Source organism: Pseudomonas sp. TMW22091 (genome assembly GCF_022496705.1).
Classification (GTDB): Bacteria; Pseudomonadota; Gammaproteobacteria; order Pseudomonadales; family Pseudomonadaceae; genus Aquipseudomonas; species Aquipseudomonas saxonica.
In genome coordinates this window covers 115344-173014 of the sequence record NZ_SCFI01000008.1, presented here as the reverse complement: position 1 = coordinate 173014, position 57671 = coordinate 115344, and the positions used below count along the sequence as shown (strand labels likewise).

At 59.0% G+C, this 57671-nt stretch carries 49 protein-coding genes (2 of these 49 cut by a window edge); 19 read left to right on the top strand and 30 right to left on the bottom strand.

Annotation, left to right across the window (positions count from 1 at the left end):
• Nucleotides 1-308 carry the 5' end (the start) of an alpha-1,4-glucan--maltose-1-phosphate maltosyltransferase gene (locus EQV93_RS16395; protein WP_122782109.1) on the bottom strand. The gene continues 1690 nt to the left of window position 1, outside the view, so only the first 308 of its 1998 coding nucleotides appear in the window; its start codon is at nucleotides 306-308; its stop codon lies off the left edge, out of view.
• Nucleotides 309-519: 211 nt separating this feature from the next.
• Between EQV93_RS16395 and EQV93_RS16390 the strand changes: the two genes are divergently transcribed.
• Nucleotides 520-684: a hypothetical protein gene (locus tag EQV93_RS16390; protein ID WP_167654293.1), complete on the top strand. Its 165-nt coding sequence runs from the start codon at nucleotides 520-522 to the stop codon at nucleotides 682-684.
• Nucleotides 685-805: 121 nt separating this feature from the next.
• A complete protein-coding gene (gene mapR, locus EQV93_RS16385) occupies nucleotides 806-2215 on the top strand; it encodes a GntR family transcriptional regulator MpaR (protein WP_122782108.1) in 1410 nt (469 codons plus the stop codon).
• 123 nt (nucleotides 2216-2338) lie between these two features.
• Here mapR and EQV93_RS16380 read toward each other — a convergent pair whose 3' ends face one another.
• On the bottom strand, nucleotides 2339-2749 hold the full coding sequence (locus EQV93_RS16380; protein ID WP_122782107.1) for a PA0061/PA0062 family lipoprotein: 411 nt from the start codon (nucleotides 2747-2749) through the stop codon (nucleotides 2339-2341).
• Between the two features lie 223 nt (nucleotides 2750-2972).
• Between EQV93_RS16380 and EQV93_RS16375 the strand changes: the two genes are divergently transcribed.
• From EQV93_RS16375 to EQV93_RS16365, 3 genes are read left to right on the top strand one after another with little or no spacing between them, the layout of a single operon-like run.
• Nucleotides 2973-6194: an efflux RND transporter permease subunit gene (locus EQV93_RS16375; RefSeq protein WP_240891938.1), complete on the top strand. Its 3222-nt coding sequence runs from the start codon at nucleotides 2973-2975 to the stop codon at nucleotides 6192-6194.
• The gene (locus EQV93_RS16370) at nucleotides 6184-7350 is read left to right on the top strand and encodes an efflux RND transporter periplasmic adaptor subunit (protein WP_122782105.1); all 1167 of its coding nucleotides are present in this window, start codon (nucleotides 6184-6186) and stop codon (nucleotides 7348-7350) included. The genes EQV93_RS16375 and EQV93_RS16370 overlap by 11 nt, the downstream gene beginning before the upstream one ends.
• Nucleotides 7334-8746, top strand: a complete 1413-nt coding sequence (locus EQV93_RS16365) for an efflux transporter outer membrane subunit (RefSeq protein WP_240891937.1) — start codon at nucleotides 7334-7336, stop codon at nucleotides 8744-8746. Before EQV93_RS16370 ends, EQV93_RS16365 begins: the two co-directional genes overlap by 17 nt.
• Here EQV93_RS16365 and EQV93_RS16360 read toward each other — a convergent pair.
• The 9 genes from EQV93_RS16360 to EQV93_RS16320 all read right to left on the bottom strand — a co-directional run bounded on the left by EQV93_RS16360 (nucleotide 8743) and on the right by EQV93_RS16320 (nucleotide 18984).
• Nucleotides 8743-9939 (bottom strand): T6SS phospholipase effector Tle1-like catalytic domain-containing protein, encoded by a 1197-nt coding sequence (locus EQV93_RS16360; protein WP_442968908.1) that lies wholly within the window; start codon nucleotides 9937-9939, stop codon nucleotides 8743-8745. The genes EQV93_RS16365 and EQV93_RS16360 overlap by 4 nt on opposite strands.
• Nucleotides 9940-9948: 9 nt before the next feature.
• Nucleotides 9949-11376 (bottom strand): T6SS phospholipase effector Tle1-like catalytic domain-containing protein, encoded by a 1428-nt coding sequence (locus EQV93_RS16355; RefSeq protein WP_240891935.1) that lies wholly within the window; start codon nucleotides 11374-11376, stop codon nucleotides 9949-9951.
• On the bottom strand, nucleotides 11361-11894 hold the full coding sequence (locus EQV93_RS16350; protein ID WP_240891934.1) for a DUF3304 domain-containing protein: 534 nt from the start codon (nucleotides 11892-11894) through the stop codon (nucleotides 11361-11363). The genes EQV93_RS16355 and EQV93_RS16350 overlap by 16 nt, the downstream gene beginning before the upstream one ends.
• Nucleotides 11879-12415: a DUF3304 domain-containing protein gene (locus EQV93_RS16345; protein WP_240891933.1), complete on the bottom strand. Its 537-nt coding sequence runs from the start codon at nucleotides 12413-12415 to the stop codon at nucleotides 11879-11881. The genes EQV93_RS16350 and EQV93_RS16345 overlap by 16 nt, the downstream gene beginning before the upstream one ends.
• Nucleotides 12400-12921, bottom strand: a complete 522-nt coding sequence (locus EQV93_RS16340) for a DUF3304 domain-containing protein (protein ID WP_240891932.1) — start codon at nucleotides 12919-12921, stop codon at nucleotides 12400-12402. The genes EQV93_RS16345 and EQV93_RS16340 overlap by 16 nt, the downstream gene beginning before the upstream one ends.
• Nucleotides 12921-13721: a DUF4123 domain-containing protein gene (locus EQV93_RS16335; protein ID WP_240891931.1), complete on the bottom strand. Its 801-nt coding sequence runs from the start codon at nucleotides 13719-13721 to the stop codon at nucleotides 12921-12923. The genes EQV93_RS16340 and EQV93_RS16335 overlap by 1 nt, the downstream gene beginning before the upstream one ends.
• Before the next feature lie 73 nt (nucleotides 13722-13794).
• Nucleotides 13795-15894, bottom strand: a complete 2100-nt coding sequence (tssI, locus tag EQV93_RS16330) for a type VI secretion system tip protein TssI/VgrG (protein WP_240891930.1) — start codon at nucleotides 15892-15894, stop codon at nucleotides 13795-13797.
• 284 nt (nucleotides 15895-16178) lie between these two features.
• A complete protein-coding gene (locus EQV93_RS16325; protein WP_240891929.1) occupies nucleotides 16179-17456 on the bottom strand; it encodes a Zn-dependent hydrolase in 1278 nt (425 codons plus the stop codon).
• A 40-nt stretch (nucleotides 17457-17496) separates the two neighbouring features.
• Nucleotides 17497-18984: an NCS1 family nucleobase:cation symporter-1 gene (locus tag EQV93_RS16320; protein WP_122782218.1), complete on the bottom strand. Its 1488-nt coding sequence runs from the start codon at nucleotides 18982-18984 to the stop codon at nucleotides 17497-17499.
• 594 nt (nucleotides 18985-19578) lie between these two features.
• Between EQV93_RS16320 and hydA the strand changes: the two genes are divergently transcribed.
• Genes hydA through preA form a run of 3 tightly spaced genes read left to right on the top strand, consistent with a single transcriptional unit; the run spans nucleotide 19579 to nucleotide 23720 of the window.
• On the top strand, nucleotides 19579-21018 hold the full coding sequence (hydA, locus tag EQV93_RS16315) for a dihydropyrimidinase (RefSeq protein WP_146425352.1): 1440 nt from the start codon (nucleotides 19579-19581) through the stop codon (nucleotides 21016-21018).
• Nucleotides 21019-21077: 59 nt separating this feature from the next.
• The gene (locus EQV93_RS16310) at nucleotides 21078-22445 is read left to right on the top strand and encodes an NAD(P)-dependent oxidoreductase (RefSeq protein WP_240891928.1); all 1368 of its coding nucleotides are present in this window, start codon (nucleotides 21078-21080) and stop codon (nucleotides 22443-22445) included.
• Nucleotides 22446-23720: an NAD-dependent dihydropyrimidine dehydrogenase subunit PreA gene (gene preA, locus EQV93_RS16305; RefSeq protein WP_122782215.1), complete on the top strand. Its 1275-nt coding sequence runs from the start codon at nucleotides 22446-22448 to the stop codon at nucleotides 23718-23720. It abuts the gene before it with no gap.
• A 163-nt stretch (nucleotides 23721-23883) separates the two neighbouring features.
• On the opposite strand, the gene EQV93_RS16300 is transcribed toward preA, so the two are convergent.
• Both EQV93_RS16300 and EQV93_RS16295 read right to left on the bottom strand, forming a co-directional pair.
• Nucleotides 23884-24504 carry a TetR family transcriptional regulator C-terminal domain-containing protein gene (locus EQV93_RS16300; RefSeq protein ID WP_122782214.1) on the bottom strand — a complete coding sequence of 207 codons (621 nt, stop codon included), beginning with the start codon at nucleotides 24502-24504 and terminating at the stop codon, nucleotides 23884-23886.
• Nucleotides 24505-24626: 122 nt separating this feature from the next.
• The gene (locus EQV93_RS16295) at nucleotides 24627-24983 is read right to left on the bottom strand and encodes a hypothetical protein (RefSeq protein ID WP_122782213.1); all 357 of its coding nucleotides are present in this window, start codon (nucleotides 24981-24983) and stop codon (nucleotides 24627-24629) included.
• 250 nt (nucleotides 24984-25233) lie between these two features.
• On the opposite strand from EQV93_RS16295, the gene csrA reads away from it, so the two are divergent.
• Complete coding sequence (csrA, locus tag EQV93_RS16290) at nucleotides 25234-25428, top strand: carbon storage regulator CsrA (protein WP_122782212.1); 195 nt, start codon at nucleotides 25234-25236, stop codon at nucleotides 25426-25428.
• 266 nt (nucleotides 25429-25694) lie between these two features.
• On the top strand, nucleotides 25695-26240 hold the full coding sequence (locus tag EQV93_RS16285; RefSeq protein ID WP_122782211.1) for a DUF1269 domain-containing protein: 546 nt from the start codon (nucleotides 25695-25697) through the stop codon (nucleotides 26238-26240).
• A gap of 78 nt (nucleotides 26241-26318) precedes the next feature.
• Here the strand turns inward: EQV93_RS16285 and EQV93_RS16280 are convergent, their stop codons facing one another.
• Complete coding sequence (locus EQV93_RS16280; RefSeq protein ID WP_122782210.1) at nucleotides 26319-26639, bottom strand: YbjQ family protein; 321 nt, start codon at nucleotides 26637-26639, stop codon at nucleotides 26319-26321.
• Between the two features lie 287 nt (nucleotides 26640-26926).
• Between EQV93_RS16280 and ppnN the strand changes: the two genes are divergently transcribed.
• On the top strand, nucleotides 26927-28300 hold the full coding sequence (ppnN, locus tag EQV93_RS16275) for a nucleotide 5'-monophosphate nucleosidase PpnN (RefSeq protein ID WP_122782209.1): 1374 nt from the start codon (nucleotides 26927-26929) through the stop codon (nucleotides 28298-28300).
• An 84-nt stretch (nucleotides 28301-28384) separates the two neighbouring features.
• Here the strand turns inward: ppnN and EQV93_RS16270 are convergent, their stop codons facing one another.
• Nucleotides 28385-29062 (bottom strand): glycoside hydrolase family 19 protein, encoded by a 678-nt coding sequence (locus EQV93_RS16270; RefSeq protein WP_146387119.1) that lies wholly within the window; start codon nucleotides 29060-29062, stop codon nucleotides 28385-28387.
• Nucleotides 29063-29452: 390 nt separating this feature from the next.
• Nucleotides 29453-30373, bottom strand: a complete 921-nt coding sequence (locus tag EQV93_RS16265) for a LysR family transcriptional regulator (RefSeq protein WP_122782224.1) — start codon at nucleotides 30371-30373, stop codon at nucleotides 29453-29455.
• Between the two features lie 304 nt (nucleotides 30374-30677).
• Here EQV93_RS16265 and EQV93_RS16260 point away from each other — a divergent pair, with 304 nt between their 5' ends.
• Nucleotides 30678-31403: a DUF969 domain-containing protein gene (locus EQV93_RS16260; protein ID WP_122782207.1), complete on the top strand. Its 726-nt coding sequence runs from the start codon at nucleotides 30678-30680 to the stop codon at nucleotides 31401-31403.
• On the top strand, nucleotides 31400-32350 hold the full coding sequence (locus tag EQV93_RS16255) for a DUF979 domain-containing protein (RefSeq protein ID WP_240891927.1): 951 nt from the start codon (nucleotides 31400-31402) through the stop codon (nucleotides 32348-32350). The genes EQV93_RS16260 and EQV93_RS16255 overlap by 4 nt, the downstream gene beginning before the upstream one ends.
• A 26-nt stretch (nucleotides 32351-32376) precedes the next feature.
• On the opposite strand, the gene EQV93_RS16250 is transcribed toward EQV93_RS16255, so the two are convergent.
• Entirely contained in the window at nucleotides 32377-34479 is a 2103-nt protein-coding gene (locus tag EQV93_RS16250; protein ID WP_442968907.1) for a TonB-dependent receptor family protein, read from the bottom strand.
• A gap of 455 nt (nucleotides 34480-34934) precedes the next feature.
• Here EQV93_RS16250 and EQV93_RS16245 point away from each other — a divergent pair, with 455 nt between their 5' ends.
• Entirely contained in the window at nucleotides 34935-35846 is a 912-nt protein-coding gene (locus EQV93_RS16245; RefSeq protein ID WP_122782204.1) for a LysR family transcriptional regulator, read from the top strand.
• Between the two features lie 86 nt (nucleotides 35847-35932).
• Complete coding sequence (locus EQV93_RS16240; protein ID WP_122782203.1) at nucleotides 35933-36730, top strand: SDR family NAD(P)-dependent oxidoreductase; 798 nt, start codon at nucleotides 35933-35935, stop codon at nucleotides 36728-36730.
• A 52-nt stretch (nucleotides 36731-36782) separates the two neighbouring features.
• On the opposite strand, the gene EQV93_RS16235 is transcribed toward EQV93_RS16240, so the two are convergent.
• From EQV93_RS16235 to EQV93_RS16175, 13 genes are all read right to left on the bottom strand, one after another.
• Nucleotides 36783-37679, bottom strand: coding sequence for a LysR substrate-binding domain-containing protein (locus tag EQV93_RS16235; RefSeq protein ID WP_240891925.1), 897 nt, complete (start codon nucleotides 37677-37679; stop codon nucleotides 36783-36785).
• Nucleotides 37680-37787: 108 nt separating this feature from the next.
• A complete protein-coding gene (locus EQV93_RS16230; RefSeq protein ID WP_240891924.1) occupies nucleotides 37788-38198 on the bottom strand; it encodes an SRPBCC family protein in 411 nt (136 codons plus the stop codon).
• A gap of 74 nt (nucleotides 38199-38272) precedes the next feature.
• The gene (locus EQV93_RS16225; protein ID WP_146425364.1) at nucleotides 38273-39283 is read right to left on the bottom strand and encodes an aldo/keto reductase; all 1011 of its coding nucleotides are present in this window, start codon (nucleotides 39281-39283) and stop codon (nucleotides 38273-38275) included.
• 225 nt (nucleotides 39284-39508) lie between these two features.
• Nucleotides 39509-40717: an acyl-CoA dehydrogenase family protein gene (locus tag EQV93_RS16220; protein WP_240891923.1), complete on the bottom strand. Its 1209-nt coding sequence runs from the start codon at nucleotides 40715-40717 to the stop codon at nucleotides 39509-39511.
• 23 nt (nucleotides 40718-40740) lie between these two features.
• Entirely contained in the window at nucleotides 40741-42453 is a 1713-nt protein-coding gene (locus EQV93_RS16215) for a dipeptide ABC transporter ATP-binding protein (protein WP_240891922.1), read from the bottom strand.
• A complete protein-coding gene (locus EQV93_RS16210; RefSeq protein ID WP_240891921.1) occupies nucleotides 42450-43313 on the bottom strand; it encodes an ABC transporter permease in 864 nt (287 codons plus the stop codon). Before EQV93_RS16210 ends, EQV93_RS16215 begins: the two co-directional genes overlap by 4 nt.
• Nucleotides 43310-44290, bottom strand: a complete 981-nt coding sequence (locus EQV93_RS16205) for an ABC transporter permease (RefSeq protein ID WP_146425372.1) — start codon at nucleotides 44288-44290, stop codon at nucleotides 43310-43312. Before EQV93_RS16205 ends, EQV93_RS16210 begins: the two co-directional genes overlap by 4 nt.
• Before the next feature lie 13 nt (nucleotides 44291-44303).
• Entirely contained in the window at nucleotides 44304-45938 is a 1635-nt protein-coding gene (locus tag EQV93_RS16200) for an ABC transporter substrate-binding protein (RefSeq protein WP_146425374.1), read from the bottom strand.
• 270 nt (nucleotides 45939-46208) lie between these two features.
• Nucleotides 46209-47606 carry an LLM class flavin-dependent oxidoreductase gene (locus EQV93_RS16195; protein ID WP_240891920.1) on the bottom strand — a complete coding sequence of 466 codons (1398 nt, stop codon included), beginning with the start codon at nucleotides 47604-47606 and terminating at the stop codon, nucleotides 46209-46211.
• Nucleotides 47607-47621: 15 nt separating this feature from the next.
• Nucleotides 47622-48674, bottom strand: coding sequence for an NADP(H)-dependent aldo-keto reductase (locus tag EQV93_RS16190; protein ID WP_122782223.1), 1053 nt, complete (start codon nucleotides 48672-48674; stop codon nucleotides 47622-47624).
• A gap of 909 nt (nucleotides 48675-49583) precedes the next feature.
• Nucleotides 49584-49853: a short-chain dehydrogenase gene (locus EQV93_RS16185; protein ID WP_122784901.1), complete on the bottom strand. Its 270-nt coding sequence runs from the start codon at nucleotides 49851-49853 to the stop codon at nucleotides 49584-49586.
• 1054 nt (nucleotides 49854-50907) lie between these two features.
• Nucleotides 50908-51174: a short-chain dehydrogenase gene (locus EQV93_RS16180; protein ID WP_146387096.1), complete on the bottom strand. Its 267-nt coding sequence runs from the start codon at nucleotides 51172-51174 to the stop codon at nucleotides 50908-50910.
• An 853-nt stretch (nucleotides 51175-52027) separates the two neighbouring features.
• Nucleotides 52028-52957 carry a LysR family transcriptional regulator gene (locus EQV93_RS16175; protein ID WP_146387094.1) on the bottom strand — a complete coding sequence of 310 codons (930 nt, stop codon included), beginning with the start codon at nucleotides 52955-52957 and terminating at the stop codon, nucleotides 52028-52030.
• Nucleotides 52958-53084: 127 nt separating this feature from the next.
• On the opposite strand from EQV93_RS16175, the gene araD1 reads away from it, so the two are divergent.
• The 4 genes from araD1 to EQV93_RS16155 all read left to right on the top strand — a co-directional run.
• Nucleotides 53085-54083, top strand: a complete 999-nt coding sequence (araD1, locus tag EQV93_RS16170; RefSeq protein WP_240891919.1) for an AraD1 family protein — start codon at nucleotides 53085-53087, stop codon at nucleotides 54081-54083.
• Between the two features lie 67 nt (nucleotides 54084-54150).
• Nucleotides 54151-55470 (top strand): MFS transporter, encoded by a 1320-nt coding sequence (locus tag EQV93_RS16165; protein ID WP_240891918.1) that lies wholly within the window; start codon nucleotides 54151-54153, stop codon nucleotides 55468-55470.
• A 28-nt stretch (nucleotides 55471-55498) separates the two neighbouring features.
• Entirely contained in the window at nucleotides 55499-57055 is a 1557-nt protein-coding gene (locus tag EQV93_RS16160) for a UxaA family hydrolase (protein ID WP_240891917.1), read from the top strand.
• Between the two features lie 42 nt (nucleotides 57056-57097).
• Nucleotides 57098-57671, top strand: partial view of an aldehyde dehydrogenase (NADP(+)) gene (locus tag EQV93_RS16155; RefSeq protein ID WP_240891916.1) — the start only. Its footprint extends 998 nt past the window's final position; the window shows 574 of its 1572 coding nt (coding positions 1-574); the start codon lies at nucleotides 57098-57100; its stop codon lies beyond the right edge, outside the window.

Here is a 57671-nt window from a genome sequence, read left to right as displayed (position 1 = left end):
TAGCGCCCCTGCACCGGCACCGTGAACTGCCCGCTCCACGCATCATTGCCCACAAAGCGCATCGGCGCGGCCGACCAGTCATCGCTACTGGCCAAGCGCCAATGCAGCGTCACGGCCAACTGGTCGTGACCGTCGGTAAACACTTTGCTACTCACCTGCACCACCTGCCCGACCACCGCCTTGACCGCAAACTCGCCGCCATCCAGCACCGGCGACGTGGATTCAATGGCAATGCGTGGCAATAGCAAGGCCTGCGACAACGGCAGGGTGGACGTTACATCGGGGTCCAGCGGGAAATCAGCATTCATCGAGCCTCACTCCTCACGCCCTGGGACGCTGATGGGTGGTCGTTTCACAGCACATTCCGGCATCAACACCGGGCACCTAGGTTGGGAGCGAGGTTGCGGCTTAAAAGTTCAGACTAAATGACGACACGCCGTTGGTCATGGCACGGGAACCGTTCAGGCACGATGACGGTCGACCGGCTACACCTTTCCATGCAGCAATGAGGCCAACGCCATGAACATCCCGATCCCCGCTGAGACACCTGATCCCAATATAGATGACCCGGTGTTACCGCCTGTCGATCCTCAACATATCCCCGAGGAAGAACCCCCGCTGGGTGATCCAAAGCCGATTGGCGATCCGCCGGGTGAACATCCCCCCCTGAAAACCGGTTTATAGGCTGTCTTCGCCCAAACAGCTTTACCCCTGCGAGCATCGCGCTGAAAATGGCCCGCGCCAGCAAGGCACGTCTTTAGATTCAACCGCCTTGACCTGAAACCCGCCGGACCGAGCCCGCCCCATGAAGCGCTACGAACAATTTGCCGATGATATTGCTGAACTGATCCGCAGCGGGGTGCTCGCCCCCGGTCAGCGCGTACCCTCGGTGCGCTATGCCAGTCAGACCTACGGGATCAGCCCCTCGACGGTGTTCCAGGCCTATTACTTGCTGGAACGCCGCGGCCTGATTCGCGCCAAGCCGCGCTCCGGTTACTTCGTCAATGTGCACACCCCCACTCCATTCGCGGAACCGGTGGTCAGCAGCCACGGGGCCGAGTCCATGCAGGTGGATGTCAGTGAGTTGGTGTTTTCAGTACTGGACTCGATCAAAGACCCGCATACAGTCCCCTTCGGCTCGGCGTTCCCCTGCCCGATGCTGTTTCCGCTTCAACGGCTGGCCCGTTCAATGGCCACGGCCTGTCGTGAGATGGACCCGCGCCTGGTGGTCACTGATCTGTCGCCTGGCAACCCGCAACTGCGTCGCCAAATTGCCCTGCGCTACATGGTCGGCGGGTTGATGCTGCCCATGGAAGAACTGCTGATCACCAATGGCGCACTGGAGGCCCTGAACCTGTGTTTGCAGGCGGTAACGGAGCCGGGTGATCTGGTCGCCATCGAGGCTCCGGCGTTTTATGCGTGCCTGCAAGTGCTCGAACGGCTCAAGCTCAAGGCTGTCGAAGTGCCGGTGCACCCCCGTGACGGCATTGATCTGGAGGTGCTGGCCGATACCCTTGAGCGGCACCCGATCAAGGCCGTGTGGTGCATGACCAGTTTTCAAAACCCGATTGGCGCCACCCTGCCCGAAGCCCGCAAAAAAGCGTTGGTCGAACTGCTGCGCAGCCATCAGGTGCCGTTGATTGAAGACGATGTGTACGCCGAATTGTATTTCGGCCTGCATGCGCCCAAACCGGCCAAAGCGTTTGATACCGAAGGGTTGGTGATGCATTGCGGCTCGTTTTCCAAGAGCCTGGCCCCCGGTTATCGCATCGGCTGGGTCGCGGCCGGGCGGTATGCGCAAAAGGTCGAACGGCTGAAACTGATGACCTCGCTGTGCGCCTCGATGCCTGCGCAAGCCGCCATTGCCGATTACCTGCAGCACGGCGGTTACGACCGTCACCTGCGTAAATTGCGCGATGCGCTGGAAGAGCAGCAAAACGCCATGTTGGCGGCCATTGCCCGTTACTTTCCAGCCCAGACACGGGTCAGCAAACCCACGGGCGGCTACTTTTTATGGCTGGAGTTGCCTGAGCAAATGGACTCACTCAAGCTGTTCGAAATGGCCTTGGCCCAAGGCATCAGCATTGCACCGGGGCCGATTTTTTCCCCCACCCAGCGCTTTCGCAACTGCATTCGCCTGAACTATGGCAGCCCGTGGGATGCCGCCAGCGAAAAAGCCATGGAAACCCTGGGCAAAATCATCAAATCGTTTTAGCCCCATTTGTAGCCGCTGCCGAGGCACGAAGGCTGCGATGGGCTGCGCAGCGGCCCCAGTACAGAAGGCCCTGCGGACCTTTTCGCAGCCTGCGTTCCTCGGCAGCGGCTACACGGTTGCTTATTACCCCGGCATGCAGTTGAAGTCCGCCGTGTGCGCCACTTCCTTGCCGTGGGAGTCCACCAGCCGTGCACTGACTTCTGGCCCCAGGCTGGACTCAATCAACTCGTAATGCTCACCTGCCTTGAAGCCGGTGTAATTGACTTTGCCTTGGCAATCGACCTCATTTTCATCCCCCGTGGCGCCTTCATACAGGGTTACGTCCAGACGATGCGCGCCGGGTGTCACTTCAAAGTACCGACCATCCTGCGTGCTTTTACCGTCCACACGCTCTGCCATCAGGTCGCTGTTGCCCTCTTCTTTAAAGCCGATCCAGGCTTCGCTCGGGTCTTGTTTGGGCATCGGCCCGGCACAGGCCGACAGCAGCAACACCAACCCCAGAGCGGGGATCAAGAGCAGCGGTTTAACAGTCATCACACATACACCTCGCAAAGGGAACCCAAGAGTGCGACAGACTCAAACAGCGGCCCGTCGATGGTGCCAAGCTTGGTGCTCACCCCGCGTTACGCCAAATGAATGAATATGAAGGGATTTTCAGCGCTTTTCTAAAGGAACCTTCACGTAGCTGAAAGGTGATCGTTAAGTGTGGACGGTAAGACTGCCCGGGTTTGCAATTCCACTCCCCGGAGGTTCAGGCATGCTCGGGCTGGTAAAGACCGCACTGCACAAGCCCTACACGTTCATCGTGTTGGCGATTTTCATCTGCATCATTGGGCCGCTGGCTGCCGTTCGCACCCCCACCGATGTGTTCCCCGACATTGGCATTCCGGTCGTCGCCGTGGTGTGGCAATACACAGGCCTGGCGCCCGCAGACATGGCGGGCCGAGTGATCTATACCTACGAGCGCTCACTGAGTACCACCGTCAACGACATCGAACACATCGAGTCGCAGTCATTGCCCGGTATGGGCATCGTGAAAATTTTCTTTCAGCCTGGCGTCGATATTCGTACGGCCAACGCGCAAGTGACCGCCGTGTCACAAACCGTGCTCAAGCAGATGCCACCTGGCATCACCCCGCCGCTGATTCTTAACTACAGCGCCTCCACGGTGCCGATTCTGCAAATGGCGTTTTCCAGCCCCACGCTGTCGGAAGCCAAAATTCGAGACCTGGTGCAGAACAATATTCGCTTGCCCCTCAGCTCGCTGCCCGGTCTGGCCATGCCGACGCCGATGGGTGGCAAGCAGCGCCAGATCACTCTCGACCTCGACCCTCAAGCCTTGGCCGCCAAGGGCCTGTCGGCGCAGGACGTGGGCGCTGCACTGGCCGCGCAAAACCAGATTATCCCCGTGGGCACGGCCAAGCTGGGCACCTACGAATACACCGTGATGCTCAACAACAGCCCCAAGGCCATCGACGAACTCAACGACCTGCCCATCAAGACCGTCGACGGCGCGCTGATCACCATCGGCCAGGTGGCTCACGTGCGGGACGGCTCCCCGCCACAAACCAATATCGTGCGGGTCGACGGCCACCGTGCCGTGCTGATGCCCGCGTTGAAGAACGGCAACATCTCGACCTTGTCGATTGTCGACGGCATTCGCGCCATGTTGCCGCGCATCAACGAAACCTTGCCGCCGTCGCTGAAAACCTCGCTGCTGGGCGACGCCTCGGTGTTCGTCAAACAGTCGGTGGGCAGTGTCGCGCAGGAAGGCATTATTGCCGCGCTGCTGACCAGCGCGATGATTCTGCTATTCCTCGGCAGTTGGCGTTCAACCCTGATCATTGCCGTGTCGATTCCACTGGCGGTGTTGTCAGCCATCGCCCTGCTGGCCCTCAGCGGTCAGACCCTGAACGTCATGACCCTCGGCGGGCTGGCGTTGGCCGTGGGGATATTGGTGGACGATGCGACCGTGACCATTGAGAACATCAACTGGCACCTTGAGCAAGGCAAGTCGGTGCGCGAGGCCATTCTCGACGGGGCCAAACAGATTGTCGGGCCGGCCTTTGTGTCGCTGCTGTGTATCTGCATCGTGTTTGTGCCCATGTTCATGTTGCAAGGCATTGCCGGTTATCTGTTCCGTCCAATGGCGCTGTCGGTGATTTTCGCCATGGGCAGTTCGTTTATTCTGTCGCGCACCCTGGTGCCGACGCTGGCGATGTTCCTGCTCAAGCCTCATGTGCCCGAGCAAGGTGCGGGCCATCACCCCGAAGACGGCTACATCAATCACCACGAGGGCGACCAGCCCACTCAAGCGCACTCGGCCCCGGTGCGCGCCTTGTTGAATTTCCAGCAAGGTTTCGAGCGCCGCTTCTCGGCCGTGCGTGACGCCTATTACGCGGTACTGGAGCTGGCGCTGGCGCATCGCAAACGCTTTTTGCTGGGCTTTATGGCCTGCGTGCTGGCCTCGTTTGCCTTGCTGCCCAGCCTCGGCCAGGATTTCTTTCCGGCCACCGATGCCGGTGCGCTGGCGCTGCATGTGCGCCTGCCGCTGGGCACACGTATTGAAGAAAGTGCCGCCGATTTTGACCGGATCGAAGCACGCATTCGGCAAATCATCCCAGCTGATCAGTTGGACACGGTGATCGACAACATTGGTATCCCGTTGAGCGGGATCGATATGGCCTACAGCAGCAGCGGTACCATCGGCCCGCAAGATGGTGATATTCAGATCAGCCTGAAGGCCGATCACAGCCCGACGGCGGACTACGTCAAACGCTTGCGTGAAGCCCTGCCCGAGAGTTTCCCGGGCAGCCAGTTTGCCTTTATGCCCGCAGACATCAGCACCCAGATCCTCAACTTTGGTGCCCCGGCGCCGCTGGACATCAAAGTCTCCGGGCGCGATGACGCCGCCAACCGCGCCTACGCGCTGGAATTGCAACGCCGCCTGCAATACGTGCCCGGCATTGCCGACTTGCGCATTCAACAATCCGTGGGCTACCCGTCGCTGCAAGTCAACGTCAACCGCCTGCGGGCCAACGGGTTGGGGATTACCGAGCGTGATGTCACCAACAGCATGGTTGCCTCGCTGGCGGGCAGTTCGCAGGTGGCCCCGACCTTCTGGCTCAACCCGCAGAACGGGGTGTCTTACGGCGTGGTCGCCGCCACCCCGCAATACCGACTGGACAGCCTGCCCGCGCTGGAAGCCTTGCCTGTGACAGGCAGCAACGGTCAGTCACAAATCCTCGGCGGGCTGGCGACCATCACCCGGGTCGAAAGCCCTGCCGTGGTCACTCACTACAACATCCAGCCGACACTGGACCTGTACGCCAATATCCAGGGCCGCGACTTGGGCGCTGTAGCCGCCGATGTGCAAAAAGTCATCGATGGTGCCGCCGACCTGCGGCCCAAAGGCGCGACCATCAGCCTGCACGGACAGATCGACGCCCTGCATGAAGCGTTCAGCGGGTTGAGCCTGGGTCTGCTCGGGGCGGTCGTGCTGATCTACCTGCTGATTGTGGTCAACTTCCAGTCCTGGCTTGATCCGTTTGTCATCATCACCGCCCTGCCCGCCGCACTGGCCGGGATTGTCTGGATGCTGTTCCTCAGTGGCACTTCGTTGTCGGTGCCCGCCCTGACCGGAGCCATCTTGTGCATGGGTGTGGCCACGGCCAACTCGATTCTGGTGGTCAGTTTCTGCCGCGAACGCCTGGCCGAACATGGTGATGCCCTGAAGGCGGCGCTCGAAGCAGGCTACACGCGCTTTCGCCCCGTGTGCATGACCGCGTTGGCCATGATGATCGGCATGCTGCCACTGGCCCTGTCAGAAGAACAGAACGCGCCTCTAGGACGCGCCGTTATCGGCGGCCTGATGCTGGCCACCGTTGCCACCCTGCTGTTCGTGCCCGTGGTGTTCAGCCTGGTGCACGGTCGTAAAAAAAATCGCGCTGCTGCTGGAGAAACTTCCCATGTCGTCTAATCAAAAAACCTCGCGCAAGCGTTTGATGGTGTTGGGCATCGGTGGCCTGACCCTGGCCGCCCTGCTGGTGGCCAATGGGCTGGCAGCGCGCACCCGTCATGAGCATGCCGTCGCCCGCTGGACCGAAGCCGCCGCCCTGCCTGTGGTCAGCGTGTTCCAGCCGGTACAAAACGCCCACGGTGACACCTTGCGCTTACCCGCGCACCTTGAGGCCTGGAGCAAGGCGCCGATCCATGCCCGGGTCAACGGCTACCTGAAAAGCTGGCAAACCGACATCGGCAGCAAGGTCAAAGCCGGGCAGATTCTGGCGGTGATCGACAGCCCCGACCTTGACCAGCAAGTGGCGCAAACCCGCGCTCATATGCTGCAAGAGCAAGCCAACGCCGCGCTTGCCGCGACCACGGCCAGCCGCTGGCAAAACCTGCTGGCCAGTCATTCCGTGTCGCGACAGGAGGCCGACGAAAAACGCTCGGATGCCGCAGCGGCCAAGGCCAATGCCCAAGCCGCCGAAGCTGACTACGCACGGCTTTCGACACTGGAGGATTACAAAACCATTCGCGCACCGTTCGCGGGCACCATTACCGCGCGCAACACCGACATTGGCCAACTGATCAAGGCAGACACCGACAGCGACGCTGAGCTGTTTGATATTGCCGACACCCACCAACTGCGCCTCTACGTGCCAGTGCCGCAGAATTACGCCAGCGTGATTCGTCCCGGCATGCAAGTGCAACTCAGCGTGCCGGAGCATCCGGGGCAAACCTTTACGGCCCGGCTGATCGGTAACTCGACCTCGGTTGATCCGCGCTCAGGCACCTTGATGGCGCAATTTGTCGCGCTCAACCCCGGCGACGCGTTGATGCCCGGCGACTATGCCGAAGCGGTGCTGTCGATTCCGGCCGACACCCACGGCGTCAGCATCCCGGCCAGTGCCCTGATCTTTCGTGCCCAAGGCACGCAGGTGGCGGTGCTCGACAGTGCCCAGCACGTGCACTTGCAAGACATCCACATCGGCCTGGATCTGGGCGAACGGCTGGTGATCGATCAAGGCCTCAAGCCTGCCGACAGGGTGATCGACAACCCGCCTGATGCCTTGCGCGAAGGCGACTCGGTGAAATGTGCCGACACAGGAGCCACCCATGCAGCCAACGCTTAAACGTGGCGCAGTGTTGTTGGCGCTGGCCCTGCAGGGCTGTTCACTGGCGCCGACTTATATAACCCCGACGCTGGATTTGCCTCAACACTACCGTGAACAAACCAGTGATGGGCCGTGGCACAGCGCACAACCTGCCGACCAATTGTCACCGCAGTGGTGGCGGGCGTATCAAAACGAGCGCCTGAACGGCTTGCAACAGCGTTTGCAGACCGCCAACCCGAATCTGGCGGCTGCACTGGCGCATTACGATGCCGCTCAGGCCTACGCCGGCCAACTGCATGCCGGACTGTTCCCGCAGATAACCGCCAGCGGCCAGCCGCTGCGTCAGCGTCAATCGGACAGCCGCCCATTGCGCGGCACCACTCAGCCGTCGATCTACAACAGCAACACGGCGGGTTTTGCATTGAGTTTTGACCTCGACCTCTGGGGCAAGATCCGCAATCAAGTGGCCGCCGGGGATGCCCAGGCGCAGGCGTCGGCTGACGACCTGGCCGTGGCTCGATTAAGCCTGCAACGCCAGTTGGCCAGCCTGTACGTGCAACTTGACGGGCTGGACGCGCAACAACGCATCCTGTCTAAATCGCTGAATGATTACAGCCAGGCGCTGGAACTGACCCGCGCACGCTATCAAGGGCAGATTGCCTCAGAAATGGACCTGACCCGTGCGCAAAGCCAACTGGCCGAGGCCCAAGCGCAACTGGATGAGGTGCGCGGCCAACGCAACCTGAGCGAACACGCCATTGGCGAATTGGTGGGCGAACCCGCGAGCACGTTCCAGCTACCGCCCAGTGAGCACCCGCTCAACCTGCCCGTCGCACCCAACAGCTTGCCCAGTTCCTTGCTGCAACGCCGCCCGGACATTGCGGCGGCCGAACGACGACTGTTTGCCGCCAATGCCGGGATTGGCGTCGCCAAGGCGGCGTGGTATCCCGACTTTAGCCTGACCGGGTTACTCGGGGGCCAGACCCAGGGCAGCGGTAACCTGTTGGCCGCGGCCAATCGGTTTTGGGCGTTGGGGCCGTTGGTGAACCTGCCCATCTTTGATGGCGGCCGCTTGAGTGCTCAAGAGCAGCAAGCCAAAGCCGAACTTGAAGAAGCCTCGGCTCACTACCACGCTCAGGTCTTGCAGGCGGTGCGCGAGGTGGAAGACAACCTGGCGCAACTGCGCGACCTGCAACAGGAAAACCTCGACGAACAGGCCGCGGCCAATGCAGCCCGACATACGCAAACCCTGGCCACCCACAGCTATGAAGCGGGGGCCGTGAGCTATCTGGATGTGGTCACGGCGCAGACTGCAGCCTTACAGGCCGAGCGTCAGGTGCAAGCGCTGCACACCCGCCAGCTTCAAGCCAGCGTTGGCTTGCTGACGGCACTGGGCGGAGGTTGGCAGGGTTAAGTCAGGCCTGAAGCGGCCTTCGCCTGCTCAATCCACTGGCGTTTTCGCTGCTCAAGCGCCTCGGCTTCCAGCAAGCGGCGTTTATCTTCCGGGGTAAGACTGGCCTGGTACGCCGCCTCTTCTTCGGCTTTTCGCACGGCCGCCGCAGCCAGCGCCGCGGCTAACACTTCTTGCAGGGCTGGGGTGGTCGCGGTGGTTTCGTCGAGGGCTGGCGGTAAAGGCAGTGAATCGAGCAGTTTCAGCTTGCTGCCCGTCTCCTGAGTAAAGGCGCGAACGCCCTGGGTGTCTTCCAGCATCGGCAAGGCTATGCCGGTCAGGGTGTCGATGGCGCTGAATTCAGGCGCCCCGACTTTGCCGCGAAACACCGGCAGCCCCAATGAAGGCATCAACAGCCCGACCAGATAACGCGGGTCACGCCGCTTGATGCTCAAGCCCACACTGGCAATAGCGACGGCAACACCCACCACCTGCCCGGCCCGGGCCAGCAACGACAGCGCCTTATTGCTCTCGTCGTCGAAGAAAATCGTGCGGTAACGAAAATAGTCGCTGAACGGTTCACGCTCGCCCAGTGACGAATGCATAAACCACGCGCGGGAATCGTGCACATAGTCATCGAACAGCGTCAGCACTTGCCTGGCCTCATCATTGAGCGGTTGATGGTCCTCGGTGAACAGCCGGAAGTAGGACCAATAGCCCGCCCTGCGCAGGTCATTGTACTGCTGGGCTTCGTCCTCCTCGTTGGTCAGATACACCAGCCCGCCGGCGGCCATATTGACGAACCGGCCCCAACTGAACATCTCGGAGTTTTCCGGCAACTGCCATTCGGCCAGGTAATCAATGCGGAATTCGTTCATGGCGGCCCTCAGCTGGGTATGGTCCAGCGAGGGCTCAAAAACTTTGGCGGTGTTGATGGCCGTGGGGGTGGACGCGCCGATGCGCTGTTCGAAGGCCAGCTTGGTCTGCTCATGCTCCACACGCTCTTCGCGCTCGCTGTCCGACCATTCGGGTAACGGCTGGCCGGAGCGAGCGGCCTGATCTTCTGCCAGCTGCATCCCGTGCAACGCCTCGAATGCCTCGCGCTCTTTAGCGGTCATGTCGGGGCTTTCCCCAGGGTACTTACCGGAGACGTGAGAGAAAGCGGCTGAATCCTCGAACCAGTAACTGGCGTAACGGTGGATGCGCCAACCGGTGATCAGCCCGGCCTAATGTTCCATGGCGGTTTCCAACGGGCCGGGAATCAGGGTGCTGCGCCAGGTGTTGAAATGTTGGATGAGGTTTGGGGAGACTTCAAACTCGGCTAAAGTTTGTGCATCCATTACCAACCAAGGGCTACGCTCCCGTTGGTCAACATGAAGCGCATCTCTGGGTGCCTGCAACGGCGCACCTACTTTGTAGGCTTCACTGAACATATGGTGCAAGGCGATTTGCGACAAAACGTCCTGACTGCCCTCCCGTGATTTGCCCTGATCCCCCGGCGGATAGCCGCCGCCCACATCCGAGTGCATGCCGGGGTACAGGTATTCAACGGTGCCATTGCGATAGGTCGAGGGGCATAGCGGATCGTCAGGTCGCGCTTTGCGTCGTATCGAATCCAGCGGGAAACAAGCGCGCTGCTCATGGGCCGAAACCAGATGCACACAGCGCTCCAGAAACACTTCCGAATCAGACAGCTGCAGCGAGTTGTCAGCCCAGCCCATATGCCCGCTGGCAAACGGCGCCAGATACGCCACACCCACGGACGCCACCGTGTCGAACAGCCCCATAAAGGCAATGCTGATGGGCAACCCGGCAAACAGGTAGCAGGTTTCACCCTCGACCTCGACCTTGGTCAACGCCTCCAGCCAATCGGCAAACGCACGCGCCTCGGCAGCCCCGCGAGAAAAGCCGTACACGTACAGGCGCATGGCCTTGATCAGCGGGGCGGTTTTCAGGCGGTTCTGCAATTCGACTTTTTGCTGCAACTCGCGAATCGGCGCTTCAAGAACTGCCTTGCGGCGAGCGTAACCGTCGCTGACGAGTGAAGCGCCCAAGGCATCCATGCCCACAGACGTGCCCATTTTCAGGATGAGTGCGTAGGCATTAGCAGGCGCAAGCGGTTCTTCACGACAGGACACTTTCAGGGCGTCCAGCAACCGGGTCAGTCCCCAGTTAATGCGATTCTCGCCCCCGGTGGCCATGCTCAGCCCCGAATCACTCGGCCCGAACTCGTGAATTTCCTTGAACTCAGTGCCTACACCGGGGATGTAATAACGATAAAAAGCCAGCTGACCGATTCGGGTTTGCAATGCGCCTTCAGGGTTGCCGAGGCTGGCGTGATAAAGCCGCGCCACATTGCTGGTGGTAGGTGGCTTGCTCAATTTATCTGACGGCTCGTGGTTATTGGTGCCGTCAAAGCACAGCGTAATGTTCAGCACATCCATACACGGCGGACCAACATAAAACCGGCGTACAGCCCGCGCAGCCCGCTCGGTTTCAATCGCGATCTGACGCTCCACTTTGCGCTGCGCGATGCCGTTATCGGCCACCTGCTGAGGATGCGAAGGTAACAACCCCTTTAAGGGAAATTCCGGGGTCATCGCCAGAGGTTCTGCTGGCGGGCGTTTGTCGAGCGTATTCACGGAGTCGGACATGTGCTGGGCACTTCCATTCGGCGGGGAAAGTTATAGGGGTGACCACTGAGACCTTCATAGGTCGGGCTGGCAGAAACCTTGACCTGATCGCAAGGCAAGAAATGCACGGTGACCAGCCCCAGTTGCTTGTAAGGCGCTACTTCAACAACGGCGCGGTGCCGGGTGTATTTGGCTGCATGTTCTTTGTAAGCAACTCGGTAGCCATCAGTTCCCAAAGGCGGCCAATTCACCGAAGCTCCCACATTCGGGTCCTTCTCCCACTCCACCACCACCGTCAGCCCTTCGCGCCATTGCACCGGCAACATTGCACAGCACATCTGGCTACCCGGGCCACCCCCATAGGGGCCGATGTTCGGGCCTCCGCCGCCGTTTACGCTGAAATGATTGATGGCGGCCGAAGTGTGGTTAACCCCAGAAATCGAAGCCCCCAACATCGTCGGCCGCGACTCGACACAACCTTGCAGCAACAGGCTGGCCGCCAGCAGCAGATATACGCGGCAAATCATGGTGTCGGGCATGTGCTGGGCACTTCCATTCGGCGGGGAAAGTTATAGGGGTGACCACTGAGACCTTCATAGGTCGGGCTGGCAGAAACCTTGACCTGATCGCATGGCAAGAAATGCACAGTGACCAGCCCCAGTTGCTTGTAAGGCGCTACTTGAACCACGGCGCGGTGACGGGTGTATTTGCTTTGATGTCCTTTCATACGTTCACTCCAGGCATCAGAAAACAATGGCTCTGACCAATTCGCATAATCATGAGGAGAAGGATCCTTCTCCCACTCCACCACCACTGTCAGCCCTTCGCGCCATTGCACCGGCAACATTGCACAGCACATCTGGCTACCCGGGCCACCCCCATAGGGGCCGATGTTCGGGCCACCGCCGCCGTTTACGCTGAAATGGTTAATGGCGGCTGAAGTGTGGTTAACCCCAGAAATCGAAGCCCCCAACATCGTCGGCTGCGACTCGACACAACCTTGCAGCAACAGGCTGGCCGCCAGCAGCAGAAATACGCGGCAAATCATGGTGTCGGGCATGTGCTGGGCACTTCCATTCGGCGGGGATATTGATAAGGATGCTCAGCAAGCCAGGCGTAGGTCGTACCAGCTGCAACTTTGACTTGATCGCAGGGCAGGAAATGCACGGTGACAACACCCAATTCTTGATAAGGGGCCACTTCAACGACTGCACTGTGCTGGGTATTTTTTTTCCGCATTTCCTCCATACGGACTCGCCAAGCATCTGTAAACATTGGCTCTGTCAGTGTCGCGTAATCGTAGGGCGAAGGATCCTTCTCCCACTCCACAACAACCGTCAGCCCTTCGCGCCATTGCCGTGGCAGCACAGCGCAACACACTTGCGTACCTCCACCGCCATAAGGGCCGATGTTGTGGCCACCATTGCGGTTGACACTAAAACGGTTGATGGCGGCTGAGGTGTGGTTGATGCCTTCTATCGGCGCCCCTAACATCGTCGGCCGCGACTCGACACAGCCTTGCAGCAACAGGCAGACCACCAGTGCAACGGGCAGACAGCGCTTCATCACGAGCGCCCATGATCAAGCATGTTTCTGGGAGTGTTGGTGGCCAGCCACTGTTGAACAAAGGCTTCTCTGTCGGCGTCCTGTACGCGCTCGCGCCACGCGGCCAGATGGCCTTCGAACAGCACGTTCAGCCAGTCTTCGAACGCTGTAAAACCATGACGACCCGATGCTCTTCGCTCAAGGTGCCACTGCTCGGCCAAGGTCCAGGCCTGCATATAGCCCATCTGTTCATCACTGAGGCTCAGCACTGCCGACGGAATATCACCGGGGGCTGATGGGTGCCCGGCTACCGTGCGAACCCGGCCATCACGGCTTAGCCACAACCACTCAATCACCGGGGCATGAAAATAGTGGCGTTGAGAGGGATCAAGCATGAGGCTGACGGTGCCAAACAGCCGGGAATCGTAGTAACGCAAAATGCCCGTGCACGCCCCTTCGCTCCATTGCGCCTGTGTACAGTCGCGCAAATGTGCGGCCAGTTCAGGAAATTCCCAGCGACTCAACAGGTTCAGCGCACCAGCTTTTTTGTAGGACTGTTGCGTGAACGTCTTTAACCACTGGGTATGGGTTTCAATGTCCAGTTGCAGACGTACCAGCAGTGGGCCCAGTGCCTTGTTTGCATGCTCGGGGGTCTGTTCAAACAACAGTGCCTGCAACGGTGGGGGTTCAAGGGCAGCGAGGGATGCACGCTGCGACTCACTGAACAGTGTTCCGTCGATCTGTACGTCCAGATGGGCCAGCTCCAGGCGCTGCGCTTTCTTTCGCAGGTGTTCAGACCACTCGCTTGCATCCAGATACATAAAAACTCCTTGATTCACGAACGCCATTAATGGGCTTTGGCGACACGGCGTTTGAGCCGCCTGAACGCTTCAGTCAACGAGCAACGACGGCCTGCACCTGTTCACTGGCGCGCTGCAGGCAGTCTTTGCACACTTGCGAAGGGCTCTGTGGTGGTAGGTGCGGGGCAGCACTGTCGCCCACCCCCTGCGTGTCCATCAATTCGAGCAACCGCGCGGCGGTGGCTTGGGGCGTTTCCCCCGCCAGTCCCGGCAAGACCGGCACGGGGGCTGCACCGCTGACCGACGAGCCGCCGGGCAGGATCAAGGTGCTGCTGAAGATTCCGTCACTGGAAATCACTATGTGCTGCCCACCCGCTTTCAGGATCAGGCGGGCACCCGCGTCGATGACCACCTCGGCGCCCGCCTGCAAGTGCACTTGCTGACCGGCCATGACCGCAAACACCTGCCCGGTGCTGTTAACGCTGTTGCCGCCAACGGTGAGGTGGTCGTTGCTCAACAGTTGCACCTTGCGCTCGCCCGTGACGTGGTGGTGCTCTTCGGCGTTGAGCTGGCTGTAGCGGTTGCCATGAATCTGGCTGCGCTGCTCGTGCCCGACTTCAAGACGGTGGTCATGCTTGACCTGCTCCAGAAGGTCGCGCTCGGCGTGCACATAAATGTGCTCCGCGCCCTTGCGGTCTTCGATGCGCAGTTCATTGGAACCACCGCCCCCCGGCGAGCTGAGGGTTTTGAACACGCTTCGGGTTTTATGCGTCGGCAACTCGTAAGGCACGGTGTGGGTTTTGTTGTGCAGCGCACCCTGCAGAATCGGCCGGTCGCAATCACCCTCCAAAAATAAAATCACCACTTCCATGCCCACGCGCGGGAGCGTCTGACTGCCGTAGTGATGCCCCGCCCAGCTGCTGACGGTGCGCAACCAGCAACTGCTGTTGTCGTCGTCGATGCCGCGGCGGTCCCAATGGAAGCGCACTTTTATCCGGCCAAAGGCATCGCAAAAGATCTCTTCGCCGGGCGGACCGGTGACCACAGCGGTCTGGCCGGCCATCACCAGGGGCTTGGGGTGCTCAAGTTGCGGGCGGAAGGCCACCTCGCCGGGGATGGCTTCGAAGCTGTTGCGGTAGCCTTGAAAATCCGCACTCGGCCAGTCCAGGGCGCTGCCAGCCTGTTCTTGCAAAACTTGCGGCTGATAACCTTCGTGGTGAATCCGGGTCAACAGCCACAAATCATTGGAGCTGTAACGCCGATGGCCTTCAAGCGTCAGCAAGTGCCCTGACAGCAAACACGGCTCATCGCTGCTGCCATCGACGACACGCGCGCCCACTTGCAGACGCTCCAGGGTGCGCTGCACCTGGCGTTGACGCTGTCGCTCAGGCAAGGCGTGGGCCGCATAGGCGTAATCTTCAAGGTGCGCATGGCCATCCACGGTGCCTGGCAGACCGCTGAGAAAGTCCGATTCCAGCGTGACATGGGGCCGCTCAAAATCGTAATCGCGCTGGGTGGCGCGGCGGGTGTGTATCTGCTGGCGTTCGCCCCAGCGCTTGATCGAGGGTTGAGGGCCAGCCATGCCGTTTGCGGGCACGAATGGCATGGGCCGGGGCAGTTTGCCGAAATTCATCTGGGTGTCGCCAAACACCAGCACACAGCCGGTGGGGGAATGCCTGAAGTGAAAATGCCAGCCCTCTTCTTCGCATAAGCGACGAATGAAATGCAGGTCATCTTCGTTGTACTGGGTGCAGTATTCCCGGGGTTCGTAAACGGGAGGGCCGAGTTCAAACAGGACGTCCAGGGTCACCTGCAGGTGATGTTCCTTGAGCACCTGAGTGATGATCTGCTCAACGCTCAGGTTCTGGAAAATACGCTGGTTGACCCGCAGCGACAGGCTTTGCAAACGAGGTGTAAGGATTAATTGGTAATGACTGAGATCGGCGCTGGACTCACCCACGGCAAACTGCTGGATGTGGCCGAAGATGCCGTTGTTATGGTCGTCAAAAGCCAAAAAGGCGGGTTGATGCAAAAAGCGTCCAGGGTCCAGATCGTCCTGGCGGCTGACCACATCAATAACAAAGCGGTAGGGTTGGCTGATGGCTTCATGGCCATCGAACTTCAATACGTCCAGCTCAAGGGGTAAACCCGGCACGGACAAGCGGATACGTAACGGGGGGGAAGTTGGCGGCATCCGTGTCTCTCCTCGGAATACGAAGGAGACATGCCCTGCTCCCCCGTCAGTTTTGACTGGGGAGTTATTAGATAAGGCAAACAAACATCTGTATGTCGGACAGTTCCGCTCAGACAGTCAGAAGGAAACGGTATTACTGTGGTGTGCAACTGACATCACAGCATCAATGTAGCCGCTGACGAGGCACGAAGGCTGCGATCGGCGGCAGAGCCGTCGCAAAACGGGCACACCGTGGTGCCCTCGTTTGCGACCGCTTCGCGCTCGATCGCAGCCTTCGGCAGCGGCTACAGGGTCCGCGCAAAACCTGTCGTCGCTGCCGCCAGCATCGCCTTGAGCAATACCGCACACCCTGCCGCCAAATCCTTGGGGTCGGCATTTTCGATTTCGTTGTGGCTGATGCCGCCTTCACACGGCACAAAGATCATCCCCGCCGGGCCCAGTTCGGCCAAAAAGATGGCGTCATGCCCTGCCCCGCTGACGATGTCCATGTTGGACAAGCCCAGTTCATTGGCCGCATCGCGCACGGCGTTGACGCAATCGGGGTTGAAGTACAACGGCGGAAAATCAGCTGTCGGGGTAAGGTCAAAACTCAGGCCATGTTGCTCGCATGTGGCTTCGATGACCTGACGCACTTGCGCAATCATCGCGTCCAGTTGCTCGGGAATCAGATGACGAAAATCGAGGGTCATGCGCACTTCGCCGGGAATGACGTTGCGCGAGCCAGGATAGGCCTGCAAGCAGCCGACGGTCCCGCACGCATGGGGTTGATGGCCCAGCGCAGCCTTATTGACGGCCGCGACCACCGCGGCTGCGCCGACCAGCGCATCCTTGCGCAGGTGCATAGGCGTTGGCCCGGCGTGCGCTTCCACACCGCGCAGGTTGAGGTCGAACCATTTCTGGCCCAAGGCACCAAGCACCACGCCGATGGTTTTGCGCTCATCTTCCAGAATCGGCCCTTGCTCGATATGCGCCTCAAAATAGGCCCCTACCGGATGCCCGTTCACAGTTCTTTTGCCTGCGTAGCCGATGGCATTCAGTGCCTCACCGACGGTCACGCCATCGGCATCGGTTTTGGCCAGGGTTTCCTCCAGCGTGAATTTATCGGCAAATACCCCGGAGCCCATCATGCACGGGGCAAATCGCGAACCTTCTTCGTTGGTCCACACCACGACTTCCAGCGGTGCTTCAGTCTGAATATTCAAGTCATTAAGGCTGCGCAGCACTTCAACCCCGGCCAGCACGCCATAGCACCCGTCAAACTTGCCCCCCGTGGGCTGGGTGTCGATATGGCTGCCGGTCATCACGGGCGCCAGGTCGGGGTTGGTGCCCGGCCGCCGGGCGAAAATATTACCCACCGCATCGACGCTGACGGTACACCCCGCCTCTTCACACCAGCGCACAAACAAGTCGCGGGCCTGGCGGTCCAGGTCAGTAAGAGCGAGGCGACAGACGCCGCCTTTGGCGGTGGCACCCAGTTGCGCCAATTCCATCAATGAGGCCCACAGGCGCTCGCCATTGATGGTGCCGTTGAGATGCTGCTGAAGGTCGTGTGCTGCGTTCATGGTGGTTTCCTCAGGCAGTTTTTATTGAATGTTTCATGCTTCAAATAGCGTTTTTGACGGCCGCCGTCTGTGGGCTGCTCAGGCGGAACAAGGCGTAATAAATGGCAGCGCCGAGCAGTGACCCGGTAAACCAGCCGAAATCGTAGAACCAGCTGAATGAACTGCTACCCAGCGACATCAACGTCAGGGCAACGGGCACGCCGAAGGCAATGAAACCGTTCCAGTTCCAGGCTGGGTAAACGCCATCGACATACAGCCCGGCAAGGTCAAGCCGTTGCTGACGGACGATAAAGTAGTCAACCACCATGATCCCGGCGATGGGCCCCAGCAGGCTGGAGTAGCCCAGCAACCAGTTGGAATACACGGTTTCGAGGCTGACATCCGAGACCAGCAGGCCCAGCTTTTTCAGTAACTCATGGGCCATCAGGGCCAGCCCGACCAGACCGGTCAATATCACGGCTTTGGTGCGGTTAATCAGCTTGGGCGCAATGTTCTGGAAGTCGTTGGTGGGTGAAACGATGTTGGCTGCGGTGTTGGTCGACAACGTCGCGATGATGATCAAGGCCATGGCCAGCGCCACCCAGCCCGGACTCTGGATGTGGCCGATCAGGCTCACTGGATCTGAAACAGTCACGCCCACCAGTTTTTCGGAGGCCGCGGTCAACACCACACCCAACGCCGCAAACAGGAACATGGTCAGTGGCAAGCCCAAGACCTGCCCCAGAATCTGGTCTTTCTGGCTTTTAGCGTAACGGCTGAAATCCGGAATATTCAGCGACAGAGTCGCCCAAAAGCCGACCATGGCGGTCAAGCCGGCAAAGAAATAGCCATACACACTGGCTCCTTCAGGGCGCTTGGGTGGTTGAGCCATCAACTCGGTCATCGACACGTTAGGCAAGGCCCAGACCAGCAAACCGATACCCACCAGCACCAGCAAGGGTGCGGACAGGGTTTCGAGCCATTTGATCGACTCGGCACCGCGCAACACGACCCACAGATTGAGCGCCCAAAAAATCATGAAGCCGATCACTTCACCGGTCCCGCCCAAACTTTTCCAGCCTTCGAATACCGACCCCAGAAACAGGTGAATGGCCAAACCGCCAAATAGCGTTTGAATGCCGAACCAGCCACACGCCACCAGCGCGCGAATCAGGCAGGGAACATTGGAGCCGATAATGCCGAAAGAAGAACGGAGTAAAACAGGAAAGGGAATGCCGTATTTTGTACCGGGAAAAGCATTGAGTGTCAGGGGGATCAAAACGACGATATTGGCCAACAAGATGGCCAGCAATGCCTCGCCCACACTTAGACCGAAGTAAGCCGTTAATACACCGCCCAATGTATAGGTGGGCACACATATAGACATACCGACCCATAACGCCGTGATATGCCATTTATTCCAGGTGCGCTCATGAACTTTGGTAGGCGCCATGTCGTGGTTATAGCGAGGACTTTCAAGAACTTCAGGGCCAGCGTCCAACTCGTACAAACCGTCCCGTTCGGTGACGTGTGATCTGCTCGATTGCATGCTCGTTCACTCTCTTTTTTTATGTTCTTTAAGCCCTGCGCTTCAACGCAATATGGCTCACTTGGCTGACACGGTTGATCCGGTAGTGCCAACCACAATCAAGAACTGTGCCGACTTGCCCGGTCCTTGCGATATTCCACGGCTCAACGGTGCAACTGTCTGGTTTAACAGCTAATAAACATTTGCCGAAATAGCACTCATTCCTATTAAGCGCCGGGTGTTACCCGCTTGTAAAAATTTCATATAACAAAACGAAACAAGTCGGTGCACGCTTATTAATTTTAAGTGCTTATCCCGTGCCACTCAGGGCACCTCAAACGCCTGATTTCGCATAAGAAACTTCGCTTATATTTGATTCCTGTCAAGTGCGTCAAAATGGTGAGCGCATGCACCATTTTGGATATTTATAAGATAAATACTTATAAAACAATGACTTATATTATTCATGAATAATTAAAAAAAAAGTTTGATCATTTCCCGACAACCCACTAGATTTCATTCCTGACACCAGTGACAGGAATTACACCTGCACCGTGCTGGTAATAACAACACTTAGAACCGGCATTTAGTCGGTCTGCCTGCGAGGAACTCCGTATGTCACTGTTAATCCGTGGCGCTACGCTTGTGACCCATGATGAAAGTTATTGCGCGGATGTTTATTGCGCTGACGGTCTAGTCCGCGCCATTGGAACGAATCTTGATGTTCCAGCCGGGTGTGAAGTGCTTGATGGCAGCGGCCAATATTTGATTCCCGGCGGTATTGATCCGCACACTCACATGCAACTTCCATTTATGGGCACGGTGGCCAGCGAGGACTTTTTCACGGGCACAGCGGCCGGTCTGGCAGGCGGCACAACCTCCATTATTGATTTTGTGATTCCCAACCCTCAGCAGTCTTTGCTGGAGGCATTCCATCAATGGCGGGGCTGGGCTGAGAAGTCAGCGTCGGACTACGGTTTTCATGTGGCAATCACTTGGTGGAGCGAACAAGTTCGCGAAGAAATGGCTGAACTGGTCAGCCACCACGGCATCAACAGCTTCAAACATTTCATGGCCTATAAAAACGCCATCATGGCCGCCGATGACACGTTGGTGGCCAGCTTCGAACGCTGCCTGGAACTGGGCGCAGTGCCCACGGTGCATGCTGAAAATGGCGAGCTGGTGTATCACTTGCAACGCAAGTTGCTGGCACAAGGCATGACCGGCCCTGAAGCGCATCCGTTGTCGCGCCCATCGCAAGTGGAAGGCGAAGCCGCCAGCCGGGCGATACGTATCGCACAGACCATCGGCACGCCCTTGTATCTGGTACACGTATCGACCCGTGAAGCGCTGGACGAAATCACTTACGCCCGCAGTCAGGGCCAACCCGTGTATGGCGAAGTACTTGCGGGGCATTTACTGCTGGATGAAAGCGTGTATCAGCACCCGGACTGGCAGACCGCAGCGGGCTACGTAATGAGCCCGCCCTTTCGCCCGCGCGGCCATCAAGAAGCCCTCTGGCATGGCCTTCAGTCCGGCAACCTGCACACCACGGCCACCGATCATTGCTGCTTTTGCGCTGAGCAAAAGGCGGCCGGTCGCGATAATTTCAGCCTGATCCCCAACGGCACAGCGGGCATTGAAGACCGCATGGCGGTGCTGTGGGATGAGGGGGTCAACACGGGCCGCCTGTCCATGCAGGAGTTTGTCGCACTGACGTCCACCAACACCGCCAAGATTTTCAACATGTACCCGCGCAAAGGTTCGATCCGCGTTGGCGCCGATGCGGATCTGGTGCTGTGGGACCCAGAGGGCACCCGCACCATTTCAGCGAAAACCCACCATCAAAAAGTCGATTTCAACATTTTTGAAGGCAAAACCGTGCGCGGTGTTCCGAGCCACACCATCAGCCAGGGTCGCGTGGTATGGGCTGATGGCGATTTACGGGCAGAGCGTGGCGCGGGTCGTTATATCGAACGTGCGCCCTACCCGGCGGTGTTCGACCTACTGAAAAAACGCGCCGAGCAGCACATCCCCGTGGCGGTTAAACGCTAAGTAGCACAACCCACTGCCCGACAGAGGCAGAAGCTTCCCACAACCGTGAGGCACTCACTGTGATCAAATCCCTGAATCATTTGCCGCATCCTCAGCAAGATGCGTCGGTATTGGCCAGCCAGTTCACTGATCTGGCTCCGCCGTTGACCGCCCGACAGGCCGTACTTGAAAGCTCGCGCTGCTTGTACTGCTACGACGCGCCTTGCGTCAATGCATGCCCCAGTGACATTGATATTCCTTCGTTCATTCGCAATATCCAGCAGGAGAACGTGCAAGGCGCGGCGCATAAAATCCTTTCGGCCAATATTCTGGGCGGCAGTTGTGCCCGTGTGTGCCCTACCGAAGTCCTGTGCCAACAAGCCTGCGTGCGCAATAACGAGCAGGAATGCGCCCCAGTATTGATCGGTTTGTTGCAGCGTTATGCCGTCGACCATGCCCAGTTCAGCGAACATCCCTTTAAACGAGCAGAGCCAACCGGCAAGCGTATCGCCGTGGTTGGCGCCGGGCCTGCCGGGCTGGCGTGCGCCCATCGACTGGCGCTGCATGGTCATGAAGTGGTGATTTTCGAAGCGCGCGAGAAGGCTGGCGGGCTCAATGAATACGGGATCGCCAAATACAAACTGGTGGACGACTTCGCCCAGCAGGAAGTGGAATTTGTACTGGACGTTGGCGGTATCGAAGTACGCCACGGTCAGCGCTTGGGTGACAACCTGAGCCTGAGCGAGCTGCATCAACGCTTCGACTCGGTCTTCCTGGGCCTTGGCCTGGCCGCCAGCCGCCAGTTGGGCCTGCCCCACGAGGACGCACCCGGCCTGCTGGCCGCCACCGACTACATCCGCGAATTACGCCAGAGTGACGACTTGACCCAGTTACCACTGGCCGAGCGCTGCATTGTGCTGGGTGCCGGTAACACAGCCATCGACATGGCCGTACAAATGGCCCGTCTGGGGGCGCGGGAAGTGAATCTGGTGTATCGCCGCGGGTTGGCGGACATGGGCGCCACCGGGCATGAACAAGACATCGCCAAAGATAACCAGGTGCGCTTGATGACGTGGGCACAGCCCGACGAGGTGTTACTGGATGACCACGGGAATGTACGCGGCATGCGCTTTGCCCGCACCCGCCTTGAAAACGGACGGTTAGAGACCACCGGCGAAACCTTCGAACTGGCTGCCGACGCGGTGTTCAAGGCTATCGGCCAGGCGTTTGACGAAACGGCGCTGAGTGATCCGCTGGCGCATTCACTGCGCCGAATCGGCGATCGCATCGCGGTCGACGAGCAATTGCGCACCAGCGTGGCCGGGGTGTACGCCGGTGGCGACTGCACATCGCTGGGTCAAGACCTGACCGTACAGGCTGTACAACACGGCAAGCTTGCTGCTGAAGCCATTCATGCCCAACTCATGCTCAATCAGGAGGCTGCGTAAATGGCCGATCTTTCGATTAACTTCGCCGGCATCAAAGCGCCTAACCCTTTCTGGCTGGCCTCTGCCCCGCCGACCGACAAAGCCTACAACGTGGTGCGCGCATACGAGGCGGGCTGGGGCGGTGTGGTCTGGAAGACCCTGGGTGAAGACCCGGCCGCAGTCAACGTGTCCTCACGCTATTCGGCACACTTCGGGCCTAACCGCGAAGTCATGGGCATCAACAATATTGAGCTGATTACAGACCGTTCGCTTGAAATCAACTTGCGCGAGATAACTCAGGTCAAAAAAGACTGGCCCGACCGCGCACTGATTGTGTCGCTGATGGTGCCGTGCGAAGAGCAAGCGTGGAAACACATTTTGCCGCTGGTTGAAGCCACGGGCGCCGATGGTATCGAACTGAACTTCGGTTGCCCTCACGGCATGCCAGAACGCGGCATGGGCGCAGCCGTGGGCCAGGTACCCGAGTACGTGGAGATGGTCACGCGCTGGTGCAAAACCTACTGCTCGCTGCCCGTCATCGTCAAGCTGACACCCAATATCACCGATGTGCGCCTCAGTGCGCGCGCAGCACACCGTGGCGGCGCCGATGCGGTGTCACTGATCAACACCATCAACTCCATCACCAGCGTTGACCTTGAGCGCATGGTGGCGCTGCCGGTGGTGGGCAGTCAAAGCACTCACGGCGGGTATTGCGGTTCAGCGGTCAAGCCGATCGCACTGAACATGGTGGCCGAAATCGCCCGTGATCCTTTGACCAAAGGCTTACCGATTTGCGGGATTGGCGGCATTGGCAGCTGGCGTGATGCGGCAGAATTTATCGCATTGGGCTGTGGGTCGGTACAGGTGTGCACGGCCGCGATGCTTCACGGATTTCGCATCGTCGAAGAGATGAAAGACGGTTTATCGCGCTGGATGGACAGCCAAGGCTATACCAGCCTGGATGACTTTTCCGGTCGGGCCGTGGGCAATACCACCGACTGGAAATATCTTGATATCAATTATCAGGTGATCGCCAAGATTGATCAGGACGCCTGTATCGGCTGCGGACGCTGCCATATTGCCTGCGAAGACACTTCGCACCAGGCGATTTCCAGTGTGAAGCTGGCGAACGGAACCCATCGCTATGAAGTGATCGATGATGAGTGCGTCGGTTGCAACTTGTGCCAGATCACCTGCCCCGTCGCTGATTGCATCGAGATGGTGCCGCACAACAACGGTTTGCCGTTTCTGGACTGGAACCACGACCCGCGCAACCCCTACCGCGTGGCATCCTGAGGGAGGGTGTAACGCACTGTAGTCGCTGACGAAGGCTGCGATCGAGCGCGAAGCGTTCGCAAAGTGGGGGCCCCTCGGTGTCTCTGGTTTTGCGACGTCTTCGCCGTCGATCGCAGCCTTCGTTCCTCGTCAGCAACGACGAAAATTCGCGCTCTCTCCACCCTCAGGGCTCCAGCCCGATCCCCCGCAAAATCACGCTGGTCACTGTATGCACAGCGCGCTCGAACTGAATATCAGACAAGGGCTGATGGTCATTGAGGATATTCACTTGATGATCAAAGTCGGCGTAATGCTGGGTTGAAGCCCAGATCATGTACAACAAACTTGCCGGCTCTACTGCCAGAATGCGTTTATCGGCTACCCACTGGCGGATTTTCGCTTCTTTCATCTTGGCCCAGTCATACAGGCTGGCATCCAGCGCCAGGCCCAAAGACGGCGCACCGTGAATGATTTCGTTGGCCCATACCTTCGAACCATAGGGCCGTGTGCGCGAATGGTTCATTTTGGCCCGGATATAACTGCTGAGTACCAGACGTGGGTCATCGTAGGTTTCAAAGCACAGTGCGTCCTGCTTCCACACGTCGAGCAAGCCTAGTAACACCGCGCTGTACAGTTCGTTCTTGGTGCTGAAGTAGTAATGCAGGTTGGAACGCGGCAGTTGAACTTCAGCGGCAATGTCCGCCATTGCAGCCCCCGCAAACCCCTTTTCTGCAAACACCTTCTCTGCGCCTATAAGGATTTTTTCAACATTGCTTCGACGAATCTGGATCTTGTGATTGCTCATTCCCTTAATGCCCTTAACGTCGTGCATCGTCGGCGAACACCCGGACAGATCCGCGAATAAATAAAACATAACAGCGCCAGACCGCGGTTAAGCTCACTCTGTGTTTGGCGCTTTGTGCTTAATTAGTTGCTGGCGGGCAATTCAATAATGTCGGTTTCAATGCCGTCCAGCTTCGGCTTTTGCTTGATCTTCTCTTGCGTCTCCAGGGCTTGAGCCTGGGTCGCGTACGGCCCGATCAGGAAATGTTTAACACCGTCATGCTCGTAAATATAGGGGGTGAAACCATGTTCCATGAGCCTGCCCGTGGTGTCGGTGATGGTTGCGCGCTGGCCCTCGGTAATCTCCAATGCCCAGTGAGCAACAGGCGCCTGTGCTACCGTTGGTTCAGAAGCTGCTTTAGCCTGCTGGATTTTATCGTTAGACTCCTGACCGCAAGCCGTCAAGGCCAAAATTGCTGTCATCACGATGACTTTGCGCACTGCATTTCCCCTAGCTGTTTGAGTGGGTCGATTTTATCACCGGGACAGTGCATTTGCTCTCCTTGAACAAATCCAATCCGCCCTTATTAAAGGTCTGTACCAAGATATTCCCGCACTCAGGGAATTTAACCCTTGGCGAGGACGTCTGTAATGAGCGGCGCATTTATATCCACTTAGCAGTATTCTGTAGCCATGAACGAAGCCGCACCGTCTCAGAGACGTGCCTTACAAAGCCATCAAGGAGAAAAAAATGCTGATACTCACCCGTAAAGTTGGTGAAAGCATAAACATCGGTGACGATATTACGATCACTATTTTAGGTGTCAGCGGGCAACAAGTCAGAATCGGCATCAATGCGCCGAAAGATGTGGCTGTCCACCGTGAAGAGATTTATCAACGCATCCAGGCTGGCTTGACTGCCACTGACAAGGTAGATCCATCCTAAGCGTTCGAGGTATCAGCCCTCGAACTGAGTGTCAGGGCTGCTCAGCCAGCCCTCCTCAATCCACACCCCCGTACACCCTCCCGCAACGACCTTCCCAAGCCCATAATTGCTAAAGCATTCGCAGAATCCTGCTGTCGACTTGACCGTTTAAAGGTTAGCGACCACGCTCATTCCTCGCAGAAGGTCAAACAGTCCAGCGTGTGACTCACCTTCGTAAGCGTCAGCCCGATCTTGGGCTTGACCTGTACAGTCAAGGAATGAAAGACATGTCAGATTTAATCGTTGTGGGATTCCCAGATACTGAAACAGCCGACCGCGCCCTTACCAAACTAGCCTCGTTGGGCAAAGAGCACTTGGTAGAGCTTGAGGATGCCGTCATTGTTGTACGCAACGCTGAAGGCAAGGTTCACGTAAAGCAAAGCGTTAATCTCAAAGCCCTGGGTGCGACCTCGGGCCTGGTTACAGGGGGCCTGTGGGGCGCGCTGGTCGGCCTGTTGTTTCTCAACCCTTTGGCCGGCTTCGTCATCGGCGGCGCGGCCGGGGCGGGAATGGGGGCACTGTCAGGCTCAATGGCCGACTACGGCATCGACGACGACTTCATCAAAAACCTCAGCGAAACCATTCCAAAGGAATCGTCTGCCCTGTTCGTTCTGTTGCGCAAATTCCAACCCGAAAAAGTCCTTCAGGAACTTGAACAGTCAGACTTCAAAGGCAAGGTGCTGCGTACGTCCCTGTCGCCTGAGCAAGAAGCAAAGCTTCAGCAAGCGCTCTCAACACATGCCGCTTCGGCACCTGTTACCACTACGATCTAAATCACGCTCCCTTGCGCGCTCCGCGCGCATGATTCGGCTGCCCGCAGGGCAGTCGAATTTTCCTCGGAATGTGCGCCATCAGTTCAACCGCACCGCCGTACCCGTGGCAAACACCACGAGCATGCCACCCCGCCCGGAAGGCATGCTGATTTCAAAGTTCAGCCCCACAATGGCGTCGGCTTGAAGGGTCTGTGCCCTGTCGCGGATTTCATCAGTTACCTCGGCACGCGCCTCTTTCAATGCTCGCTCCAGGGTTTGCGAGCGACCACCAAAAAAATCCCGCACTCCGGTAAAAAAATCGCGCACCACGTTTATGCCGTGAACGGACTCGGCACTGACGATCCCCAGGTATTCGGTGATCTGGCGGCCTTCAATCCTGTTTGTCGTCGTAATGATCAACTGGGTTCCCCTTTATAAACGCTCATTTTGAACCCAAGCTTAACGCAGACACTCACACCTTTGTCGCGATCCGGCAACCGAACAGGCCGATACTGGCCTTATGCGCCGGCAGTGTTAATGTAGGCAAAACCGCAGCCAGCCTCATCTGCGGCGACTATGCTGATAGTGAAAATAACCAAAGCCGTAAGAGTTGGGACCTCTCGCCCGGCACATGCGAATCGCTGATAAGGATTAAACAGCTACGCCACGCCACGCCTCTTTTCGATCCCGCTCACAGGAAGCCCACAATGGTTCAAAGACAAGTCATCAATGCTTCGGTCAGCCCTAAAGGCAGCCTGGAAACTTTATCCCAACGTGAAGTTCAGCAACTGAGTGAGGTTGGCTCGGGCAGCAGCTACACGCTTTTTCGTCAATGTGTACTGGCTATTCTCAACACCGGCGCCCACGTCGATAACGCTAAAACCATTCTTGAGGCGTATCAGGATTTTGACGTGCGGATTCACCAGCAAGACCGAGGGGTGCGCCTGGAGCTGCTTAATGCCCCGGCCGATGCCTTTGTCGATGGTGAAATGATCGCCAGCACCCGCGAAATGTTGTTCAGCGCCCTGCGTGACATTGTGTACACACAAAGCGGTCTCGACAGCCCGCGTATCGACCTGAGCAGTTCGGCGGGTATCACTGACTATGTGTTTCACCTGCTGCGCAACGCCCGCACCTTGCGCCCCGGCGTCGAGCCCAAAATTGTGGTGTGCTGGGGCGGCCATTCGATCAATACCGAAGAATACAAGTACACCAAAAAAGTGGGCCACGAACTGGGCCTGCGCAGCCTGGACATCTGCACGGGTTGCGGGCCCGGCGTGATGAAAGGGCCTATGAAGGGGGCAACCATTTCCCACGCCAAGCAACGCCTGACAGGCGGGCGTTATCTGGGACTGACCGAGCCGGGCATCATCGCGGCCGAGGCGCCCAACCCTATCGTCAACGAACTGGTGATTCTGCCGGACATCGAAAAACGCCTGGAGGCGTTTGTGCGCGTTGGCCACGGCGTCATCATCTTCCCGGGCGGCGCCGGAACCGCTGAAGAATTCCTATACCTGCTAGGGATCTTGATGCACCCGGACAACCGCGACGTGCCATTCCCGGTAATCCTGACGGGCCCTCGAGAAGCTGCGCCGTACCTGCAACAGCTGCATGAGTTTGTCGGCGCCACGTTAGGCGATGAGGCCCAGCAGCACTACCAGATCATTATCGACAACCCGGCAGAAGTTGCCCGGCAAATGACCGCTGGACTCAAAGCAGTTAAACAATTTCGCCGCGAGCGCAATGATGCGTTTCACTTCAACTGGCTATTGAAAATCGATGAAGGGTTCCAGCGCCCTTTCGACCCCACCCACGCCAACATGGCTGACCTGCAATTGCGCAGTGACCTGCCGCCCCACGAGCTGGCGGCTAATTTGCGCCGGGCATTTTCGGGGATCGTGGCTGGCAACGTGAAAGAAAAAGGCATTCACCTGATCGAGGAATACGGACCGTATGAAATTCACGGCGACACGGCCATCATGAAGCCACTGGATAAACTGCTGCATGCATTCGTTGAACAACACCGTATGAAACTGCCCGGCGGCGCGGCTTATGTGCCGTGTTATCGCGTCGTCAGTTAACACCCGGTGACGGGGCTCGCTGAGCGAAAAGCAGAGGTTCACTTTGCATCTTGCCGGGCGGGCCCTTCAATCAAACCCCAGGTTTCAAGACAAAAGCTCCAAGGCCTTCTCAAACACCGCCAAACGCTGGGCATGGCCATTAAGCCCACCATTGATCGCTCGCGTCAGTGCTTCGAAATCCTCCCCGTCGGCCCATGCATTAAGCTGGCGCGACGACCAGTACCACCCCGCAGACGCTACGGCTCCAGGCCATTGCTCCAGTAAGTGTGGGGTTCCTAGCAATCGTTCGTCGCCATACAAGCCCAGGCTGCAGTGTTGATAGTTGCTCTTACCGGTGATTTGAATCAAACCCCTGCCGCGATAAAGCCAGCCCTCGCCTGAAGCTTGTGAACCATTACCCAGACGATTGCTATACACCTGATTGGCAATGGCCTGTGGTCGACGGTGCAGTTTTTGCGCATCGCTGTTGGGCAACCTGCGCGCACGCCCACCGTCCATGACCGTGATGTATTGACCGGCACTGTCGCGTTGCGCGAACCGTGTGCCCCACGTGGCGGCAAGGCCGTCAGCGCTGTAGTTGAGGTTTTCAACCAGTGCCGTAAAACCGGCACTTTCATGCCCCACCTGCGCGATGAAGGCCGCCAGACGCCGGGGGGTGTCGATAGTATTGGCGTGCGTGACGGCCTGCACGATGGGTAAATAAACATCGACGGACGCTGCGCTTTTGGGAAATAACTGTGTGAACACTTCACGGTTCAACATAAGGGCCAACTCTTAATTAATTAAAAATTAAAAGTTAAGCACTCATGCTTTTTGACCCAAGGCAGGAATTAAGCCGGAGAACAAACTTACGCAATTCAAAGAACTGGCTTACCTTCGCTCACCGGCCCAAGGCCGGTTTCAGCCCGGCGGAATGGTCGCCAATAAACCAATGCCAATGGTCAACACTAAAAAGCCGCCCAGAAACCATCCCATCTTGCCCATGTCATTTCCCCTGTTACACGTTCGTAAGAAAACAGGCGCAGAACATCAGCTGATCCCATGCGAGCGTTGCTGTGTCGTCAACGTTCTGGTCTGTCTCGAAAGGTTGTGAGTAATTCTGCTCCGCTGGCTGCACACATAACAGTCGCAGATAACACGAAAAAATACGGATCAGTTGATCGGCAAGATCAGGTGTTCAGGCAGGACACTGCGTTGATAATCGGCCACAACCGTCTGGCTCAGGATGACCACCGCTTCGTTCAGCTCAAGCCCGGCGCCCACCCGCCAACTGGCGTACACCGAAAAACCCGGTGCCGTTTCAATCGCCACGGCACGCAGCGCGCCACTGTGCAGTTCACGACTGACCAGTACCGGCGGCAAAGCGCCAATACCAAAGCCATCGGCGACCAGCTTGATGATCGCTGCCACTGAATTGATACAACTGATGCGCGGTGTCGCGATACCGTGCTGATGCAAGAAATTGAGCATGTCCTGATGGGGTCGCGAGTGTCTTGAAAACGTCAACAAGCGTTCCTGACACAAGTCCGCAAGGCTGTCATAGGGCCTGTCCAGTGCGCCGTTTCGTGCGACTACCCAACTCAACGGGTAGCGGGCCAATTGCACATTACGCACCCCGTCAGCCCTTAACAGGTCCGTCTGGAAGATCAAGTCCAGCTGGCCTTTGAGCAATTGCTCACTGAGGTTCAGTGCCGTGTCGGCCGTCAGTTCGACTTCGACCTGAGGGAAGTCACGACTCAAGGCACTGATCAGCTCGCTCAGCCAGCTGTGAATCACGGTGTCCATCACCCCGATGCGCAACCGCCCGGTAAAGCTGTCCGCCTGCCCCAATGACTGGAGCAAGCGCTGTTGGGTGGCGAGCATCTCTTCGGCGTAGCCCAGCACTTTGTGGCCTTCGCGAGTCAGGTTGACGCCCCGTGAATCACGCAAGAACAACTGCACGCCAAGTTCGGTTTCAAGCACTGAAATACGGCTTGAAATGGCCGCCTGGGTGCTTGAAAGCTTTTCTGCGGTGAGTCGGAAGCTGCCAAGGCGGGCCACCCAGACGAATGTCAGTAGAAATCGCATATTCATGTAGGACATCCCACCCGGTGAAAACAGTGTGCCACTGTAAACGCTCACTGTGCCTTCAAGCCAGACCGCTTAAGTCGGTGATTGATAAAACTTTTTTGTTCGGCGGCGACAACTTTTTTTGACTGGACGCATCGCCCAAAGCCCCCAACCATGTGGGTCAGTCGCCATTCCATGAGCGTCAACAATAAAAAAACACGCTGAGTCCGGCAGCGTACCGATTTTGTGAAAGTGTGCCTGACCGCTTTCGCCTTGCTCACACCAGCCTGCCCTGGTGAGTCGCAATCAGCTAAGGGATCTTACCCTCATGCAAACCGTCGTAAATCTTTGGCCATTGATCGGCGTGCTCGTCATCATCATGGGCTTTTTGCTGCGCTTCAATCCCCTGCTGGTAGTGAGTGCGGCGGCCATTGTCACCGGGCTTGCGGCCAACTTCCCGCTGGAAAAAATCATCAGCGAAATGGGTGAAGGCTTTCTGCAAACCCGCGCCTTGCAACTCATTCTGTTATTGCCTCTGGCTGTGATCGGCTTGTTGGAGCGCCACGGTCTGCGCCTGCACGCACAAAACTGGATCGCAGGCTTTCAGCGGGCCACCGTGGGGCGATTGTTGATCATGTACCTGTTTCTGCGCGAAACCACCGCAGCGGTCGGCCTGACCAGCCTGGGCGGACACCCGCAAATGGTGCGCCCGCTGTTGGCGCCCATGGCCGAAGGTGCTGCCCAAAACAAGTACGGCAAACTGCCGGCTGCGGTTCGGCAAAAAGTCCTGGCCATGTGCGCGGCCACGGACAATATCGGTTTGTTCTTTGGCGAAGACGTGTTCGTGGCCTTTGGGGCGATTGCCCTGATGCACACTTTTTTACTGGGGTCGGGCCTCGATGTCGAACCGCTGCATATCGCGTTCTGGGGTATTCCCACGGCCATTTGTGCCTTTATCGTGCACGCACTGCGGCTCTATCGCTTTGACCTGATGCTGGCTCGTAGCCTGTCCGAAGTTGCCCACGCTGACGACTCCAGGGAGCTGGCCCGATGATTATTTCTATCCAGTATTTCTATTGGCTGGCCGGGGCGCTGTTGCTGATCACCGCCGGGATGATTGTGTCGGACCGCAGCCATCCCAAGCGCTGGACCAGCGCACTGTTTTGGGCGTTGTTCTCGATGGTGTTTCTGATCGGAGATCGCTTGTCGCCCTTTGTGGTCGGGGTGGGCGTGCTGGTGATGGCGGGTATTGCCGGCATCGGCGGTGTCGGTCGCGGCGCGCATGCCGAATTGCCGGTCAAAGCTGCCCGCACCAGCGCCGGGCGATTGGGCCACAAGTTGTTCATCCCGGCATTGTCGATCCCGCTGGTGACGGTTATCGGCACGGTGCTGCTCAAACATGTGCAGATCGCCGGCGTACCGCTGCTCGACCCGAAGAACACCACCTTTGTGTCGTTGGGGCTGGGCTGTCTGGTCGCCCTGATACTGGCCTGCATCCTGACCCGCGATACGCCGCTGCAAGGTTTACGCGAGTCACGCCGCCTCACTGAAGCCCTGGGCTGGACCATGGTGCTCCCGCAAATGCTGGCCATGCTTGGCCTGCTGTTCAATGACGCCGGTGTCGGCACCGCGGTTGCTCACGTCACCACGGCGTACATCAACATGGACTATCGGCTGATCGCGGTGATGGTCTACGTGCTCGGCATGGCGCTGTTCACCATGATCATGGGCAACGGCTTTGCGGCCTTCCCGGTAATGACCGGCGGTGTCGGCGTACCGGTGCTGGTGGGTATTTATGATGCCAACCCCGCCGTGATGGCTGCGATTGGCATGTTCTCCGGCTATTGCGGCACGCTGATGACGCCCATGGCAGCCAACTACAACATGGTGCCCGTTGCGCTGCTGGAGCTGCCGGACAAGTACGCCGTGATCAAGGCGCAAATACCCACGGCGCTGGTGATGTTGGTGGTCAACATCGTGCTGCTCTATCTGCTGATGTAAGGCCTGGCCAAGGCAGGCTCGCCGAGTCAGAAGTGGTAAGCCACACCAGTGGTGACGTTAAAGGGATCGCCCACAAAGAAGTTCGCCGAGTCCTGCCCTTTGGCGTCATAGGTGGTGTTGGCCGCCGTGGCGTAACGTTGATTGGTCAGATTGCGGGCATCGACAAACACCTCCCACTTTTTACTCGGCGCTTCATACCCGATTTTGGCCCCCCACAGCACATAGGACGGGGCGCTCAAGGTGTTGGCAAAATCGACGTAATAGCTGGACGCGGCACGCGCATTGAGTTGCGCGTAAAAGCCCGTGGCCTGACGGTATTGCAGCTCCGCCTGGTACACCTGACGCGGCAGGCCCGGCAGCTCATTGGCGCCAAACACCGGGTCGTTGCGGTAGTGGAAATCGTTATAGGTATAGGCTTGGCGCAACGCCACGCTGTCGCCGTTCTGATTCTCCCAGAGCAATGCGTTCAACCCCGCCTCGACCCCTTGGTGAATCGTTGCGCTGCCATTGGAGGTCGCGATCAGTTGATCTTGAGTTGCACTGGCCGGGCGTACCACCACAGAGAGCAATTCCTTTTGCACCCATGAGCGATAAACCGTCAGGCTGCCGTCGAAGATACCGTGCCCGCCACGAATGCCGAACTCCACGGTGTTGGCCTTTTGCGGGCGTACATCACGGATATACGGGGTGCCGGTGCTGCCCAACTGCCAGGTCACCGGCGGGTCAATGGAGCGGCTGACGTTGCCGAACAGCTCGAAATCCGGGGTCAACTGATAGCGCAGCCCCAAGCGCGGCGCCCAGTCGTACTCACTGTATTCAACGCCACTCGGAAACTCGCTGGTGTTGACGCTGGTGGTGTACTGAATGTCGGCCTTGCGTTTGATATCGATCCACGATACGCCGCTGGACAGCCAGGTGCGCTCGCCCAACTGCAATTCGTTACCCACCGAAAACACCGTATCGCGCGAGCCCGTGTAATCGGTTTTTTGCAGTGTCTGGCCAGTGGCGCGGCTGTGGGATTTGACGTCAGCCAACCAGGCCCGGGTGGTGCTGAAGGTCACGTTGCTGTCGCTGGGCAAACCGAACACCGTATCGCCGGTGCGCAGGTAGCGCAGGGTCAAGTTCAGGTCTTTGGAGCGCCAGTCCTGAGGCTGGGCGGCGTAGCGCCAGCCGTTGAGCAACGGATAATCGTTATAGCCAACACCCACTTCCAGCTTGGCATCGTCATCAAAGGTGTAGGTCGTTTTGCTGCCGAGCAAGGTCGAGCCGTCTTTTTTGCGCCCGAACGGCACCTCGTTGCTCTTGGGATCATGCTTGAGCTGGTACTTCGTCAGCGCGTTGCCCTGAGTCAGCGTTTCTTCGCGATAACGCAAGAAGAAACGGGTTTGCAGTTTGGGGCTGAACACGTGCCCGAAGTTGGCTACCAGCCCCTGCCCTTTGTTAGAAGTGTCGTGCTGATAACCGTCGCGTTCGTTGTGCAGCACGCTGACGTAATAATCACTGTCGCCGACTACCCCGCCCGTGCTGAGCTGCTGTTTGCGGTAACCAAAACTACCCGCCTCCAGGCGCACAGAGCTACCCGGATCGGTGCGCCCGGTCTTGCTGACCATATTGATCGCGCCCCCCAGCGACAGCGCCGAATACAAATAGGCATTGGCGCCATAAAGCACTTCAGTGTGATCAACCGACGCCATGTCGAGCATGTCCTCCTGAGTGCCACCCGGCCCGGTGAGGGGCAAGCCGTCAAACAGAAACTTAATGCCCAGTACATAGCCTTGATAAAACGTGTTGAGGCCGGAGCCGCGTATCGAGATTTTATTGGCCCCGGAGCCGCTGGTGGCCTGGGCAAACACACCGGGTTGCAAGGCCAGCACATCTTCGGCGTTGGCGGCCCTGCCCTGCTCTATAACGTGGTTATCCACCACTGCGGTGTTACCGGCGATTTTCTTCAATTGTTTCTCGGCTTTCTGCGCTTCACTGGCGCTGGCACCTTGTACCACCACCGTGGCCAGCGTCGGATCTTGCGCCGCCACACTTATGCCCTGAACCAGCATCAACAGCACACCCAGGCTCGACGCCGTGGTTAACGGGTTGAGACGCTGAACATTTTTTCCGGACTTTTTCCACATCAATTCAATACTCCACACCGACTCAATAAGGGGAGCATCTATGGGCATAGTCTGGCTCTGACAGGCACTTTGCAGGGTTCATGCCAGCGCAAAAACCCCGAAAAACAGGTCTAGAAAGCGTGTTTGAACAGCAACAACCCGACACTTTGTAAAACGACTGTGTGTATGGCAACAGTTCACGGGCCTCTAGCAACAGAGCAGCGCAGCACTGGCCTTGCTGGTATGGATGAATTCACCTTCGACGCAGTGCCACCGCTGCAGATGTGCGACGCTGGGTGGCGCCGTCCTCAGCCTGGACCTTGGCTATGCTGCATTCGGTCGCGGGCGGTCTGCTGGCAGCGGGTGGGCTATTACGGGTATGGCTTGGCGGGCGCGCCAAGGCCACTGACGAGGTAATGAGCCAAGCCAAGTCACAACCTTCCTAATAAAACGCAAGACAGTCCCCTGGAGGTCTAATGCAAGATCTACGTCAGTTGCGCTACTTCGTCGCCGTTGCCGAATGTGAGAACGTCGGCCGAGCGGCGGAGCAGCTACACATTTCCCAATCCCCACTGAGCCGCCAGATCGCCCAGCTCGAAGACCACCTCGGCCTGGCTCTGTTCGAACGACGCAACCAGCGCCTGTTCCTGACCACTGACGGGCGCACCTTCCTGTCCGAAGCCCGCGGCCTGCTCAAGCATGCCGAGCGTCTGGAGTCTCTGGGTAAGCGCCTGGGCCGCGGTGAAGAGGGTGGCCTGTGCATCGGCTATGTTAACCACGCCATCTACGCCGGCGTGCTGCCCGGCGCTGTTCGGTCGATTCGTGCCGAACGTCCTCAGATCCATATTGCCCTCTACAACATGACCCCAAGCGAGCTGTTCGAAGGCCTGCGCCAACGCAGCCTGGACATCGCCCTGGTCTGCGAACCTGCACCCGTCAATGACCCTGACTTGCTTGCCCTGCCCGTGCTGAACGATCCAATGCTGCTGGCCATCCCCGCTGAACACCCGCTGGCGACCAAGGCCGAACTTACCCCCGCCGACCTGCATGAACAGGAGTGGATCATCACCGGCGGCCAGCCCGACCAGATCAACAAACGTGATGACTTCATCGCCCGTTGCGCCGATGCCGGCTTCACCCCGCGTCTGTCACTGGAGGCGACCGACCCGCTGAGCGTGCTCGGGCTGGTGTCCGCAGGGCTGGGCTTGGCCATGGTGCAGAGCAGCCTGGCCGCCAGCGCGGGGCCTACGGTGGTGTTGCGCCAGTTGGACTGGTTCAGGCCCAGCTTGCAGCTGTGGACGGCTTGGCATCAGGTGGACCTGCGTCCGATTGTGGGGGTTTTCCGCGAGCGGGTGTTGGCGCTGGCTGAACAGACCCGCAAGGTCTGAACTCAGTCGAATGACGTCTTTTACAGTCTGAGGGTGCCCTACTAGCATGGTTTCCATCAATGCAACTCACCCACAGGAATCATTTCATGATCATTGACCTCGGCGGACGCACCGCCATCATCAGCGGCTCGACCGGCGGTATCGGCCTGGCCATTGCCCGCGGCCTGGCCCGCGCACATGCCGACGTAGTCATCGCCGGCCGCAGTCAAAAATCGGTGGATGCCGCCCTGGCCGAACTGCGCGCCCAAGGCGGTCGTGGCCAGGTACAGGGCGTTGTCGCCGACTTGGGCACCGCCGCTGGTGCCGAAATCTTGTTCGCCGCCCACCCCAAGACCGATATCCTGGTCAACAACCTGGGCATCTACGACGACGTCGACTTCTTCAAGGTTGCCGACAGCGAGTGGACCCGCTTCTACGAGACCAACGTCCTGTCCGGCGTGCGTCTGGCTCGCCACTACGCCCCGGGGATGGTGGAGAAAGGATGGGGCAGGATCCTGTTCATCTCCTCCGAATCGGGCATCGCCACCCCTGCCGACATGATCAACTACGGCGTGACCAAAAGCGCTAACCTCGCCGTCTCTCACGGTCTGGCCAAGCGTCTGGCAGGTACCGGCGTCACCGTCAACGCAGTATTGCCCGGGCCGACACTGACCGACGGAGTCGCCAACCTGGTGGCCGAGGCCGCCAAGGTCTCCGGCCGCAGCATCCGCGATGAGGCTGACAATTTCGTGCGCAGCTCCCGTCCAAGTTCGATCATCCAGCGCGCCGCCGAGGTCGACGAAGTCGCCCACTTGGTCGTCTACCTCGCTTCCCCTTATTCCTCCGCCACCACCGGCGCAGCCTTGCGGGTTGACGGCGGTGTAGTTGACAGCCTCGCCATCTGAACTCAGCGTACAAAACACAAGGGCCGCATAGCGGCCCTTGTCATTGATGTCCTTAATGCTCTGCCCCCGCCAATACGATCTGACGAAATTCGCCCACAATCGGTCGCAGGTCAACACGGAGCCAGGCTACCCAAAGGCCGATGCTTTGCTGCAACCACGGCAACTCGCGCAAGACCACGTCGGGGTTACTGACACCGCCCATGCTCTGCTGGATCAGCGCCAGTCCCAAGCCAGCGGACACCAGCCCGAGCGCAATCAGCGGTTCGGCTGCCTCCAGCAGGATCTGTGGCGTAAAGCCTGCCTCCACGCAACTGGCCATGAACCGCTCACGGCGATGGGGGTTCGCGCGCCCGTCGACCATGATCCAGTCCTGTTCGTGAAGATCGGTGGGGATGATGTGCGCCTTGTCCACCAGTGGGTGTCCCGAAGGTAGCGCGAGATAAAGTGGATCGTTGAATACCGGCGTTGCCAGCAAGTCTGGGTCATCCATCGACATCGGTTCACAGACCAGTGCGATATCGAGGCTGCGCTGGCGCAAACCCTCCAATTGCTCCTGGGGCGTGAGGTTATAGAGGGCGATGTGGATGCCCGGCCTTTCCTCACGGACGCGACGCAGAGCCTTGGGCAACACGCCGGCATGGATGGCGTGGCTGACGTAGCCGATGCACAGACCGCCTGACTCGCCACGGCCCAATCGGCGGCCGAGTGATTCCAGACGTTCGGCGTGTTTTAGCAGGGCCTTGGCCTCATGCAAGAATGTGCGGCCATCGGAGCTGATGCGCAGGCGCTGCTGGCTGCGCTCGAACAGTTGCAGGCCCAGGCGCTCTTCAAGTTGGGCAATTTGCCGACTGAGCGGCGACTGGGATATGTGCAGTTGTTCCGCAGCCTTGCCCACGTGCTCGAACTCAGCGACGGCGACGAAATAACGAAGTTGTCTGATGTCCAGCATATAAGCCTTTAAAAGTTGCCAACAGCGTGGGTAACGGCTCGCTAATACGGTTCGGATAGAAGGGGATCTATGGGGTGTTGGGGCCGCTTTGCGGCCCCGACCCCTCCATCAACTTTCCAGCGTCTGCTTCAGCGCGGCCAGGCCATCCTGGTAAATGGTGGCGAACATTGCGCTCGCTTCGGCTTCACTGATACCCACTGGCACGAACGAACCGGACCAATGCACCTGGGCCCCCTCGCTGGTAGACACCACACGCAGGGTCGACTGATAGTCGCGAACCGGCGCTGGACCTTGAAGGATGGTGTAGCTGTAGCTGCGCCCGGCTTCGTTGAAGTCCAGCAGGCGCTCGATGATGGTGTCGCCGTCGATACTCTTGAGCGTGCGCACGCGGCCGCCTTCGCTCAACGCGCTTTGCGGAACGAACGGCAGCCAGTCGGGCAACGTGTCGAAACCGCCAATCAGTTGCCAGATACGGTCGGCATTGATGTGAAGGTCGATGCAAGCTTGTGCAGTAGCCATGATGTTTCTCCTGGGGTTCTACCCCAATGATTGGGTAAAGACAGGGCCGCGATACGGCCCTGCAAAAGTCTTTTTCAAACAGCTGGAACAGGCGCCAGGGCGTTGATCAGTCCTTGCTGACGCAGCTCGTTCCAGAAAGCGACAGGGATGACTGCGCTCAGGGCCGCAGCGTCTTCGTTGGCGTGCAGTGGACGAGTAGAACCCGGGATTGCCGCGACCACCGCAGGGTGGGCCAGGGCGAACTGCAGGGCGGCCGCCTTGACCTCAACCCCATGGATACGTGCAACTGCACGGATGCGCTCGAGTTTCTCCAGCACCGGCTGGGTAGCTTTCTGGTATTCGAAATGCTCGCCACCCGCGGTTACGCCAGAGCTGTAAGGGCCACCGACAACGATGCCTACTCCCTGCTCCAGCGCTTGCGGCATGACGCGTTGCAGTGCGCGGTCGTGATCCAGCAGCGAATAACGGCCAGCGAGCAGGAAGCCATCGGGCTGTGGCTCGTCCAGGTCGAGGGTCAGCTCGATCGGTTCGACACGGTTCACACCCAGGCCCCACGCTTTGATCACACCTTCTTCACGAAGGCGGGTAAGGACACGGAAGGCGCCTTTGCGCGCAGTCTCGAAGCGCTCCAGCCACTCGTCACCGTAGAAGTCCTGGGCGATGTCGTGGATCCAGACGATATCCAGGCGATCGGTCTTCAGCCGGCGCAGGCTGTCTTCGATGGAACGCAGGGTGGCGTCGGCGCTGTAGTCATTGACGATGCGGTTGCGGTTGCCGTGCTCGAACAAGCCGCTCTTCTCGCCGAACTCGCGGCTGGCAGGATCTTCCAGCTCATCGAGGATGACCCGACCGACCTTGGAGCTGAGCACGTATTCGTCACGGGGACGACCGATCAGGGCGTTGCCCAGGCGTGATTCGGAGAGGCCAGCACCATAGAACGGTGCGCTGTCGAAGTAGCGCACGCCGTTGTTCCAGGCGGCGTCGACAGTGGCTTGTACCTCGGCCTCTGGCACGTTGCGGAACATGTTGCCCAGTGGGGCCGAGCCGAAGCCCAGTGGATTGGCGATAAGAGATTTAAGGTTCATCTAATGTTTTCCTGGTAAGGGGAGTCAGTCATGAACTCCGATGGGTGCAATCCTATGCGCCCCCTACCAAGACCGTCCAAGTCATAATTCGACCGACTTGAGACCTTTTAAGCGATGACCTCAAAAGAAGAGTGTCGCCTCTCGATCACCCCAAACCCGTAGCAATTGCCGAGGGCGACGTTCGGCGACACAGTCGTTGTAAAACCTGAGCTTGCGATTAACCTGTTAAAACAATCCCGACGTGGGGGGCGGTGTGCCTTTCAACTGCCAACTGCCCACCGCTGCGGCTTTCCAGTGACGGGGGTTGTGATTGGCCACCGTGCGCGCGTTGCGCCAGTGACGATCAAGGTTGTGCGCCCGCCCGGTCGTCGAAGCACCGCCCACATCAAATACCAGCTCTGCGGCCTTGAGTGCCGACTCGGCGGCAATGTATTGCGCCTGCGCAACGTCCACCGCGGCTTGATCCACGAGCACGGGATCGAGCCCGCCCGCCCAGGCCCGGTCAATCGAGTCGGCGGCATGCAGCACCACCGCTTCAGCGGTAAAAGCACGCGCCGATATATCACCCACACTCAGTTCCACGTAGGGGTCGTCCACCGAGCGTGTGGCAGTACTGTGCTTGATGGGCCGTGCGTGTTCGTTGGCAAAAGCCACTGCATCGTTCAGGGCGTTGCGTGCAATCCCCGCCTGCACTGCCGCCAGAAACAACTGCAAAAAAGGCGTGACGATGGTGCGCTTGCCCTCCTCTACCGTGCGGGTACGAATTTCTTCAGCCAGCACCTGTACGTTGTTTAGGCGGGTCGTGCCGCTGGCCGTGAGGCGCTGGCCCATTGAATCGAAGTCGTCGAGCAACTCCAGGCCCTGACGCTGGCGCGGCAGAATGAACGACACCGGCTGGTCGTCTTCGTCCAGCGCCACAGCGCTGACCCAATCGGCGTATAAAGAGCCAGTGCTGTAATACTTGTTACCCGTCACCCGATAGTGCTCACCGTCGCGCACAATCCGAGCACTGATCGAACCATTGGCGCCGCCAACTTCCCATCCGGCATTGCCGATGACCGCGCCTTGCAGGTATCGCTCAAACCAGCGGGCGCGCTCGTCTTCGGCGTCGTCAGCTTGCGATGCCAACAACCCCTCGACGAAACCAAAACCGGGACGCAACGCCTGAGCGACGTTGGAATCCACAGACGCGATACGGATCAGCAAGGCGATCACATCTCTGACCGAGCCACCGCTGCCGCCATGACGCACAGGAATGCGCGTGGTAAATAATCCAGCCTTGGCTATCTGGGCCACCGCATCGAAGGGCAGCAGGCGATCACGCTCACGTTGCGCGGCACCCCGGCCAATGTCCGGCAGGAGCCGGTCGGCACGGGCATTCAGTTCGGCCACCGAAGTGACGGGATGTTCAGTGACAGCAAATAATCTGTTCATGGCTGTTCCTTGCGGGTTAACGCTTAAATGGCGATTTTCCAGAGTTGCGATTCGTCAAACAGCCAGGCGCTGTTTTCCGCTTCCAGCGGCGGCACGATCAAGGGTGTTCCCGCGCCCGGCAGGCGCGGCACAGCCCCCAGCAAGCGGCGTGTGTAGTCATGCTGCGGATGCTCGAACAAGGCTTCGACGGGAGCGCTTTCCACCACCTTGCCGTGACGCATCACCAGCACGTCATCGCTGACGTGGCGGATAACCCCCAGATCGTGGGAGATAAACAGGTAGGCCAGCCCCAGACTGGCTTGCAGATCCGCCAGCAGATCGAGCACTTGCGCCTGCACCGACACGTCCAGTGCCGACACCGGCTCGTCACAAATAATCACTTTTGGGTTGCTGGCAATGGCCCGAGCGATGGCCACGCGCTGACGCTGACCGCCTGACAGTTGCAAAGGCCGACGCGTGGCCAGTTCAGCCGGCAGGCGCACCTGCTCCAGCAATTGCTGGATGCGTGCCGTCTGTTGCTGGGCCGTCACGCCCGCCACATCCAGCGCATCAGCAAGAATCTGGCCCACGCTCCAGCGCGGATCGAACGAACTCAGCGGGTCCTGATAAATCACACTGATGTCGCGCCGGCGCGCACGTCGCTGCTGTTCATCCACGTGCTGGCTGCCCGCGCCAGACCAATCCTGCCCAAGAAACTCAACGCGACCGGCGTCCGGCTCAAGCAGTCCGAGCACGATACGAGCGACGGTGGTTTTGCCCGAACCGGACTCACCGACGATGCCCAGTGTGCGCCCTGCCCGCAGCTCAAAACTGACACCATCGACCACTTGCCGTGGTTGTTGATCAGGGCCGATATAGCGCTTGCCCAAATCAGTCGCCTTGAGCAAAACGGGCGCGTCAACCGATGGCCGCGGGCGTACTACGGGCGTCCCCTGCTGTGGCGACAAACGCGTGCCCCGGGCATGTTCGGCGGGCACCGCATCGAGCAAGGCGCGGGTATAGGCATGGCGCGGGTTGCGCAGCACCTGTTGCATCGGGCCTTGTTCCACCGCTACCCCGTGACGCAGCACCAGCACCTCATCGGCCAGTTGCGCCACCACCGCCAAATCATGGCTGATGATCAGCAGCGAATCGCCACGGGCCTTGATGGCTTGCAACACCTGAAGAATTTGCGCCTGCACGGTGGCATCCAGCGCGGTAGTAGGTTCATCGGCGATCACCAGACCGGGATCAAGTGCCAGCGCACTGGCAATCAGCGCACGTTGGCGCAGGCCGCCGGACAATTGATCGGGACGTTGCCGGGCACGCAGTTCAGGGTCTGGTACGCCCACTGTGTCGAGCAGCTCGATCACCCGTTCAGCACGGCGGCGACGATCACCCCAGCCATGGGTCTTGAGCACTTCGAGGATTTCCTTGCCGACCGGGCGTAGAGGGTCCAGCGACACCAGCGCATCCTGCAAGACAAAGCCGATGCCTTTACCGCGCAGTCCGCGCCAGCCACGCTCGGACAAGCCGAGTAAATCCTGCCCGCCATAACTCAAGGTGCGCGCAGTGACCCGTGCCCCGGCTCCGGCCAGACCGATCAAGCTGCGGGCAGTCACGCTTTTGCCGGAACCGGACTCACCCACCAGCGCCAGCGTCTTGCCCGGCGCCAGAGTAAACGACAGGTTACGCACCACGGTCTGGCCGCCAAACTCGATGGACAGGCCTTCAACGATCAAGTGTTTGTCGCTCATGAAAGACGACCCTCCAGGCGTTGTTGCAAGTAACGGCCAGCCACAGTGGTCGACAGCGTGGTCAGCACGATGAACAGCCCAGGGAAAAAGGTCAGCCACCAGGCATTGGCGATAAAGTCACGGCCCATCGACAGCATGGTGCCCCACTCGGGCGCGGGTGGACGGGCGCCCAGCCCCAGAAAGCTCAGGGCCGAGGCCCAGACAATGGCCTGACCGACACCCATGGTCAGGGTCACGATCAGTGGGCGCATGGCGTTGGGTAGCAGTTGACGCAGGATGATCCGCCGCCGCGAGTGGCCCAGCGCCACTGCCGCTTCGATATAACCGGCATTGCGCACCGCCAGTACCTGACCGCGCACCATGCGCGCATAACCGGGTGCGCCGCCCAGGCCAGTGGCAATGATCAACGGCCCGACGCCGCTGCCGAACACCGCCACAAACAGCAGCGCCAGTACCAGACTCGGGAACGCAAAGAGCACTTCCAGGAACCAGCCGACGCCTCGATCCAGACGAGCGCCGCCCAACCCGCCCAGCAGACCCAGCACAATCGCGATGCTCATGGCCAACGCCGTCGCGGCCAGACCGATAAACAGCGACTGGCGCGTGCCATAGATCACCCGCGAAAAAATATCCCGGCCCGATTGATCAGTGCCGAACCAGTGCGCCCAGCCCGGCGGGTGAAAGGCATCCTGCGGCACAATGGCCAGCGGATCGCTGTGAGCAAATACATTCGGCAGCAGTGCCGCAACGATCAGAAAGCCCAGAAACCCCACGGCCAACCACGGCCCAAGGCGGATCGGGCGCGCAGCACGCTGAACCCGGATCGCGGGCAGCGTCGTTTCAAACGTCAGTGCGCTCATGCGGTTTTCCCCTGTTGGCGAGGGTCGACCCACAGGTACAGCAGGTCGATCAGAATGTTGGCCAGTACGTACACCGCAGCAACCACCAGGCTGATGCCGATGGTCAACGGCAAGTCTTGCGCCTGCACCGCCTGATACAGCTGGCGACCCAGGCCCCTGCGCGAAAAGATCACTTCAATCACCACGGCGCCGCTGATCAATGCGCCGATGGCCCAGCCCGACAATGAAATACCGGGTAACACGGCATGGCGCAGGGCGTGTTTAAAGCGCACTGCCGTGTCACTCAAGCCTCGCGTGCGGGCGGTCAGCACAAAGGGTTGCTCCAGCGTCAGCTCCAGGGATTCACGGGTAACTTGAGCAATAAAACCCGCCAGCGGAATCGCCAGCGCCACGGCCGGTAATACCAGCGTGCGCCAACCATCGCTGCCCGCAGGCGGGAACCAGCGCAGGCCGAAAGCGAACACCGACAGCAGCAAAATACCCAGCCAGAAATGCGGCAAGGCAGCGGCGAAGGTTTCGGCCAGCGAGGCCAGATTGGCCACCCAGCGACGCCGACCTGCCGTCAACACGGTCAGCACCATGACCAGCAGCCAGGCCAGCAGCAGTGAGGTGAAGGTCAGTTGCAAGGTAGCCCACGATTGATCAGCGAGCACGCCAGTCACTGGCATGTGCTGGGAATAAGAAACCCCCAGATCACCCTGCACCAGCCGTCCCAGATACAGCGCGTACTGAACCGCCAGCGGCTTGTCCAGTCCGTATTCGCGGGTCGCCTCGGCAATGGTTTCGGCGGTCGGGTTAGCGCTCGGCCCGCCGAGAATCGCCAATACCGGATCACCCGGCATCAGGCGCAAGGCAAAGAACGTCAAGGTCGCCACCGCCCACAGCACCAGCACCCCACCCGCCAGTCGCCAGACCGCGCGCCGCCCCAATTGCGTCAATCGTTCACGTCGTAGATGTGTGACTGTTAATTGGCTCATGCCTTCACCCTTCTCATTTATTAACCCAGGCGTCATACAGGTACGTCACCGCCAGAGACGGCTCCAGTCGCACTCCTTGAGTGGTTTTGTAAATGCCCAGCCGCGAGCTTTGCGGGTAGGTGGTCAGTTGCAGGTATTGGCGCGAAGCGATCTGTTGCGCCTGGTAATACAGGGCGCGGCGCTGATCGGCATTCTGGGTCGCCAGCGCCTGCTGGTTGAGGGCATCAAAGCCCGGATTGGCGAAACCTGCGGTGTTCTGGTGATAGCCGCCGACGCCAGCGGGTTGAACAAACTCGGCACCGAAAATGATCCGCAACACGTCAGCGGTGTTGGTGTTCCAGTAGCCCAGGCGAATGTCGTAATCCCAATCCGCTTGACGTTGGGTGGCCTGAACATCGCTCATCTGCTCTACGATCAATTCAAAACCGGCTTTGCGGGTGGTGGCCTGAACCTGTTCCCACAGGGTGTATTCGGAGGGCGGCGTGCGGTTGCCCATGACCACATGCACTTGCAGCCGCTTGCCGTCACGGGTGCGATAACCCTCGGCATCGCGCCCGGTCCAGCCGCTGTCGTCGAGCAATTGCGCGGCCCGCGTCGGGTCATAGTCCTGTGCATGCTGAAAGTCCGGGCTGTAAAAACGTGTGGCCGAACTCAGCGGCCCGCCCGCACGGGGGAACTCGTTGAAGTACACGCTTTTCAACGCGCCTTCGACATCCGCGCTGCGCACAAAGGCTTCACGCACCTTGACGTCATTGAACGGGGCGCGGGTGATATTCAGCGTGCCGTTGGTGGGGTTACCCGGTCGCAGGGCGACGATCACATTCAAGTCAGGGTTGCGCCGTGCGGCCTCATGGGACTCGGGCGGCAGCGCCTCGATCACATCCACCTCACCGGCTTGCAGCGAAGCGAAACGCACGGAAGGTTCCTGAATGAACTTCCACACGATGCGCTCAAGCCAGGCCGGGCCTTGGTGTTTGGCCGTGGGTGGCGCCCAGTTGTAATCCGGGTTGCGCACCAGCTCTACCTGACTTTGGCGGTCCCACTTGACGATTTTGAACGGGCCGCTGCCCACCGGGCTTTCGCAGTTTTCATCACGTGAACGGAGCAAGGCGGTGGGCGATTCGATACCCAGAAAACCCTGCGCCAACACCTCCAGAAAAGCCGCATAAGGTGTGGCCAGATGCACCACGGCCGTCGAGTCATCCAGCACGTCGGTGCTGCGGTATTGGCGGATATAACCGCCCGCCGTACTCGACTGGGTTTTCGGATTGGCCATGTGATCGAGATTGGCTTTGACTGCCGCCGCATTGAACGGCGTGCCGTCTGTGAAGTGCACGTCCTTGCGCAAATGGAAGGTGTACGCAAGCCCGTCCGGCGAGACTTCCCAACGTTCGGCCAGCCACGGCCCTATTTGCCCCTGCTCGTCCATGGACACCAGTGAATCAAGGTACTGCTGGCCGATAAACACCTGCGGCATATCGCCGGAAACATGGGGGTCGAGACAGGTCGGTTCGCGGTCGGTGGCGTAGATCAGCGTACCGCCGCTGACCGGCTTATCGCTGCGTGCCACGGTTGAGGTGTCCTGGCCGCAGCCACTCAAGACGCCGCATAGCGCGGCAAGACAAATTAAAGGGGAGATTTCACGCATGGGCTTGCTGCCTAAAGTCCGGGAACAAGGCTATTGCACAAGCCGTGCCGGGTTTTAAAGCCAGTAAATACGGGGGTTACGCGTGAAAGAAGGGTTAAAAACCAACAGTCTGTGCAGGGACTGTTGGTGGGGCAACAGTTGGTTTTATGCCTTACGCATTGCCGCACCCCTGTAGTCGCTGCCGAAGACTGCGAGGGATGGCAGCGTTTTCGGAAATACGGGTTGCTACGCATCCCTTCGCAGCCTTCGGCAGCAACTACAGGAGGGGGTTTACGAGAAACGCAACGGCCGCGCCGGTTGCTGCAACACCGCAGCATCTCGATACCGCGCGCCAAAATGATCAGCCGGCAATCTGGCCTGCCCCGCGCCAAACAGGCGCTCACGAAAGGTTTCACCCGCGGTGTAGCGCTCGCGAAAGCGTCCGCGTCGACGCAGTTCCGGGATCACCAGTTCAATAAAGTCGCGCGCGGTTTCAAACGACAGGTACTGACGCAAGTTGATTCCGTCGATACCGTCTTCATCCAGCCATTTTTCGATTTGATCCGCGACCACCGTCGGCGTGCCCGCCACGAAAAAACGCTCCCGGTTGAAACCCGAAAATTGGGCCAGTACGGTACTCACCGTCCACTCCGGTTTATAGCGCTGCAGGCTCTCCCAACCCTTGACCTTAAGCGCGATCAAGTCGCTGATCAGTGCGTCGCCGGGGAAGCGTGTCAGATCGACCGCCGATTGCTGGTGAGCCAAAGATGCTTCAACGCTCATCAGCTTGCGATAGCTGTCGAGCTTGCGGCTGACCTCTTCGTCGGTACGGCCCACGATCACCCCGGCCATGACGATAAATTTCAAACCGCCCGGGTCGCGCTCATGGGCGATCGCCTTGTTGCGCATGGCCTGAATATTGGCGCGCACGGCAGCGGTGTCGATACCGCCGGTAAACACTACTTCGGCGTGGCGCCCAGCAAACTCGATGCCCGCAGGCGAGCCGGTGGCCTGAAACAAGACCGGCGTGCGCTGGCGCGACGGCTGGCACAGGTGCGGGCCAGCGACCTTGAAGTGCTCGCCAACGTGGTCGATGTAACGCACTTTGGTGGGGTCGGTATAGACGCGCTGCTCGCGGTCTTGAATCACCGCGTCATCGTCCCAGGAGCCTTCCCATAACTTGTACAGAACGTCCAGGTACTCATCGGCAATCTCGTAACGATGGTCGTGAACCACCTCGGTGGCATGCCCAAAGTTACGTGCTGCATTGGGCAGGTACGACGTGACGATGTTCCAGCCTACCCGGCCCTTGGTCAGGTGATCGAGGGTGCTCATGCGCCGGGCGAAGGCGAACGGAGGTTCGTAGGTGGTGGAAAAAGTCGCGCCAAAGCCCAGGTTTTGGGTCACGGCCGCCATGGCCGGAATCACCAGCAGCGGGTCATTGCTGGGGATTTGCATGGCTTCGCGCAGCGCCGTTTGCGGGCCATCGCGGAAGCTGTCATAGGTGCCGATCACGTCGGCCAGAAACACCCCGTCGAAGGTGCCGTACTCCAGCAGTTGCGCCAGTTCGGTCCAGTAATCGAGATCGTTGAAGCGATGCCGGTTGTTCTCGGGATGAACCCACAGACCATGAACAATATGGCTCACACAGTTCATTTCAAACAAGTTGACGTGCAGTTGTTTGGGCATGGTCAAAACTCCTGCCTAGGGCGCCGGGTTGGGTATGCGCTGATGAATGGCTTCAATTTGCGCCAGTACCTGCGCATCAAGCGTCACCTCAAGGGCACTGAGGTTGTCACGCAACTGCGCGAGGCTGGTCTGGCCGGTCAGGGCGCTGGCCACGAACGGCTTATTGATGACGTACGCCAGGGCCAGTTGCGCCGGGGTCAAATTATGTTCGCGGGCGATCTGCACATACCCGCTGATGGCCGCATCCGCCGAAGGGCTGTCATAGCGATTGAAGGTGCGGTACACCGACGAAAGCCGGGTGCCCTCGGGGCGTGCTCCACCCAGATACTTGCCGGTCAACGAACCGAATGCCAAGGGTGAATAGGCCAGCAGACCGACCCCTTCGCGGTGAGTGAATTCAGACAGCCCACCCTCGAACAGGCGATTAAGCAGGCTATAGGGGTTCTGAATACTGGCAATTTTCGGCAGCCCCAACCGCTCACTTTGCTTGAGAAACTCGGCCACGCCCCACGGGGTTTCGTTGGACACGCCGATATGGCGAATCTTGCCCGCCTTGACCTGATCCGCCAGCACCGAGAGGGTTTCTTCAATGGCGGTGCTGTGGGTGTCTTCGGCATAGGGGTAATCGCGCTGGCCAAAAAAGTTGGTGGCGCGGTCTGGCCAATGCAACTGGTACAGGTCCAGATAGTCGGTGTTCAAACGCTTGAGGCTGCCGTCCAGTGCTTCGACGATATTGCGCCGGTCATGTCGGGTCAGGCCGTCGCGGATATGCAACTGCCCGTTGGGCTCCCGGGCCGGGCCAGCAATTTTGCTGGCCAGCACCACCTCGGCACGCCGACCACTGCCCGCCAGCCAACTGCCGATATAGCGCTCGGTGGTGCGCCAGGTGTCGGCATGAGTGGGTGTGGGGTACATCTCGGCGGTGTCGATCAGGTTGACGCCTTGCGCCAGCGCCAGCTCGATCTGTTGGTGGGCGTCACGCTCGCTGTTCTGATGACCCCAGGTCATGGTGCCCAGTCCCAATACACTGACCTTGATATCGCTGTTACCCAATTGGCGGTAATGCATGAAAGCTTCCTGAATATGAATGTCAGGAAGGTGCATAGCATCAAACATGCCATGCGCCCATACACCCGTGCTAACTGAGCGCACGGAGAGTGCCGCTGTTCAACGCTGTTGAGGGTCACACACTCTGCACCGACACTGTTGCTGAGCAGACATTTGCGACCACTGCGTGCTCGATCGCAGCCTTCGTTCCTCGTCAGCGGCTACAAGAGCGCAAGCGAGCGTTTGATCTGGTTTTGATCTGGCTTGTGATCTGCTCGTGATCTGGTTTTTGATCTTGATTTGCCGCCCCTTCGGGAGGCCGAATGGAGGTTTCGCGGAGTGGGTCGACCGGCATGGATGCCGGGAGAGCTGCGATCGGGCCAAGGATGGCCCGTCGCAGCGTGCCCACGGAGCGGGACCGGAGTGAGGGACACCTGAGCGAAGCAAGGGCCGTACGCGGGGGCAAGGACCTTTTGCTTACTTTTGGGGTGGTCCGACACTCGGCTGTTTGCCAAAAGTGAGCCGCCGTAAGGGCGGAACCCGTAGAAAGCCGTGATACACCTAATGGATATGTACGCGGTTTATATAACTGGAGCACTGAGTACATATCCATTGGATGTGTAAATTCTTTCTACGGGTTTCGCCCTTACGGCGAGGTACTTTTGGCAAACGCCGAGTGTCGGACCATCCCAAAAATACCCAAAAGGTCTGCGCCCTACCATACGGCCGAGCTCGCCTAGGCTCGCCCGGTGCCTTCACTCCGGCACTGTTATGGGGGCACGCCGCGACGGGCCATCCTTGGCCCAATCGCGGCTGGCTCGGCGTCCTGCCTCGCCCCCCCCATAACAGCACCTGCGTTCAGCCTCCTGTGAGGGGCATTCGCGTCGACCCAAAAATTGCGTGGCAACAGCAAAGGCAACGGCAACGTCTCTATTCAACCCGTAAGCGCCACCCCAACACATCCAGCAAATCACACCCATCACGAAGCAACATCATCGCCACGGTTGCTATCTGCCGTAGATCAACCGTATCGGCTAATTCAAGATCACGATTAGACAGGGTTTCCATCAATTGAGTAGCTGCCCGCACACGGGCGGCAGCATTGGCATGAAGCACATCGACCGGCGCATTGCGGTCGATCATCAGAGCGGGGATAAGGCAGTCGATAGCGGTCAACGGAATGAACGAATCTTGATTCATGGGTGAAAACTCTTGGGCATGGGCTTTAGCCATCCACATTCGTCGCCAAACGAAAACAGGTGGCTGCTGTACGCGGGTTGGCGAACCGGTCATACCCAAGAAACTCCGGCAGATCCTGAGATCTCCCACGTACAGCTGCCATAAAGCCTCGCGATGCAAAATACACGCTTGGCTAGAGATAGCAATTCTTGGCATGTTCCGAGTCGCCAAACCCGGTCGCTTAATGCGAGCGCTGACTATAGGCCCGCGCCCCAGTCATCTCAATCGACAAACCTGTACGAAACCTCCCGAATCCCAGTGAGCGCACACCTACAGTCAAAAGCATTACGACCGCTACGCGCTCGATCGCAGCCTTCGTTCCTCGTCAGCGGCTACAAGAGCGTAAGCGAGCTTTTGATCTGCTTGTGATCTGGCTTTTGATCTGGTTTTTGATCTTGACCTGCCGCCCCTTCGGGAGGCCGAAAGGAGGTTTCGCGGAGTGGGTCGACCGGCATGGATGCCGGGAGAGCTGCGATCGGGCCATGGATGGCCCGTCGCAGCGTGCCCACGGAGCGGGACCGGAGTGAGGGACACCTGAGCGAAGCGAGGGCCGTACGCAGGGGCAAGGCCTTTTTGCTTACTTTTGTGGCTGTTTGACAAAAGTGAGCCGCCGTAAGGGCGGAACCCGTAGAAAGCCGTGATACACCTAATGGATATGTACGCGGTTTATATAACTGGAGCACTGAGTACATATCCATAAGATGTGTAAATTCTTTCTACGGGTTTCGCCCTTACGGCGAGGTACTTTTGGCAAACGCCGAGTGTCGGACCATCCCAAAAATACCCAAAAGGTCTGCGCCCTACCATACGGCCGAGCTCGCCGAGGCTCGCCCGGTGCCTTCACTCCGGCACTGTTATGGGGGCACGCCGCGACGGGCCATCCTTGGCCCGATCGCGGCTGGCTCGGCGTCCTGCCTCGCCACCCCCATAACAGCACCTGCGTTCAGCCTCCTGTGAGGGGCATTCGCGTCGACCCAAAAATTGCGTGGCAACAGCAAAGGCAACGGCAACGTCTCTATTCAACCCGTAAGCGCCACCCCAACACATCCAGCAAATCACACCCATCACGAAGCAACATCATCGCCACGGTTGCTATCTGCCGTAGATCAACCGTATCGGCTAATTCAAGATCACGATTAGACAGGGTTTCCATCAATTGAGTAGCTGCCCGCACACGGGCGGCAGCATTGGCATGAAGCACATCGACCGGCGCATTGCGGTCGATCAACAGCGCGGGGATCAGGCAGTCGATAGCGGTCAGAGGAATGAACGAATGTTCCATAAACAAAGCTCCTTGTTACAAGTGGAGCCACCTGCTTCGTCGCCAAACAAAATAGGTGACAGCTGTACGCGGGTTGGCGAACCGGTAGAACAAGGAAAACCGGCAGACCCGAAGATCTCCCACGCACAGCCGTCATAAAACAGAGCGATGCAAAATACACGCTATGCCTGTATCACAACAACTGCACGAGTCCATTGTTCAAGTTCCGAGTCGCCAAACCCGGTCGCTTAATGCGAGCGCTGACTATAGGCCCGCGCCCCAGTCATCTCAATCGACAAACCTGTACGAAACCTCCCGAATCCCAGTGAGCGCACACCTACAGTCAAAAGCATTACGACCGCTACGCGCTCGATCGCAGCCTTCGTTCCTCGTCAGCGGCTACAAGAGCAAGAGCGTAAGCGAGCTTTTGATCTGCTTGTGATCTGGTTTTTGATCTGGCTTTTGATCTTGATCTGCCGCCCCTTCGGGAGGCCGAAAGGAGGTTTCGCGGAGTGGGTCGACCGGCATGGATGCCGGGAGAGCTGCGATCGGGCCAAGGATGGCCCGTCGCAGCGTGCCCACGGAGCGGGACCGGAGTGAGGGACACCTGAGCGAAGCGAGGGCCGTACGCGGGGGCGGAAGCGTTTTGGTTACTTTGTCATGGTCCGACACTCGGCTTTTGCAAAGTGACACGCCGTAAGGGCGGAACCCGTAGAACGTCTTAATACACCCAATGGATATGTACGCTGACCAATTAAAAGCTACGAGTACATATCCATTTCATGCTTTTTACTGGAATAAAGGTTTCGCCCTACCATACGGCCGAGCTCGCCTAGGCTCGCCCGGTGCCAGAACGAAGGCACTGTTATGAGCCTCAAGACACTACACGCACACTCATCTCATCAATCAACAACTGCGTCGGCGCAGTCAACGCAACCCCTTGACGGGTGACAATCTCATAAGGCTCGCTGCGCGACTTCAGCACCAGCGGCAAACGCACCAACATGCCGTGCGTCACGGCCATCTGCGCAACATCAACCGGCATCACGGCCACCAAATGCGGGTCTTGCAGCAGCAACGAAAGCGTGGTGAAGGTCGATGAGGTTTCTATCGGATACGTCGGAAAGTTAAGCCCCGCCTCCCGGAACTCACGTTCCAGAGTCAAACGCATGGGCATGTTGACCGGGAACACGACCCAAGGGGCGTCAGCCAGTTCGCTCAACGCCAGCGACGCGCGGCCGGCAAATTGATGTTGGGTGTTCGCAACCACAATCAGGGGTTCCTGATCACGCAGGCGACAATCGTAAGCACCAGGATGCTTGCTGACGCTGGTGCGGCAGATCGCCAGATCCAACCGCCCCTCATCGAGCAAGGCCAGCAAGCGTGCACTGGTGTCTTCGACAATTTCGACTGACAGTTGCGGCTGTTTTGCCCGTAGACGCGCCAGGCACTCCACCAGAACCGGCACCGCTCCCATGATTACGCCCACCGACAGCCGACCACCGTGGCCTTGCATGATGCCCAGCATTTCTTCGCGCAGGTGCGCGACGTCGGTATGGATCAACCGCGCATAGCGGATCACGCAACGTCCCAGGTCATTGGGGACCAGGCCTTTGGGTGTACGCTCGAACAGGGTCGAGCCCAGGGTCGATTCGATTTCGTGCAGTGCCTTGGTGGCCCCCGGCTGGGTAATGGCGACGGAGTCCGCCGCTTTGTGCAAGGAGCCGAATTCGTCCAGCGCAATCAACAAGCGCAGTTGCTTGAGGCGCAAGCGGGAAATGATCGTGGTCAAGGATGGCAGCATGGGGATGACCATTAGTTATCGCTCAATCAGCAGTCGTCATTAGGCAGCATCCCCGACAAAAATTAAAGTGAGCCACAGAAGGGCCTCAAAGGCCCGCCAGAACAATAATCTGCAAAGGCCTCACTCCATGCGTCTGATTCAATTTCAAACGGTTCAAGGTCAACGTCATGTTGCGGTCGTTGAAGGCGATACGCTGCTCGTCGTCAATGGCGCTGCAAGCACCCGCGAGCTCGCTCTGGACGCCATTCGCAAGGGGCATGGCCTGGCTGAAGAAGTATGCGCCAGAGGGACTCAGCCCAGCCCGGCAAGCTACCGCCAGGCCTTGCAGGACGGACGCGTGCTGGCGCCTCTTGACCATGAAGATCCGGCCCACTGCCTGATCAGCGGTACAGGCCTGACCCACCTGGGCAGCGCCTCGACCCGCGATAAAATGCATCAGCAAAACATCGGCGATCAGGCCGCCCTCACCGACACCGCGCGCATCTTCCAATGGGGCATCGAAGGCGGTCGACCACCGGCTGGCACCGCCGGTGTGCAACCAGAATGGTTCTATAAGGGCGACGGATCGATTGTCGTGCGTCCCGGCGCTGCCTTTGAGAAACCGGCCTTTGCCGAAGATGCCGGTGAAGAACCTGAACTGACCGGGCTGTATGTGGTGGGTGACGACAGCAAACCCTACCGAGTGGGTTTTGCTTTGGGCAACGAGTTTTCCGACCATGTGATGGAGCGCCGCAACTATCTTTATCTGGCCCATTCCAAACTGCGCAATTGCAGTTATGGCCCTGAATTGCGGGTGGGTGAGTTACCGCGCAATCTGAGCGGCATGAGCCGCATCCTGCGCGGCGATGAAGTGGTCTGGGAAAAAGAGTTTCTCAGCGGTGAGGACAACATGTGCCACAGCCTGGAAAACCTTGAATACCACCACTTCAAGTACGCTCAGTTCTTGCGTCCCGGCGATGTGCATGTGCACTTTTTCGGCACTGCCACCCTGTCCGTGGCAGACAACATTCAAACCCGCGAAGGCGACCGCTTCGAAATCAGCATGGAAGCGTTTGGCGAGCCGCTGATCAATGGCATCAAGGCCGGGGCCGCTGAACTTCCCGCCGGGCAGGTCGCTACCTTGTAAACCCTTTGGCGGGCCTGTCAAAAGGCTCGCACCGCTTGATAAAAATCATAAAAAAGCGAGAACCCCCATGAACACTAAAACTGCTGCGGTCGTGCCTGCTCAGGTGATTGATGCCGCGGGCGTCGAACGCCCCACCACCGTGCGCTGGCGCATTTTCCTGATTTTGCTGCTGTTGTCGGCCATCAACTACATCGATCGTGCCTCGTTGTCGGTGGCCCTGCCGTTGATTTCTACCGAGTTTGAAATGACCCCGGCGCTGGAAGGCTTGATGCTCAGCGCATTTTTCTGGTCATACGCACTGATGCAGATTCCCGGCGGGATGCTGCTGGATCGCTTTCAAGTGCGCAATATTGTCGGCGTGGCCACGGTGGGCTGGGGCTTTTTTCAAGCCATCGCAGGTGGCGCTCAAACCTGGATGATGCTGTTGGCCACGCGTATTGGTCTGGGTGTGGCGGAGTCGCCGATCATGCCCGCAGGCGCCAAACTCAACGGCGCCTGGCTAACCCCCAACGAGCGCGGGCGTGGCGCCACACTGGTGGATGGCGGCGCGCCGCTGGGGACCGCATTCGGTGCCATCATCATTGCCGGTTTGATCACGTGGTTTGATTCCTGGCGTATTGCCTTTGTGATTGCCGGCGTCGGCACCATGATCGTCGGCGTCTGGGCCTGGTGGTATATCCGCAATAACCCGGCCGAACACCCCAAGGTCAATGCCGCGGAACTGGCCTACATCACGGACGCCAACGCCGAGGCCGCCAAGACCCACGGCGAACGCAAGGCGATACTCAAGGATTTGCTCAAAAGCCGCTCGGTTCTGGCCATGTTCGCCGGGTACGCCTGCTACAACAGCGTGTTCTACGGGTTGCTGACGTGGATGCCGAGCTACCTGCACAAGGCTCACAACCTTGATATCAAGGCGATGGGCGGGGCCACATTTCTGATCTTTATGTGCGGCTTTATCGGTGAAATTTTCGGCGGCTGGCTGGCCGATAAATGGAAGGACGCCGGCGGCGCGCCGAACAAGGTGATGCGCACCATGTTCGGTGGCTCTGCGGCGATTGCAGCGCTGTGCATCCTGCTGGTGGCGTACAGCAAGGACGCTGTCACCGTTATTTCGCTGCTCTGCGTCGCCCTGTTTTTTATCCGTTGGTGCGGTATGTACTGGTGCTTGCCGGCCATTCTGGGCGGTAAATCCAAAGCCGGGGTGCTGGGCGGCAGCATGAACTTCTGCGGCAATATGGTCGGCGTCATCGTGCCGATCCTGATCGGCCTGATCGTTCAGTTCACCGGCTCGTACTTTCTGGCGCTGATCTTTTTTGTGGTCATGGCATTCGGTCTGATGCTGTTTTCTTCACTTATCGACTACCGCGAACGTGGCCTGGCCTGAGCCTTGGCGCTCCCTTGAGGTAACTGTGATGCAACTTATAACTAAAACAGGCAGCGAGAATGCTGCCAACGCCGTGATCCGACTCAACGCACTGGACGATGTGCTGATCGCACGCCAGCCCATTCCCCAGGGGCTGGTGCTGGAGGCCGAAGGGCTGATAGCCCTTGATCCAATTCCATCGGGCCACAAGATTGCCACCCGCGCCATTGAGACCGGTCACCCGCTGAGGCGCTACGGCCAGATCATTGGTTTCGCCAGCCAACCGATCAAGGCAGGCGAGCATGTGCATGTGCACAATCTGGCGATGGGCGACTTCTCGCGCGACTACGCCTTTGGCGTCGACGCACGCGGTAGCGGCACTCAGACCCGTGACACGTTTATGGGCATCGTGCGCGCCGATGGCCGGGTGGCCACGCGCAATTACATTGGCATCCTGACCTCGGTGAACTGTTCCGCGACGGTGGCCAAGGCCATAGCTGATCATTTTCGTCGAGACATTAACCCGCAAGCCCTGATGGATTATCCCAACGTTGACGGTGTTGTCGCCCTGACCCACAGCTTTGGCTGTGCGGTTGACCCCGGTGGCGAGGCGCTGGCCATGCTGCGCCGCACGTTGGGTGGTTATGCCGTGCACCCCAACTTTGCAGCTGTGCTGATGATCGGCCTGGGTTGCGAAACCAATCAGATTGCTGACTTGCTGGCGGCCCAAGGCCTGGAAAAAGGCGAGTTTCTACGCGCGTTCACCATTCAGGGCACGGGTGGCACCTCTAAAACCATCGCCAGCGGCATCGCTCAGGTCAACTCACTGCTGGCCGAAGCCAACCGTGTGGAGCGCCAGCCCGTCAGCGCCAAACACTTGATTATTGGCCTGCAGTGCGGTGGTTCGGATGGCTATTCAGGGATCACCGCCAACCCTGCGCTGGGCAACGCGGTTGACCGGCTGGTCGCCGCCGGCGGTACCGCCATTTTGTCGGAGACCCCTGAAGTCTATGGCGCCGAGCATTTGTTGACGCGGCGCGCCGTCAGTCGTGAAGTGGGCGAGAAACTGATCAAGCGTATCCACTGGTGGGAGGACTATTGCAAACGCATGAACGCTGAACTGAACAACAACCCCTCAGCCGGTAACAAGGCCGGCGGCTTGACCACCATTCTTGAAAAGTCCCTGGGCGCGGTGGCCAAAGCCGGCTCAAGCGACCTGGTCGATGTGTATGAATACGCCGAAACAGTACGCGCCCACGGTTTGGTGTTCATGGACACACCGGGCTATGACCCGATTTCTGCCACAGGCCAGGTTGCCGGAGGTGCCAACCTGATTGCCTTTACCACTGGCCGTGGCTCAGCGTATGGCTGTGCGCCCTCGCCTTCGATCAAGCTGGCAACCAATACCCGCTTGTGGGAAACCCAGGAAGAAGACATGGATGTGAACTGCGGCGGCATTGCCGATGGCAGCATGACCATTGAGGAACGCGGCGAGCACATCTACCGGATGATCCTGCGCATTGCCTCCGGAGAACGAAGCAAGAGTGAACAGCACGGATATGGCCAGAACGAATTTGTGCCGTGGCAGATTGGCGCCATCACCTGAATGCTGGTTTGTACACCAGCAACCTTCTTCAAGGAGACAGCAATGACACACATCACCGGCCACAACTTTATCGGCGGTCAACGCAGCGCCAGCGGCACCGTTGTTCTGCACAGCGTGGATGCCAGTACCGGCGAAACCTTGCCTTATGGGTTTTTCCAGGCCACTGATGCTGAAGTCGACGCCGCCGCTCTGGCGGCCAGCACCGCCTTCGTGGCCTATCGCAGTATGCCCGCCACACGCCGCGCAGAGTTTCTCGACGCCATCGCCGAAGAAATTGACGCCTTGGGTGACGACTTCATCGCTACGGTCAGCCGCGAGACCGCCTTGGCTGCCGCACGCATTCAAGGTGAGCGAGCTCGCACCAGCGGGCAAATGCGCCTGTTCGCCGAAGTACTGCGCCGCGGTGATTTTTACGGCGCACGCATCGATCATGCATTACCTGATCGCACACCCATGCCCCGTGCAGACCTGCGCCAGTACCGCATCGGTGTAGGCCCGGTGGCCGTGTTTGGCGCCAGCAACTTCCCCCTGGCCTTCTCCACAGCCGGGGGCGACACCGCCTCTGCCCTCGCGGCAGGCTGCCCGGTGGTGTTCAAGGCACATGGCGGGCATATGG

Coding starts and splice junctions, on each gene's coding strand:
- EQV93_RS16390 (WP_167654293.1), top strand. CDS start 520: ATGAACATCCCGATCCCCGCTGAGACACCTGATCCCAATATAGATGAC.
- mapR (WP_122782108.1), top strand. CDS start 806: ATGAAGCGCTACGAACAATTTGCCGATGATATTGCTGAACTGATCCGC.
- EQV93_RS16380 (WP_122782107.1), bottom strand. CDS start 2,749: ATGACTGTTAAACCGCTGCTCTTGATCCCCGCTCTGGGGTTGGTGTTG.
- EQV93_RS16375 (WP_240891938.1), top strand. CDS start 2,973: ATGCTCGGGCTGGTAAAGACCGCACTGCACAAGCCCTACACGTTCATC.
- EQV93_RS16370 (WP_122782105.1), top strand. CDS start 6,184: ATGTCGTCTAATCAAAAAACCTCGCGCAAGCGTTTGATGGTGTTGGGC.
- EQV93_RS16365 (WP_240891937.1), top strand. CDS start 7,334: ATGCAGCCAACGCTTAAACGTGGCGCAGTGTTGTTGGCGCTGGCCCTG.
- EQV93_RS16355 (WP_240891935.1), bottom strand. CDS start 11,376: ATGTCCGACTCCGTGAATACGCTCGACAAACGCCCGCCAGCAGAACCT.
- EQV93_RS16350 (WP_240891934.1), bottom strand. CDS start 11,894: ATGCCCGACACCATGATTTGCCGCGTATATCTGCTGCTGGCGGCCAGC.
- EQV93_RS16345 (WP_240891933.1), bottom strand. CDS start 12,415: ATGCCCGACACCATGATTTGCCGCGTATTTCTGCTGCTGGCGGCCAGC.
- EQV93_RS16340 (WP_240891932.1), bottom strand. CDS start 12,921: ATGAAGCGCTGTCTGCCCGTTGCACTGGTGGTCTGCCTGTTGCTGCAA.
- EQV93_RS16335 (WP_240891931.1), bottom strand. CDS start 13,721: ATGTATCTGGATGCAAGCGAGTGGTCTGAACACCTGCGAAAGAAAGCG.
- tssI (WP_240891930.1), bottom strand. CDS start 15,894: ATGCCGCCAACTTCCCCCCCGTTACGTATCCGCTTGTCCGTGCCGGGT.
- EQV93_RS16325 (WP_240891929.1), bottom strand. CDS start 17,456: ATGAACGCAGCACACGACCTTCAGCAGCATCTCAACGGCACCATCAAT.
- EQV93_RS16320 (WP_122782218.1), bottom strand. CDS start 18,984: ATGCAATCGAGCAGATCACACGTCACCGAACGGGACGGTTTGTACGAG.
- hydA (WP_146425352.1), top strand. CDS start 19,579: ATGTCACTGTTAATCCGTGGCGCTACGCTTGTGACCCATGATGAAAGT.
- preA (WP_122782215.1), top strand. CDS start 22,446: ATGGCCGATCTTTCGATTAACTTCGCCGGCATCAAAGCGCCTAACCCT.
- EQV93_RS16300 (WP_122782214.1), bottom strand. CDS start 24,504: ATGAGCAATCACAAGATCCAGATTCGTCGAAGCAATGTTGAAAAAATC.
- csrA (WP_122782212.1), top strand. CDS start 25,234: ATGCTGATACTCACCCGTAAAGTTGGTGAAAGCATAAACATCGGTGAC.
- EQV93_RS16285 (WP_122782211.1), top strand. CDS start 25,695: ATGTCAGATTTAATCGTTGTGGGATTCCCAGATACTGAAACAGCCGAC.
- ppnN (WP_122782209.1), top strand. CDS start 26,927: ATGGTTCAAAGACAAGTCATCAATGCTTCGGTCAGCCCTAAAGGCAGC.
- EQV93_RS16270 (WP_146387119.1), bottom strand. CDS start 29,062: ATGTTGAACCGTGAAGTGTTCACACAGTTATTTCCCAAAAGCGCAGCG.
- EQV93_RS16265 (WP_122782224.1), bottom strand. CDS start 30,373: ATGAATATGCGATTTCTACTGACATTCGTCTGGGTGGCCCGCCTTGGC.
- EQV93_RS16260 (WP_122782207.1), top strand. CDS start 30,678: ATGCAAACCGTCGTAAATCTTTGGCCATTGATCGGCGTGCTCGTCATC.
- EQV93_RS16255 (WP_240891927.1), top strand. CDS start 31,400: ATGATTATTTCTATCCAGTATTTCTATTGGCTGGCCGGGGCGCTGTTG.
- EQV93_RS16250 (WP_442968907.1), bottom strand. CDS start 34,479: ATGTGGAAAAAGTCCGGAAAAAATGTTCAGCGTCTCAACCCGTTAACC.
- EQV93_RS16245 (WP_122782204.1), top strand. CDS start 34,935: ATGCAAGATCTACGTCAGTTGCGCTACTTCGTCGCCGTTGCCGAATGT.
- EQV93_RS16240 (WP_122782203.1), top strand. CDS start 35,933: ATGATCATTGACCTCGGCGGACGCACCGCCATCATCAGCGGCTCGACC.
- EQV93_RS16235 (WP_240891925.1), bottom strand. CDS start 37,679: ATGCTGGACATCAGACAACTTCGTTATTTCGTCGCCGTCGCTGAGTTC.
- EQV93_RS16230 (WP_240891924.1), bottom strand. CDS start 38,198: ATGGCTACTGCACAAGCTTGCATCGACCTTCACATCAATGCCGACCGT.
- EQV93_RS16225 (WP_146425364.1), bottom strand. CDS start 39,283: ATGAACCTTAAATCTCTTATCGCCAATCCACTGGGCTTCGGCTCGGCC.
- EQV93_RS16220 (WP_240891923.1), bottom strand. CDS start 40,717: ATGAACAGATTATTTGCTGTCACTGAACATCCCGTCACTTCGGTGGCC.
- EQV93_RS16215 (WP_240891922.1), bottom strand. CDS start 42,453: ATGAGCGACAAACACTTGATCGTTGAAGGCCTGTCCATCGAGTTTGGC.
- EQV93_RS16210 (WP_240891921.1), bottom strand. CDS start 43,313: ATGAGCGCACTGACGTTTGAAACGACGCTGCCCGCGATCCGGGTTCAG.
- EQV93_RS16205 (WP_146425372.1), bottom strand. CDS start 44,290: ATGAGCCAATTAACAGTCACACATCTACGACGTGAACGATTGACGCAA.
- EQV93_RS16200 (WP_146425374.1), bottom strand. CDS start 45,938: ATGCGTGAAATCTCCCCTTTAATTTGTCTTGCCGCGCTATGCGGCGTC.
- EQV93_RS16195 (WP_240891920.1), bottom strand. CDS start 47,606: ATGCCCAAACAACTGCACGTCAACTTGTTTGAAATGAACTGTGTGAGC.
- EQV93_RS16190 (WP_122782223.1), bottom strand. CDS start 48,674: ATGCATTACCGCCAATTGGGTAACAGCGATATCAAGGTCAGTGTATTG.
- EQV93_RS16185 (WP_122784901.1), bottom strand. CDS start 49,853: ATGAATCAAGATTCGTTCATTCCGTTGACCGCTATCGACTGCCTTATC.
- EQV93_RS16180 (WP_146387096.1), bottom strand. CDS start 51,174: ATGGAACATTCGTTCATTCCTCTGACCGCTATCGACTGCCTGATCCCC.
- EQV93_RS16175 (WP_146387094.1), bottom strand. CDS start 52,957: ATGCTGCCATCCTTGACCACGATCATTTCCCGCTTGCGCCTCAAGCAA.
- araD1 (WP_240891919.1), top strand. CDS start 53,085: ATGCGTCTGATTCAATTTCAAACGGTTCAAGGTCAACGTCATGTTGCG.
- EQV93_RS16165 (WP_240891918.1), top strand. CDS start 54,151: ATGAACACTAAAACTGCTGCGGTCGTGCCTGCTCAGGTGATTGATGCC.
- EQV93_RS16160 (WP_240891917.1), top strand. CDS start 55,499: ATGCAACTTATAACTAAAACAGGCAGCGAGAATGCTGCCAACGCCGTG.